General features: G+C 47.8%; 47 protein-coding genes, 3 tRNA genes and 1 pseudogene (2 of these 51 running past the window's edge). 20 read left to right on the top strand and 31 right to left on the bottom strand.

The features are described 5' to 3' along the window. The 7 genes from ACHZA1_RS17215 to ACHZA1_RS17185 form a co-directional block, all read right to left on the bottom strand. A protein-coding gene (locus ACHZA1_RS17215; RefSeq protein WP_320053095.1) for a TonB-dependent receptor domain-containing protein crosses the window boundary here: on the bottom strand, positions 1-1,409 show its 5' portion. 1,114 nt of this gene lie to the left of the window's left edge; 1,409 of the gene's 2,523 nt are visible here — the first part of the coding sequence; it begins with the start codon at positions 1,407-1,409; the stop codon falls past the left edge of the window. A gap of 258 nt (positions 1,410-1,667) precedes the next feature. Continuing rightward, the gene (locus ACHZA1_RS17210; RefSeq protein ID WP_320053094.1) at positions 1,668-2,843 is read right to left on the bottom strand and encodes an IS4 family transposase; all 1,176 of its coding nucleotides are present in this window, start codon (positions 2,841-2,843) and stop codon (positions 1,668-1,670) included. 334 nt (positions 2,844-3,177) lie between these two features. Beyond that, entirely contained in the window at positions 3,178-3,849 is a 672-nt protein-coding gene (locus ACHZA1_RS17205; protein ID WP_320053093.1) for a hypothetical protein, read from the bottom strand. A 79-nt stretch (positions 3,850-3,928) separates the two neighbouring features. Then, positions 3,929-4,870: a transporter gene (locus ACHZA1_RS17200; protein ID WP_320054929.1), complete on the bottom strand. Its 942-nt coding sequence runs from the start codon at positions 4,868-4,870 to the stop codon at positions 3,929-3,931. Positions 4,871-5,358: 488 nt separating this feature from the next. Continuing rightward, on the bottom strand, positions 5,359-6,090 hold the full coding sequence (locus tag ACHZA1_RS17195; protein ID WP_320053092.1) for a hypothetical protein: 732 nt from the start codon (positions 6,088-6,090) through the stop codon (positions 5,359-5,361). Positions 6,091-6,135: 45 nt separating this feature from the next. Continuing rightward, positions 6,136-6,879 carry a hypothetical protein gene (locus ACHZA1_RS17190; protein WP_320053091.1) on the bottom strand — a complete coding sequence of 248 codons (744 nt, stop codon included), beginning with the start codon at positions 6,877-6,879 and terminating at the stop codon, positions 6,136-6,138. 232 nt (positions 6,880-7,111) lie between these two features. Further along, entirely contained in the window at positions 7,112-7,981 is an 870-nt protein-coding gene (locus tag ACHZA1_RS17185) for an NAD(P)-dependent oxidoreductase (RefSeq protein WP_320053090.1), read from the bottom strand. Between the two features lie 351 nt (positions 7,982-8,332). Here ACHZA1_RS17185 and ACHZA1_RS17180 point away from each other — a divergent pair, with 351 nt between their 5' ends. After that, positions 8,333-8,665, top strand: coding sequence for a DUF1456 family protein (locus ACHZA1_RS17180; RefSeq protein ID WP_320053089.1), 333 nt, complete (start codon positions 8,333-8,335; stop codon positions 8,663-8,665). 19 nt (positions 8,666-8,684) lie between these two features. On the opposite strand, the gene ACHZA1_RS17175 is transcribed toward ACHZA1_RS17180, so the two are convergent. Beyond that, on the bottom strand, positions 8,685-8,891 hold the full coding sequence (locus ACHZA1_RS17175) for a hypothetical protein (protein WP_320053088.1): 207 nt from the start codon (positions 8,889-8,891) through the stop codon (positions 8,685-8,687). Positions 8,892-9,101: 210 nt separating this feature from the next. Between ACHZA1_RS17175 and ACHZA1_RS17170 the strand changes: the two genes are divergently transcribed. Together ACHZA1_RS17170 and ACHZA1_RS17165 are read left to right on the top strand one after the other, a co-directional pair. Further along, a complete protein-coding gene (locus ACHZA1_RS17170) occupies positions 9,102-10,088 on the top strand; it encodes an L-histidine N(alpha)-methyltransferase (RefSeq protein ID WP_320053087.1) in 987 nt (328 codons plus the stop codon). Positions 10,089-10,210: 122 nt separating this feature from the next. Continuing rightward, complete coding sequence (locus ACHZA1_RS17165) at positions 10,211-11,563, top strand: DEAD/DEAH box helicase (RefSeq protein ID WP_320053086.1); 1,353 nt, start codon at positions 10,211-10,213, stop codon at positions 11,561-11,563. Between the two features lie 71 nt (positions 11,564-11,634). Here ACHZA1_RS17165 and ACHZA1_RS17160 read toward each other — a convergent pair whose 3' ends face one another. The 3 genes from ACHZA1_RS17160 to ACHZA1_RS17150 all read right to left on the bottom strand — a co-directional run bounded on the left by ACHZA1_RS17160 (position 11,635) and on the right by ACHZA1_RS17150 (position 14,857). Continuing rightward, positions 11,635-12,273, bottom strand: a complete 639-nt coding sequence (locus ACHZA1_RS17160; protein ID WP_320053085.1) for a porin family protein — start codon at positions 12,271-12,273, stop codon at positions 11,635-11,637. A gap of 28 nt (positions 12,274-12,301) precedes the next feature. Further along, complete coding sequence (gene cls, locus ACHZA1_RS17155) at positions 12,302-13,771, bottom strand: cardiolipin synthase (RefSeq protein ID WP_320053084.1); 1,470 nt, start codon at positions 13,769-13,771, stop codon at positions 12,302-12,304. Positions 13,772-14,014: 243 nt separating this feature from the next. Then, positions 14,015-14,857 (bottom strand): SDR family oxidoreductase, encoded by an 843-nt coding sequence (locus ACHZA1_RS17150; RefSeq protein ID WP_320053083.1) that lies wholly within the window; start codon positions 14,855-14,857, stop codon positions 14,015-14,017. Between the two features lie 126 nt (positions 14,858-14,983). Here ACHZA1_RS17150 and ACHZA1_RS17145 point away from each other — a divergent pair. The 12 genes and pseudogenes from ACHZA1_RS17145 to trpS all read left to right on the top strand — a co-directional run bounded on the left by ACHZA1_RS17145 (position 14,984) and on the right by trpS (position 23,804). Further along, positions 14,984-15,056: transfer RNA gene (locus ACHZA1_RS17145), tRNA-Lys, on the top strand. Positions 15,057-15,079: 23 nt separating this feature from the next. Continuing rightward, positions 15,080-15,152: transfer RNA gene (locus ACHZA1_RS17140), tRNA-Lys, on the top strand. 23 nt (positions 15,153-15,175) lie between these two features. Further along, positions 15,176-15,248: transfer RNA gene (locus ACHZA1_RS17135), tRNA-Lys, on the top strand. Between the two features lie 110 nt (positions 15,249-15,358). Continuing rightward, positions 15,359-15,667, top strand: coding sequence for a tetratricopeptide repeat protein (locus tag ACHZA1_RS17130; protein WP_320053082.1), 309 nt, complete (start codon positions 15,359-15,361; stop codon positions 15,665-15,667). Between the two features lie 300 nt (positions 15,668-15,967). Then, complete coding sequence (locus ACHZA1_RS17125; protein WP_320053081.1) at positions 15,968-17,389, top strand: anthranilate synthase component I family protein; 1,422 nt, start codon at positions 15,968-15,970, stop codon at positions 17,387-17,389. 2 nt (positions 17,390-17,391) lie between these two features. Further along, positions 17,392-17,967, top strand: a complete 576-nt coding sequence (locus tag ACHZA1_RS17120; RefSeq protein ID WP_320053080.1) for an aminodeoxychorismate/anthranilate synthase component II — start codon at positions 17,392-17,394, stop codon at positions 17,965-17,967. Between the two features lie 39 nt (positions 17,968-18,006). After that, the gene (gene trpD / locus ACHZA1_RS17115; protein ID WP_320053079.1) at positions 18,007-18,999 is read left to right on the top strand and encodes an anthranilate phosphoribosyltransferase; all 993 of its coding nucleotides are present in this window, start codon (positions 18,007-18,009) and stop codon (positions 18,997-18,999) included. A gap of 1 nt (position 19,000) precedes the next feature. Next, positions 19,001-19,822: an indole-3-glycerol phosphate synthase TrpC gene (trpC, locus tag ACHZA1_RS17110; RefSeq protein WP_320053078.1), complete on the top strand. Its 822-nt coding sequence runs from the start codon at positions 19,001-19,003 to the stop codon at positions 19,820-19,822. 24 nt (positions 19,823-19,846) lie between these two features. Then, positions 19,847-20,419 (top strand): annotated as a pseudogene (locus ACHZA1_RS17105) (phosphoribosylanthranilate isomerase); the annotation flags it as partial. A 75-nt stretch (positions 20,420-20,494) separates the two neighbouring features. Further along, positions 20,495-21,682: a tryptophan synthase subunit beta gene (gene trpB, locus ACHZA1_RS17100; protein WP_320054928.1), complete on the top strand. Its 1,188-nt coding sequence runs from the start codon at positions 20,495-20,497 to the stop codon at positions 21,680-21,682. Between the two features lie 169 nt (positions 21,683-21,851). Continuing rightward, positions 21,852-22,631 (top strand): tryptophan synthase subunit alpha, encoded by a 780-nt coding sequence (gene trpA, locus ACHZA1_RS17095; protein ID WP_320053077.1) that lies wholly within the window; start codon positions 21,852-21,854, stop codon positions 22,629-22,631. Between the two features lie 87 nt (positions 22,632-22,718). Beyond that, positions 22,719-23,804 carry a tryptophan--tRNA ligase gene (trpS, locus tag ACHZA1_RS17090; protein WP_320053076.1) on the top strand — a complete coding sequence of 362 codons (1,086 nt, stop codon included), beginning with the start codon at positions 22,719-22,721 and terminating at the stop codon, positions 23,802-23,804. A 535-nt stretch (positions 23,805-24,339) separates the two neighbouring features. Here the strand turns inward: trpS and ACHZA1_RS17085 are convergent. The 3 genes from ACHZA1_RS17085 to ACHZA1_RS17075 all read right to left on the bottom strand — a co-directional run bounded on the left by ACHZA1_RS17085 (position 24,340) and on the right by ACHZA1_RS17075 (position 31,549). After that, the gene (locus tag ACHZA1_RS17085; RefSeq protein ID WP_320053075.1) at positions 24,340-26,313 is read right to left on the bottom strand and encodes a KUP/HAK/KT family potassium transporter; all 1,974 of its coding nucleotides are present in this window, start codon (positions 26,311-26,313) and stop codon (positions 24,340-24,342) included. Positions 26,314-26,842: 529 nt separating this feature from the next. Then, positions 26,843-29,461, bottom strand: a complete 2,619-nt coding sequence (locus ACHZA1_RS17080; RefSeq protein WP_320053074.1) for a valine--tRNA ligase — start codon at positions 29,459-29,461, stop codon at positions 26,843-26,845. Positions 29,462-29,863: 402 nt separating this feature from the next. Beyond that, positions 29,864-31,549 carry a DUF4153 domain-containing protein gene (locus tag ACHZA1_RS17075; RefSeq protein ID WP_320053073.1) on the bottom strand — a complete coding sequence of 562 codons (1,686 nt, stop codon included), beginning with the start codon at positions 31,547-31,549 and terminating at the stop codon, positions 29,864-29,866. 221 nt (positions 31,550-31,770) lie between these two features. On the opposite strand from ACHZA1_RS17075, the gene ACHZA1_RS17070 reads away from it, so the two are divergent. After that, positions 31,771-32,436: a hypothetical protein gene (locus ACHZA1_RS17070; protein WP_320053072.1), complete on the top strand. Its 666-nt coding sequence runs from the start codon at positions 31,771-31,773 to the stop codon at positions 32,434-32,436. A gap of 156 nt (positions 32,437-32,592) precedes the next feature. On the opposite strand, the gene ACHZA1_RS17065 is transcribed toward ACHZA1_RS17070, so the two are convergent. Continuing rightward, positions 32,593-33,129: a hypothetical protein gene (locus ACHZA1_RS17065; protein WP_320053071.1), complete on the bottom strand. Its 537-nt coding sequence runs from the start codon at positions 33,127-33,129 to the stop codon at positions 32,593-32,595. 234 nt (positions 33,130-33,363) lie between these two features. Then, positions 33,364-34,134 (bottom strand): DUF6261 family protein, encoded by a 771-nt coding sequence (locus tag ACHZA1_RS17060; protein WP_320053070.1) that lies wholly within the window; start codon positions 34,132-34,134, stop codon positions 33,364-33,366. Positions 34,135-34,753: 619 nt separating this feature from the next. Here ACHZA1_RS17060 and ACHZA1_RS17055 point away from each other — a divergent pair. The 3 genes from ACHZA1_RS17055 to ACHZA1_RS17045 are packed head-to-tail and all read left to right on the top strand — an operon-like array spanning position 34,754 to position 39,541. Continuing rightward, positions 34,754-36,238: an AcvB/VirJ family lysyl-phosphatidylglycerol hydrolase gene (locus ACHZA1_RS17055; RefSeq protein WP_394701040.1), complete on the top strand. Its 1,485-nt coding sequence runs from the start codon at positions 34,754-34,756 to the stop codon at positions 36,236-36,238. A gap of 2 nt (positions 36,239-36,240) precedes the next feature. Further along, positions 36,241-36,906 (top strand): DUF998 domain-containing protein, encoded by a 666-nt coding sequence (locus ACHZA1_RS17050; RefSeq protein WP_320053067.1) that lies wholly within the window; start codon positions 36,241-36,243, stop codon positions 36,904-36,906. 13 nt (positions 36,907-36,919) lie between these two features. Then, positions 36,920-39,541, top strand: coding sequence for a phosphatidylglycerol lysyltransferase domain-containing protein (locus ACHZA1_RS17045; RefSeq protein WP_320053066.1), 2,622 nt, complete (start codon positions 36,920-36,922; stop codon positions 39,539-39,541). Positions 39,542-39,616: 75 nt separating this feature from the next. Here ACHZA1_RS17045 and ACHZA1_RS17040 read toward each other — a convergent pair whose 3' ends face one another. The 7 genes from ACHZA1_RS17040 to ACHZA1_RS17010 form a co-directional block, all read right to left on the bottom strand. Next, on the bottom strand, positions 39,617-40,231 hold the full coding sequence (locus tag ACHZA1_RS17040) for a tetratricopeptide repeat protein (protein ID WP_320053065.1): 615 nt from the start codon (positions 40,229-40,231) through the stop codon (positions 39,617-39,619). After that, complete coding sequence (locus ACHZA1_RS17035; RefSeq protein WP_320053064.1) at positions 40,219-41,532, bottom strand: hypothetical protein; 1,314 nt, start codon at positions 41,530-41,532, stop codon at positions 40,219-40,221. Before ACHZA1_RS17035 ends, ACHZA1_RS17040 begins: the two co-directional genes overlap by 13 nt. Then, entirely contained in the window at positions 41,520-43,712 is a 2,193-nt protein-coding gene (locus ACHZA1_RS17030; protein ID WP_320053063.1) for an urea transporter, read from the bottom strand. The genes ACHZA1_RS17035 and ACHZA1_RS17030 overlap by 13 nt, the downstream gene beginning before the upstream one ends. Positions 43,713-43,724: 12 nt before the next feature. Then, positions 43,725-45,083, bottom strand: a complete 1,359-nt coding sequence (locus ACHZA1_RS17025; protein ID WP_320053062.1) for an alanine racemase — start codon at positions 45,081-45,083, stop codon at positions 43,725-43,727. Positions 45,084-45,094: 11 nt separating this feature from the next. Then, positions 45,095-46,147: an ATP-grasp domain-containing protein gene (locus ACHZA1_RS17020; protein ID WP_320053061.1), complete on the bottom strand. Its 1,053-nt coding sequence runs from the start codon at positions 46,145-46,147 to the stop codon at positions 45,095-45,097. Beyond that, positions 46,144-46,383 carry a PqqD family protein gene (locus ACHZA1_RS17015; RefSeq protein WP_320053060.1) on the bottom strand — a complete coding sequence of 80 codons (240 nt, stop codon included), beginning with the start codon at positions 46,381-46,383 and terminating at the stop codon, positions 46,144-46,146. Before ACHZA1_RS17015 ends, ACHZA1_RS17020 begins: the two co-directional genes overlap by 4 nt. A gap of 864 nt (positions 46,384-47,247) precedes the next feature. Continuing rightward, positions 47,248-47,991: an SDR family oxidoreductase gene (locus ACHZA1_RS17010; RefSeq protein WP_320053059.1), complete on the bottom strand. Its 744-nt coding sequence runs from the start codon at positions 47,989-47,991 to the stop codon at positions 47,248-47,250. 216 nt (positions 47,992-48,207) lie between these two features. Between ACHZA1_RS17010 and ACHZA1_RS17005 the strand changes: the two genes are divergently transcribed. Then, a complete protein-coding gene (locus ACHZA1_RS17005; protein WP_320053058.1) occupies positions 48,208-50,400 on the top strand; it encodes a DPP IV N-terminal domain-containing protein in 2,193 nt (730 codons plus the stop codon). A 111-nt stretch (positions 50,401-50,511) separates the two neighbouring features. Here the strand turns inward: ACHZA1_RS17005 and hisIE are convergent, their stop codons facing one another. The 8 genes from hisIE to hisG all read right to left on the bottom strand — a co-directional run. Beyond that, positions 50,512-51,111: a bifunctional phosphoribosyl-AMP cyclohydrolase/phosphoribosyl-ATP diphosphatase HisIE gene (gene hisIE / locus ACHZA1_RS17000; RefSeq protein WP_320053057.1), complete on the bottom strand. Its 600-nt coding sequence runs from the start codon at positions 51,109-51,111 to the stop codon at positions 50,512-50,514. 195 nt (positions 51,112-51,306) lie between these two features. Then, the gene (gene hisF, locus ACHZA1_RS16995) at positions 51,307-52,062 is read right to left on the bottom strand and encodes an imidazole glycerol phosphate synthase subunit HisF (protein ID WP_320053056.1); all 756 of its coding nucleotides are present in this window, start codon (positions 52,060-52,062) and stop codon (positions 51,307-51,309) included. 2 nt (positions 52,063-52,064) lie between these two features. Then, positions 52,065-52,781: a 1-(5-phosphoribosyl)-5-[(5-phosphoribosylamino)methylideneamino]imidazole-4-carboxamide isomerase gene (gene hisA, locus ACHZA1_RS16990; RefSeq protein ID WP_320053055.1), complete on the bottom strand. Its 717-nt coding sequence runs from the start codon at positions 52,779-52,781 to the stop codon at positions 52,065-52,067. 5 nt (positions 52,782-52,786) lie between these two features. After that, positions 52,787-53,371: an imidazole glycerol phosphate synthase subunit HisH gene (gene hisH, locus ACHZA1_RS16985; RefSeq protein WP_320053054.1), complete on the bottom strand. Its 585-nt coding sequence runs from the start codon at positions 53,369-53,371 to the stop codon at positions 52,787-52,789. Next, a complete protein-coding gene (gene hisB, locus ACHZA1_RS16980) occupies positions 53,371-54,519 on the bottom strand; it encodes a bifunctional histidinol-phosphatase/imidazoleglycerol-phosphate dehydratase HisB (protein WP_320053053.1) in 1,149 nt (382 codons plus the stop codon). The genes hisH and hisB overlap by 1 nt, the downstream gene beginning before the upstream one ends. 1 nt (position 54,520) lies before the next feature. Then, the gene (hisC, locus tag ACHZA1_RS16975; protein WP_320053052.1) at positions 54,521-55,558 is read right to left on the bottom strand and encodes a histidinol-phosphate transaminase; all 1,038 of its coding nucleotides are present in this window, start codon (positions 55,556-55,558) and stop codon (positions 54,521-54,523) included. Between the two features lie 22 nt (positions 55,559-55,580). Continuing rightward, positions 55,581-56,876, bottom strand: a complete 1,296-nt coding sequence (hisD, locus tag ACHZA1_RS16970) for a histidinol dehydrogenase (RefSeq protein ID WP_320053051.1) — start codon at positions 56,874-56,876, stop codon at positions 55,581-55,583. Beyond that, positions 56,876-57,671 carry the 3' portion of an ATP phosphoribosyltransferase gene (hisG, locus tag ACHZA1_RS16965; protein ID WP_320053050.1) on the bottom strand. 62 nt of this gene lie beyond the right edge of the window, so only the last 796 of its 858 coding nucleotides appear in the window; its start codon lies off the right edge, out of view; its stop codon occupies positions 56,876-56,878. Before hisG ends, hisD begins: the two co-directional genes overlap by 1 nt.

Genomic DNA, 57,671 nt, shown 5'->3' with positions numbered 1-57,671 from the left:
TGGTAGCCGGCCTCTATCCGCCCCTTCTCGGCCATTGGTAGCTCTAGGTCGGTACGGAAAAAGCTTCTTGTATTGTCGTTGCTGGTGTTGGTAAGCTGGTAGCTGTAGGGAGGCAGCTTATCGAGGTTGCTTGCTGCAGCGGAAACCTTCTCGTACTGCTCAATAGTTCCCTGCTCCGATTTGGAGTTGCCCCTATCGACGTTAACCTCGGCCGTGAGCTGGGCTCCCTCGCGGCGGAGCTCATGCTTGTAGCTCAAGTCGTACTCAAATCCCCCCTTGTTCGTGCTCGTATTCCACGAATGGCGACCATAGTCGTAGGTATGCAGGCTATTCTCATCAAAAAAGCCCGAGGTGGTATCCCTACTCCTCATGTTTCGAGGCTCGAGGGTAAACGAGGTGCTAATCGTGTTCCGCTTATCAATAAAGTAGTCGACCCCCAGCTGTATATTCTGCATCCGCATGTTGCTAATGGTGGAAGTATTCTTCTGCTGGAAGGTGCTGCTTTGAGCAAGGGTGTTTTGCGACCAGAAATCCTGGTAGCTGCGGCTATGAAACGACCGCAGCGTGTAGTTGGTAAAGAGGTTCACCTTGTTCTTCCGGTAGTTTAGCGACACGTTCCCCATCCACTTGTCGTTCCACCCGGCAGTAAGGTTCACGATACCGTTGAGCCCCCGTTGGACATCCTTCTTGAGGATGATGTTGATGATGCCCGACACCCCCTCGGGGTCGTACTTGGCCGACGGGTTGCTGATTACCTCCACCCGCTCAATCAGCACGGCCGGCATCTGGTCGAGGCTCACCAGGTTCGACGGACGGCCATCGATGAGGATGGTAACCCCCGCCCCACGCATCGACACGTTGCCATCGAAATCGACCTGAACGGCAGGAAGCGACTGCATGATGTCGAGGGCGGTACCTCCCGTTCCGTACATGGTTTTATCGATGTTGTAGACCTTCTTATCCAGGTTGCTTTGCACCTCGTTCTGATGCCCCGTAACCGTTACCCCCTGTAGCATTTGAGTAGCTGGAGCCAAAATAACGCTACCAATATCGAGCGATGGCTGCGACAGCTTTACGCCCCGTTTGACAAAAGCGGTGTAGCCTATGAAATCGACCTTTACGTTGTAAACCCCATAGGCAATCCGTTCGAGGCTGAACCTCCCCTGATGATCGGTAATACCTCCAGTAACCATGGTGCTATCCTTTGCCCGGTAGATGGTTACGGTGGCGTACTCAACCGGCTGGTTGGTCGATTTATCAATCACCGTTCCGGTAATCTGGCCCACTCCTGGTGCACCAGCTACGCCTCTTCCAGCCCCTGCGGTTGGGTGCTGCTGGGCAAAAGCAGCAGCCGCCAGCACCGTAAGCGCTACGGATAACGCGAATCCTATTCTTACTGCAGATTTCATACGGCTTACCCTTTTTGAAAAGAGCACCTCGTAGATTTTGTTACCTAGCGCTCAATTCGGCTCATACTCCTTAAACGCCTCAGGGGAAAATTGCATTAATAATTGGAGGTTATTGTAAGCTAACCAATGCGCACGGGAGATTATGGAAAGACCGCTAAAGAATAGCCATACACCGCTGAAGAGCGGCTTTATGCTGCTAGAAACGGGGGTGGTACGCCTTTAAATGGCAGGGAGACGCATGCAATGCACTGCTGTCCGCTAAAATAATTTAAGGTTTGAATTGCTTACAGGTTGAAAGTTCTCCGATAATTCAGCCTTGGCTAGGAACTCTTTTAGGTTCTCCTTTTCAAAAAGCGAAACGCTCAAGATTCGAAGTAATTCAAATGGCGATGACTTTGACTTCAATTCGACACCGACTAGAGCTACCAAGCAGTAGGCGATAATGCCTACATATATTTGGATTTTTACAGAGTTTTCGGAAGTTCCGTAAAATTGCTTTATCCTTAAATGCTGCTTTATCCATTTGAAGTACATCTCAATTTGCCATCTACACTTGTATAGGTATGCGATTTTATGCGCCTCTAAATCGAGGTTATTCGTAAAGAATTCTAGAGTTGCTTTCTTCTCTTCGTTGTAGTAGTAGATTATTCTCAGAGGTTTTTGATACCGAGCTTTCGCCCAACGATTCGACAATCTTATTTTTAAGTCGCGTAAAATGCCTTTTTCATGGACATCGCAGCTACATTCCTCTATAATTTCGAAGTTCATTTTCTCTTTCCTTCGCACTACAAAAAATGCACCTGCTTCATCGATTTTGTTAAGAGATAACAGTTTGACATAGGCTTTGTCGAAAATGTAAAATGCATCCGGTTCGTATTGAAAGTAGCCCATAACGCTTTGATCCCTGACGTCATGGTCGGTGATTACATTGTAAACCGGAATGCTTGTAAGGATGTCAAACATGGTGTGAACCTTAATTCCTCCTTTCCCATTTTGCACCTTGGACCACGAATACGCTTCCCATTTTAAAGTAACTGTTGTTGAATCCAACGCAAGCACACGATGAGGGATTCCCTCCATGAACAGCCCTTCGATGTTACCCCTTTTATCTTGAGCTATCTTAACAACTCGTTCAGCAAATAGCCGAAATATTTCCACATTTCGCTTCTCATTTGCTTCAGACAGCGTTGTGCGGCAAACGCTTTTGCCAAAGCCTAAACGATAAAACTTTGACCGATGCGCATTAAGCGATCCGATGATGTCGCGTAAACTTTCCCGGGCTGTCAGCTGAGCCCACAGCATAACCAAGAAATGGTTCCAGCAGGTAAACGATTTTATGTACTTGTTGCCATCGTACTTATTGACCAAATATTCGAAGTAGTCCTCAGGCAAGAACTGGCATAATTGCTTAAAAATATAGGTTCCACTATTCATTGCTTACAGTTTGTAGCTTGTCGCAAAAGTAAGCATCTGATATGTTCCGACTTTATCGCAACTGAATTAGCAATTAAACATCAATGTGTTAGTAGGTGTTTTAATAATATTTCCCGGACACTAGTGCATGCAATGCGTCTCTACTCACAACGCTTACTGGGGGATGCTGTGGGATGTGCGGTTGGCGTCTTCCTACTTGCGGCTCGTTGCTGGTTAACGAACAGCCCTCCTTCTCTTTTCCCGAGTCGTAGGCAGTAGTAGAAGAAAATAAGGCGCAGCCGTGGGTGGTGCGCTGCAAGGAGGGACGGGGGAATGACGGTGGTAAGTCCGCTACCTAGGGTATGTTTAGCATGTAGCTTACTTCCTTAAATTCGAGACCTTCAATCCCGGTCTTCTCGATAGCATCCCTTAACCGCTCCGAAACGAGAATATCACCCTCTACAATGTAGTACAGGAAGTCGTAGTCACTATTAAAGGTGGTATAATCCCAAACATGGGAACGCTTGGATTGGTTGTACAGCTGAATATCGAACTCCTCGTACTCCTGCCAGGTGCTGATGCCTTCTACAGGATGCTCTTCGCCCTCTACATGAAAGAAGCTTCGCCCAAAGTTGATGTTCTGCAGCGGGTGTATGGCGTACTGAAATATCCAGTAGTCCAGTTTATCGCCCCTAAAGAGCAGCTTGGTGGGGTAAAAGTGATACCCCTGCCCTATTTTGAACTGCCCCAGCAGCTGCTTAAGGCGGTCGGAAATATACCAACAACCTCCTGTTGGGTACTCGCCAATAAAACCATGCACATCCTGCAGCCGCCACTCCCAGTTTTTTTGGGGGCCGTAGCTTTGCAGGTGGAAGTAGTCGAATACAGGCGCATCCATAACAACCTCCCCCTTGCCCATGCGGTAGAAGTACTGCTTACCGTCGAGGACATACTCCCCGTTGGCATGGCCTAACACCCCCTCGGGTGTATTGAATATGCTTACAATCTTTACCCTATAATATCTCATAGCTATAAAAGCCCCCCATCATTAACATTTCTCGCTAATTATAGCGAAGGCACCAAAGGTAGCAAAAACGGCGGCTACGCTACCTCCCCTGGCGCTTCCGGTAGAGCTGGTACGAGTTGAAGAGGTTGTGCCAAACGCTGTAGAAGCCGCCGGCGATGGCCGTAACGGGGCTCAGGAAGGTGGCGCCGAGCCAGATGGAGAAGACAGTGTTCTTTTGGCCGATGCTTTGTCCGCCGCCGATGCGGTCGTGGTAGCGCGCGCCAATGGTTTTGCCCACGGCAAACTGAACGATGCAGCAGAGGAGCGACACCGCGGCAATGCCCAGCTCGTAGCCAAGGCCAACGTTGCTGTGCACGATGCTGCGCACGGTAACGGCAAGGGCAATAATCAGCGCCACAGCCCACAGGTAGAAGGCCACCCCGGCGCGCTCCACCAACTTAAGGTGCCAGCGGGGCAGGTAAACCCTCACGGCCCAGGCCGCCAGAAAGGGGAAGATGAGCAGCGGGAATACCTTGTGCAGGATGAGCAGGAAGGAGGGCCAGAAGGCCAGCGACGCGCTGGTGCCCACCAGCGAGAGCACGAGCGGGATGCAGATGGCCGAGGCGATGTTGACCAGGATGGTGTAGCTTACCAGCGCCTGGGTGTCGCCGCCCAGCTTGCCGGTAACCACGGCGGCAGCGGTGGCCGTTGGCGTAATCATGCAGATCATGGCCGCCTCCACGATCACGCGGTAGGGCGAATGCGGAAAGAGGTAGAGCAGCAGGCCAAGGAGGCAAAACGCCCCGATTTGGACCAGCAGCAGCCACAGGTGCAGGGGGCGCAACCGCAGCTCGTGCGGGTTAACCTTGCAGAACGAGAGGAAGAGCATGGCAAAGATGAGCAGCGGCTGAAGCACGCCGATGAGCTGGTTGACGAACGGCTTTGTGGGCGCCAGCATGGGGATGCTCACGAATACGAAGTAGCCCAGTATGCCCGCAAGCATCGCAATGGGAAGCGTCCAGTTTTTGAAGAATTGTACCATTACCCTAGTCTCTACATTTTCGGGGGGCAAAGGTAAGGGCGGCAGCCGCAGAGTATCCACCGGCGCTGCTAAATAATGCGAAAGGGCTGGCGGAGGACGGAGCAACATGCCGCACATGCATGCGCTGCCCTATTGCGTACAGCTCAACGCCTCGGCACCGAATGGCGGAACCGTTAGCGTATTAGGGAATGCCGTAGCGTACGCGGTAGAACCACCAGCGACATTGGGAGAATTGGCAGCGTACTGGGTAGAATTACCAGCGACATAGGGAGAATTGGCAGCGTACTGGGTAGAATCGCCAGCAACATAGGGAGAATTGGCAGCGTACTAGGGAGAATCGCCAGCAACATAGGGAGAATTGGCAGCGTACTAGGGAGAATCACCAGCGACAGGCCAAAAAGGCCTCTCCGACAAGCCATAAAAAAGGGTGGCCCTGTCTTCGCGACTTGCCACCCTCTACATGTATGTAAGGTTAACATAGAAACCAACTACTTCGTTGGAGTATTCGGTTTTGGCTTTGCCTTCTTGGGTGGCTCCTTGTAGCCCACCTGCTTGAGGGCCGCCAAATAGGAGAGTTTCTCGGCATCGAGCTTGCTATCCATAAGGGCGCTGGCCATCTTGGATATGGTAATCACCTCGTCGTACAGGTCGTTTAGCTTGGTGTTCAGGCTGTCCGAGATATCCTTTTTGCCAGTCTTAAGCACCTCCTGCTGGGCATTCAGGTTGTAGAACACGTCGGCGAGCGCAACAATTTCGGTAATGGGCTGCTCGTCCATTCCGGTTGCCAGCAAATCGGCCTTGATGGAACCCGGTAGGTTTTTCTGGAAGGCTACAAGGATTTCGATGAGCTTATCCTGCGAGGTAATGCCCAGCTTAGAGGCAAAGTTGAGCCCCAGGGCGGTAAGTATGCGCTTACACTTTTCGGGCTCTTTATGGAATTCGATTTCGATCTGAGATTTTACCTTTTGGAGGAGATCCTTCGCTCTTGCCTCCTTAACCTGAACCTCCTCGGTCTTCTCCTTAACGATTAGCGTTGAATCCAGCGCGAAATCGTTCTTGAGAATGGTGTTGATGCTGGCGATCACGCCCTGGAAATACTTGTCGTCCCACTTTGCGCGCATCGCCTTTACCTTATCAATGATGGTTAGGGCGTTGTCGGCGATAAGCCGTAGGGCTAGCAACATCTGAATTGTCGTTCCCCGATACTTACGGTCACTCATAGTAAAGTTGGTTGTAGTGATTTGTATTTGAAGCAAAATTGAGGCTTAGTACCTTCTGCGGCGCTTGCGGCGGGTGGTGGTCGATCGGACTCTAGGGGCCGGATCCTCGTAGCCCACCGCGTACAGGGCCTGCATGTACGAGAGCGCCGCCGTTTCGGCCACCTCGGGCAGCAGCACCTCCGCGATGGTGGTGATATCCATAACCTCGTCGTAGAGGCTCACCAGCAGGCTCACCTTATCGTAGGAGAGATCGACGGTCTTGCGGGCAAAGGAGTCCAGCTCCACGTTCAGCATCTCGCACTCGTGGCCCAGCCGCTGCACCTCGCCAAGGAGCTTGGGGTTCATGCCGGCATCCACCAGCAGATGATCCACCTCTGGGGTTAAGTTTTTGCAGAAGATCTGCAGCGTGGTCAGCAGCGCGCAGTCCGATATCAGGTCAAGGCTCTTCAGCCGGTAAAAGCCGAGCGTTTGGGTGAGGAATGAATGGTTCTGGTAGTCATTCTTAAAGTCCAGGTCGATCTGAACCCGTACCTGCTGAAGAAGAATCCGGGCAGCGGCCTCTACCCTACCAATAATATCGGTACGCTCGTGGAGCGACATGGTAAAGTTGATGCTAAACTCGTCGTGGAGGATGGCGTTAACCCGATCTAGAAAGGATCTCAGATAGGCCTCGTCCCACTTGGGGCGGACTTCCTTAATTTTATCCGCCATACGAATTGCATTTTCGAGAACGATTCTTAATGCTAGAAGCATCTGTAAGGGAGTCCCCTTATACCTTCGAGTACTCATAGATGGTTTTATTAGTTAGATATTAAGTTTATAACACATCCACTAAAATAGTACATTATATCTTTCGTGATACTCGAAAATGCAATTATTTTTTAACACACAAACAAAACAATATAATTTTACCTAATAAGTGCTGTTTTTTCACCAATCATTTCGGCCAAAACCACCCGAAAAACAAGAAAAGCGGAGCCGCCAAGCTCCGCTTTTCTGTTTTTTTTTCGCGTAAGGATTCCTAGCGCCCCTGCTTGGCGAGGAATTCAACAATAGCAGCCGAGTCTAAATCGCCCAACCCAGAGGTGCTTGCATTTCGGTAGTTCTCCTCGATCTGTAGCCCCACGTTGGTGGAGAGCCCCTGCTCCTTTGCCAGCCTCAAGTCCTTCGCCAAATGCTTGAGGGCAAATGCAGCGGTAAAGTCGTTATTCACCAAGTTAGCTGTCTTTATCTTGCTGATGCCGCATCCCATGGCGCCCTCGTTAAGGATGGCCATCATATCAGCAGTGGCAATGCCCTTTTGGTTGGCAAAGAGCACCATCTCGGCCATTCCCTCAAAGTAGAAGGCCAGCATCAGGTTAATGGCCAGCTTAGCGCTATTCCCTGCGCCACTGGCGCCAAGGTGTATCGCCATTTTGCCCAAGCAATCGAAGATGGGTTTTGCCAGCTCATAATGCGCCTTTTCGCCACCTACCAGAATCACCAGCTGCCCATCCTGGGCAGGCTTTACGCTGCCCGAAACGGGAGCATCGAGGTATGCCAAGCCCAGCTCAGAGGCCTTCCCTGCAAGATACTTAGTGGTATCAGGCGATACGGTGCTCATATCGATGGCCAGCTTACCGCTTAAGCCGCTGCAGCTAAGAATCCCACCAGGAGCTTCGAACACCGCCTTAACGGCAGCATCGTCGGAAACCATAGTGATGATGATATCGGAGCCGTCCACCAGCTCCTGAATGGAGGTTGCAAGCGCTGCCCCCTTCTCTACAAGCGGCAGAGCCTTGCTTTCTGTACGGTTGTAAACGGTGGCCTCGAATCCTGCTTTTAGCAGATTTAGCGCCATGGGCGTTCCCATATTGCCCAGACCAATCCACCCTATACGTTGTTTTTTCATTGGTTAGCTAGATTTTATTGACCCAAAGGTAGAGAGTTTGGGGTAAAGATGTTCCGAAGAAGCGCAGGAATTCAGGGATTTTGCTTTTAGGATGTTCTAGGTGCTGCATTCACCCCTAAATCCCCTAAAGGGGACTTTGCGGCAGCTCAACCATCATGGAATATCTCGAACTCCTATTCGGCCTATGGTTACGATACGTGCTGCGCCGTAGCCCCCTTTAGGGGGTTGGGGGTAAATACGGCTGGCATTTCAGCAGCCCCTAAGTGAAAACATAAAAGCAAGCTTGCTGCCCACCATCTCGCCCACTTCGCTTTATAAATAAAGAGTATATTTGCAGAAAATTAGCGAACAATGGATAATAACGACATACTAAAGAAGCTGCGGGTAGCGCTCAAGCTCCGCGACGATGAGATTGTTGAAATACTGAAGCTGGTCGATTTCCGCATCACCACTACCGAGTTGGGGGCATTCTTCCGCAAGACGGACCATCCCAACTACAAAGAGTGCGGCGATCAGGTGCTTCGCAACTTTCTAAATGGGCTAGTAATCCATCTACGAGGCCCGATAGAGCAAAAGGAGCCCAAGGATGACGCACCAGCAGCATCGAAGCCCAAGCTCAAGCGCATTCCAGTAAAGAAAGACTTAAAGAGAGACGATAAACCCTCAGATAAAAAAAAGTCCTAGCGATTTGCTAGGACTTTTTTTATTCGGTTTCTTCAGGCTTATGGTAAACCAGCTTATCGCCTTCCAGAATCGGGAACTTAATCCAGAGCGTCTGGCGAATGGGCTTACCGTTAACCGAGATGGTCATTCCCGGAATCCTTTTTACATGCAGCAACCCTAGGAGATCGCTTATTTTTACAACCTCACGATCAATCTCTATCGGTTTTTCGTTTACGAATACTTCCACGTCTTATACCTTTTTGTTAGATGCTCCACCATTGTAGCTTACACCGGGCAAAGGTAGCAGAAAATATGTAATGTAAAGGTTTAAAACGCAACCGTGACAGATAGAAATAACACACTTTTAGTGCATTAAAATAACATATCGCGCAAACTGCATGTTGTACATACAGAGACCAAAGGTGTAGTATTATTTACAACCAATAATACGTTGATAATGTACGATTTTGAAGGTCAACTCGGCAACAATAAGCTTGTTCCTCAAATTTTGGATAAATCGACAAATGAGACCATAAAAGAAATTCTCGAAGGGTTACGACGTACGCCAAAGCACTTAGACATCTGCCATTTTTATAGTAGCTCTGATTTTACAAGCAGTTCTTCAACCAAAGCCGCTTTTCTAAACAATCGTATTCTGCGAAGAAGTAAGCTCATAAAAAGCAATAAGGAGACAATTCAAAACATCTTTTCCGATAAAGAAAAAATCAGGCTAGTCGAAGTTGGTAACGATAGCAGCAGCCAAAAGACAAAATCGATAATCGAGATTCTATGGGAGAGCAATATCCAGTTTGAATTTATACCTATTTCCAACTCCAAACGCTATCTCGAATACTATATAACAGAACTTTGGCAGCAGTTCCCATCAATAAATGTATTTCCACTAGCCGGCAATTACCTTGATATACTTGCCGACCTAGCATCTGAGAGTACCCCAATACTTGTAGTGCTAAGCGACCTTGTAACCAAAGAGGGCAGAGAAGAAAAGAAGCAGCGGATAGAGCAAGTTAGCAGCACATTAAATTATGGAGATTGGGTTCAAATCGACTTTGAGCTTAAAGCCGACCCTCGTATTCTCTCGAAAAGCACACCAGATAATGCACCGAAGAAAGCATTAATAAGCACCCTAAACGAGATGCTTCAAGGGAATTTTGACGAAGCTAGCTTTATCTACTACCCCCATTACAACCCTCAAACAGGCGAACAACAAACCTGCTTGGTAAGTACTAAAAGGCAAAATGTATATTTGGCAATTGCCGACGAAACCATTAGTTTTAAGATGTGGGAATGCATTTCCATTGAATCCGTTCAGCGATACGCCCCAAAAGAGATAGAGAGCCTAGCCCATAGTACAGGATTTATTCCGCGCATAACCCTATTCGATTACAGCAGGCAAACATGCTGCTCTTTTTGGCAGAAGGAATAAAGCAGCATTAAGGGGAAAACTAATAACACATGTTAATGGTTTCAGATCCATTCTAATAAGTTAATGCTAGTTTCATTTGCTTATTAGAGTTACCTTTGCCGCCCAAACAAGAACTTACCAAAGTGACATTCGACGAGTTTAACTTAAATGCTCCGTTAAAAAACGCCCTAGAGGAGCTCGGATACATCTATCCAACCCCCATTCAACAAAGCACATTCCCCGTCGCGATGTCGGGGCGCGATGTAATCGGCATAGCCCAAACAGGAACAGGAAAAACATTTGCCTACCTAATTCCAATCCTACGTCAGCTAGGCTACTCTGATCAAAAGCAGCCACGAATAATCATCATAGTACCAACCAGAGAGTTGGTTCTTCAAGTTATAAAGGAGATCGAATCGCTAACCTCCTACATGACCGTAAGAATTGCAGGAGTATATGGCGGTACCAATATTAACACCCAAAGACAGGTAATACACAATGGCTTGGACATACTTGTTGCAACGCCTGGTCGCCTATACGACCTAGCCCTTACCGGGGTGCTCCGCTTCAAGTCAGTACAAAAGTTGGTTATCGACGAAGTTGACGAAATGCTTAACATGGGCTTCAGACCACAGCTAATGAGCATTTTGGATTTACTTCCCGAAAAGCGCCAAAATCTAATGTTCTCGGCTACGCTAACTGCCGATGTCGAGGCGCTTATCGATTTATACTTCAATAAGCCCGAACGCATTGAAGAAGCCCCTCACGGAACACCGCTCGATAGCATAGACCAGCGCACCTACTTTGTTCCCAACTACAACACCAAGATAAATATGGTGGAGTACCTCCTTGCCAATGACGAGGATATGAGGCGAGTGCTAATATTTGTGCGCAACAAGCGCATTGCAGATCGGCTCCACGAGCATCTCAGCGAAAAGCATCCTGGAATGATTGGGGTTATCCACTCCAACAAGGCGCCAAACACCCGCGTAAATGCGCTAAATCGTTTCCAAAATGGCGAATCGAGGGCTTTAATTGCAACCGATATTATCTCGCGTGGTTTGGACATATCGGACGTATCGCACGTCATCAACTTCGATACGCCAATGGAGGCACCAGATTACATCCACCGCATTGGTCGAACAGGACGTGCCGATAAAACTGGTGTTGCCATCAACCTAGTTGTAAAGGACGACGAGGAATTGCTAATGGCTATAGAACACCTCATGAAGCGCCCTATACCACCAGCCACTCTTCCCGAAGACCTAAAGATATCGACGGTACTTACGGAGGATGAAAAGCAAGCGCCCCTGTACGATAAAAACTACCTGAAGGCACCATCCATAAAGAATTCGAAGGGGAATTTCCACGAGAAGAAGGAAAAGAATAAAAAGGTTAACCTTGGTGGACCTAGCAAAAGAAACGACAAAAGGAAGGCTAAGTTTACCAGCAAAAAATCACCTCAAGCCCCTAAGAGCGGTAAGATGTTCTTTTAACCTTCCAGCAACTGCATAAAAAATGGCGTTTCAATCTGAAACGCCATTTTGTTTTCTTAAGTGATTGTAAACTAGAAAAGCTTCCAGCCAAGCGTAAAGATAAACTGCTGAGGACGGCTTCCAAAATTCACCTTACTTCCCGAAGCAGTGTTGTAAGCAGAGCCTAACTTGCTAATACTCGTTTCGTAGCGAGCATCCAACGAAATCTTAAGGATATCAACACCAACGCCTGCCTGTAGGCCCCAGTTTGCCTTGTCCATATCCTGATCCAAACCACTAACGTTATCAACAATGTTGGTATTGCTAAGAATTATAGTGGCAACAGGACCCGCATTTACGCGAAACGGACCAAACTTAGTTCCAAAGAGAACTGGGATGTTGAGCGTATTCAGCTTATTTACCTCTGTGCTAACATTTGTTGACCCAATTTCTTGCAACGTTATCTCGGTGCTCGATTGAGCGTAGTAGAGTTCTGGCTGAACGAAAAAGCCCAAAACGCTTACACGAGCATATGCTCCTGCCAAGAAGCCTACCTTTGCCTTATTATTGATGATATCGTATCCTGTTTTACCATTATCATTAGATAACCTAACGTTCCTAAAGACATCTGTTGTGGTATTAATACCGCCCTTCAATCCAAAAGTTAGAAATTGGGCACTCGCAGCACCTGCAAAAGCCACCAAAGCGGCAATTAGTAAAAACTTTCTCATAGTATTCAAAATTAATTGATAAAACTTACTATAACAACGGACTAAACAGCCTAGCTACCGACTCCTTTAATCCATTGATAAATGGGCGTCGTTCCCAAGTGTGTAGCGTAACAAGCTTGCAATCTAGCAAATCTTTATGGAATTGAGTTTCCAGCTCCTTCGCAAAACCATTATCGTATATAAAAGCAGAAACCTCAAAGTTGTCCTCAAACGAGCGTATATCCATATTGGCAGTGCCAATACTCGCAAAATAACTGTCAACCATAATGATTTTAGAATGGTTAAAGCCCTTTTCGTAGAGGTAAAATTTAACCCCTGCCTCCAACATTTCAGTTAGATACGAAAGAGTGCTCCAGTAAACAATCGTAGAATCCGACTTGTGAGGAATCATAACTCGTACATCTACACCACTTAATGCCGCGGTTTTAATTGCCGTTAAGATGCTCTCGTTTGGCATAAAATACGGTGTTGAGATGTAGATATGCTCTTTTGCTTTAGTTATCGCAGAAAAGTATGCCTGCATGATGCTAGCCCAATCAGAATCGGGTCCAGCACTACATATTTGAACGGGGGTACCTCCGATATTACGCAAAGGAGGTAGGTATTTTTCTCCATCCTTAAACGTTTTCCCGCTTACAAAGTACCAATCCATTTGGAAAACAATACCTAACAAATGAACTGCATCTCCTTCAATCATCAAATGAGTATCGCGCCAAACACCTAAATTTGGATCACCCTCTATATACCTGTCGGCAACATTAATACCACCAACAAAGCCTACTCGACCATCTACAACAACAATTTTACGATGATTCCTAAAATTCACCTTTCGGGTAAACCAAGGGAAGCTAACCTTCATAAAAGGGTAAACCTCAATTCCCGTATCTCGCATTCTTTGAACAAACGAACTTTTTAAAGACCAGCTGCCAACATCATCGTAAATAAGGCGAACCTCTACGCCTTTTTTTGCTCTTTCAATTAGAATCTCTTGGATTTGTGTTCCAATCCTATCATCGGAGAAAATGTAGTATTCAAGATGAATGAAGCTTTCAGCCTTAGAAATTTCGTCAATAATTGCAGCAAAAGTTTCAGTTCCATTATTGAGCGGTCGTACGCTATTATTCTCGGTGTAAAGCGATTTGCTGTTGTTGAGTAAAAGGCTAATTATTGGACGGAATTGCTCGTTTACATTACGACCAAGCTTTCGATTGGAGAAGTTTGCTAGCTGCTCTTGCATAAGTTCGTCAAGAATAGCCATATCTTTCAACCCCTTACGGCTAAAAAGTTTTTGTTTACGGTAGTTTTGACCAAATACGAAATAAATGAATATACCTATCAGAGGTAAAAGAATAATCACCAATACCCATGACATGGTTTTTACAGGATCTCTCTTTTCGTGAACAACAAGAGCAACCACAAAGAATATGGTAAATACATACAAACCTTGTAAAAGGTAGCTGAGATTTATTTGAAGTATGTAGTGAAAGATATTCTCCATTACTAGTATTTGCTTTTTTAAAAATAGCCAATTCAGTTTATACTCACAATTGATAGTGCGCAAATATTCATATTTTGCCAATATTATGCAGTTACAACTGCCGAGAGCCTAATAAAATAATTGTTCAAAAGACAAGTTTATTTGTCTGTAGTTCCAATATTTATACACTAACAAAACACAAAAGAGGGCATCAAATCATGTTTGAACACCCTCTTTATAAGAATACGCTATATTAGCCTTTCCCTACCTTTTTAAAGGGGTATTTGGCTCTTTAGCCATCTCGTTAAAGGCTAACTTATCAAGAAGTGCAGGAGCAATCTTACTTAAAAATACTGTAACCTTACCCACAAGCGTCATAACCAGCGTACGTTTTTTGCGTTCAATCCCATTGGCGATTCTACGGGCAACCTCTTCAGAAGTCATCATTTTAGATTCTTCGCGGGGTGTTTCTCCCTGTTTTTGACCATCTTGATTCAGTGCGTTTAAACGGACATTTGAAGCAGTAAACCCAGGAGCGACTACCATTACATGCAAGCCCTGCTTTAAGGTTTCAACGCGCAACGTTTCCAAAAAACCATTCATCGCAAACTTTGACGAGGAGTACCCTGTTCGTCCAGGCAATCCCATAAAACCAGCGATTGAGCTAACGCCTACAACACTACCTTTCGATTGGAGTAACGCAGGAAGTGCATACTTTGTACAATAAACAGTACCCCAAAAATTTACATCCATCAACCTACGTATTACATTTAGGTCAAGATCTTCAAAAATAGCACGCATAGAAATTCCCGCATTGTTAATCAGAACATCAATATTGCCATAGGTAGACAACGCGTATTCTACAAAACCTTTGCACGACTCTTGGTTGGTTACATCAAGATGACAGCCAACAGCAACACCTCCATCTTTAGAGATTAATTCAACAATTGCAGATAACTCATTAGTATTACGAGCACCTAAAACAACCTTAGCTCCACGTTTGGCAAATTCGAACGCACATGCTTTACCTATTCCAGAAGAAGCCCCCGTAATGAGTACGACTTTCCCCAAAAAATGATTTTTACCCATTATTATCTTATTTCTCATAGCCAGTCAAATAGGGCTCAAAGTCCCAATTTTACTGGGTTGCAAAGTTTCAAAAGTAACTAAAAAACCGACATAGGAGTTGTCCAAATCAAAAAAAGACATACCTTTGCACCGCATTTGAACAGAGATTCAGTAGCTCAGCAGGTAGAGCACATCCCTTTTAAGGATGGGGTCCTGGGTTCGAGCCCCAGCTGGATCACAAGGTTAAAAGCATTATTCGGAGATTCAGTAGCTCAGCAGGTAGAGCACATCCCTTTTAAGGATGGGGTCCTGGGTTCGAGCCCCAGCTGGATCACAAGGTTAAAAGCATTATTCGGAGATTCAGTAGCTCAGCAGGTAGAGCACATCCCTTTTAAGGATGGGGTCCTGGGTTCGAGCCCCAGCTGGATCACAAGCCCATCAGATTTGATGGGCTTTTTTATTTTCATCAACTTAAAAATAGCCACCCTTCTTGGGATCCATTAATAATCTTCTACATTTGTCGTAGTTAATAAGCCGCATATGAACAGAGTTAGTCAAGCAATAGTGTTGTTCGATCAGCATAAGTACAGCGAAGCTTTATCAGAAATAGAAGTAGCAAAAAAAGAGGGCATCATATCGTTTGATCTATTCCTCTATCAGGGACGAATTCTACAGAAGATGAGTCAATATGGACCAGCGATTAATTCGTTCAACCAAGCCATAGAAATAGACCCGAATGATCCTCGTCCCAAGAACGAGATTCTGCTTATAAAAAACATACTCTCCATTACCAACAACTTTTACTACGAGAATCCTTACACTGATCTAGAATTAATCGACAAACTATAAGGGTGCTTTATAGATTGAACTTCAATCTTATGAATATCTTTAAATTTATTTTTAGCAAATATTAAGAAGCAATAAGTTTGTACTTTCTGCAAATCATCTTTATACTTGCAAACACAAAAAACAGAAATTAAAATGAATCGCAGTTTACAACTTTCTCAAGCATGGTGGTGGCGCAGCAAAAAATTGTTGTGTTAAGCCGTTATGCCTAATTGAGAAATTGTAAGACCAAAATATTAAAGGGGCTCGCTTAACACAAGCGAGCCCCTTTTTGCATTATCCAACACCGAACTTTATTCGCATATGAAAACAAAATACAGTCTTAGTAAGAAAGTTGTAAAGCGTCCAGCAGACACCATTACCCCTGTTGGTGTTTACCTTAAGATGCGCGACATGTACCCTGGTGCATTACTACTCGAGTGTACAGACTACAGCTCGCAGCAAAACGCCTTTTCTCATATCTGCCTAAATCCAATACTAGGGATAGAGGCAAATGAAGCAGGTGTTTCAACCTACTATCCCAACGGAGAGAAGACGCTAGCAGCATCTGCAAACCTTGTGGAACAGATAAATGCATTTATCAGCAATATTGAGGTTGTCAACCATCAAGAAAACGACTTCGGCGTTGACGGACTATTTGGCTTTACATCCTTCGATAGCGCTGTTATTTTTGATAAATACCCAGATGAAATAGTAAATAAGGTTTCGCAGAATCGAGAAATACCATTCCTTCGCTACGATCTTTTCAAGGTGGTTATCTCATTTAACCACTTCAACGAAACACTTGCAATCACCGAGTTTTACAATGAGGATTCGCCGCTATCGTTAACCGAGAGTATTCAGGCACAACTAAACAATCGCAACTTTGGCTCATATCCATTTAGCATAGAAGGGAACGAACTAAATCCTCTGAAGGATGCAGATTTCAAAGCAATGGTTGCAAAAGTTAAAGAGCATTGCCAGCGCGGCGATGTTTTCCAACTGGTAGTTTCAAAACCATACCATCAGCAGTTTAAAGGCGATGAGTTTAACGTGTACCGCGCACTTCGTTCGGTAAACCCATCCCCTTACCTATTCTACTTCGATTACATAGGCTACAAGATATTCGGTTCATCGCCAGAAGCGCAACTAAAGGTTAGCGAGGGCAAGGCAACCATCAACCCTATTGCAGGAACTGTAAAACGTACAGGTGATGCGCTAACCGATTTTAGGCTAGCCAACGAGCTTATCAACAATCCAAAGGAGAACTCTGAGCACGTTATGCTGGTAGATTTAGCCCGCAACGACCTTAGCCGCAGCTGCGACAACGTGAAGGTGGAAATCTACAAGGAAATACAAACATTCTCGCACGTAATCCACCTAGTATCAACCGTAACAGGCGATATCCACAAGGGCTCCACTCCTTTTACGCTTTTTGCAGATACTTTTCCTGCTGGGACACTAAGCGGCGCTCCAAAGCATAAGGCAATCGAGCTGATCGTGGCTATGGAACCAACACAACGCGGCTACTACGGTGGAGGAATCGGCTATATTGGTTTAGATGGCTCATTAAACCATGCTATCACCATTCGTTCCTTTTTCAGCAAAAACGGAGTCCTAACCTATCAAGCTGGAGCAGGAGTTGTTATTAACTCCACCGAAGAGGGAGAACTACAGGAGGTAAATAATAAGCTGAATGCACTTCGTTCGGCGCTTGGACTAGTATCTAACTACATAAACAAATAGCAATGGCAAATATCCTTGTATTCGACAACTACGATTCTTTTACATACAACTTGGTTCACTACGTACGCAAGGTCGGCGGTCATAATGTAGATGTCTTTAGAAACGATGAAATAGCCTTGGATGATGTTGAAAAATATGATGGAATTATCCTATCGCCAGGACCAGGAATTCCAGAAGAAGCAGGTTTGCTACTTCCTCTAATCAAAAGATACTACAGCACAAAAAGAATCTTTGGAGTTTGTCTTGGTCAGCAGGCAATTGCTGAAGCATTTGGAGGAACGCTCAACAACCTCGATACGGTTTTTCATGGAGTTGCATCTGCAATTAATATAAGCAATCCTAATCACTATATTTTTAATGGATTGCCACAAAAAATAGATGTAGGAAGATACCACTCTTGGGTAGTTTCGAAAGAAACGCTTCCTGCCTGCCTTACCATCGAGGCTGAAGATGAAGACGGAGAAATAATGGCGCTTAGCCACAAGGAATTTGATGTTTGCGGAGTACAGTTTCACCCCGAATCGGTGCTAACGCCACAAGGATTTGAGATGATAAAAAATTGGTTAGACAGATTTTAGATCATTCAAAACTCTAATCAATCACAAATCGACAACTCAATGAAAAGACTACTTACAAAACTCATAGAGCACCAAAAGCTAACCTTTGAAGAATCGAAGGAGCTGATGCTGAAAATTGCCCACAACGAAGCCAACGAGTCGCAGATGGCGGCAGTGCTTACCGCATATGTCATGCGAAACATTACCGTAGAGGAACTTCAAGGTTTTAGAAGCGCCCTGATGGAGCTGGCTTTACGAGTTAATCTAAACGATGGCAACGTAATAGACCTTTGCGGAACTGGTGGCGATGGCAAGAACACCTTTAACATATCCACCCTTTCGTCGTTTGTGGTTGCAGGCGCCGGCATACCAGTGGCAAAGCATGGGAATTATGGGGTTTCCTCTATTAGTGGCTCATCGAATGTGATGGAGCAACTTGGCTACAAATTTTCTAACGATGAAGCGAAACTTAAGAATGAGATGGAAAAAGCGGGAGTTTGCTTCATGCACGCGCCTCTTTTTCATCCGGCACTAAAGGCTATTGGTCCAACCCGCAGGCAGCTGGGCATTAAAACCTTCTTTAACCTGTTGGGACCACTTGTAAATCCTGCCGCCCCACAGTACCAGCTTAGCGGTGTATACAACGCCGAGGTTGGAAGAATATACTCATATTTTCTCCAGTCTCAATGCAAGCAGTTTGCGGTAGTGTTTTCGCTGGATGGTTACGATGAGGTGTCGTTAACATCGCCAATTAAGCACTTTAGCCAGCAAGGCGAAACGCTTATCAACTTCAATAATTATGGCTTTAGCCCCTTAGCGGCAAACGATATTACTGGAGGTGCGACCATCGAAGAATCTGCCAAGATATTTATGGATGTCCTTAGCGGCAAGGGAAGCAAAGCACAGAATGATGTGGTTATTGCCAATTCTGCTATAGCTATTAGCTGCTACCACTCTAACAAAACCCTCTCGGAAAGCGTTGAAATTGCTAGAGAGGTTCTTGTTTCCGGGAAAGCATTAAGCACATTCAATAAATTGATTAGCATTCAGTAAAATGAGCATACTTAACGAAATAGTAGCCAACAAGCAGCAGGAGGTATCCCAACGCAAACGCGCTGTGTCTATGCTCGAATTGGAGTTAATGCCCAACTTTACGAGAAAGAGCTTGTCGTTTAAAGAGCACCTCTTGAATCCTGATAAATTGGGGATAATTGCTGAGTTCAAGCGCAGATCGCCCTCCAAAGGAATTATTAATGCGAATGCGAACGTAAAGGATGTAACAGCAGGATATCAGGCAGGTGGTGCAAGCGCCATCTCTGTTCTAACCGAAATCGGCTACTTCAATGGCTCGGATGTTGACTTAACCGATGCCAAAAGCGTTACGTCGATTCCAATCATCCGTAAAGATTTTGTTGTAGATATCTTTCAAATTGCAGAATCGAAGGCGCTTGGTGCCGATGCTATTCTTCTGATTGCTGAGGTTCTTGAAAAGGAACAGCTGAGCGAATACCTCGCCTACGCTCACGAAATTGGGCTTCAGGCGCTCATTGAGGTGCATGGCGAATCGGATCTGATAAAGCTACCTTCGGCAGCGCAGATTGTTGGCATTAACAACCGTAATCTCAATACGTTTGATGTTAACCTGAACCATTCTGCTAACATGCTAAGCCTACTGCCAATGGATGTAGTAAAGGTTGCAGAAAGCGGAATTACATCTGTAAAAGATTACCTGACCCTGAAACAAATCGGTTTTGACGCATTTCTCATCGGGGAATTCTTTATGCGCGACCAAGACCCAGGCGAAGCATGCCTAAACTTCACAAACGCCATAAGAGGCGCAATTACGGCAGCAAAAGGCAAAGCCTCGGAACTGTAACACTCCGGCAGATAAAGTTGAAATATGGGCACAAAAAGAACGAATACGAAGAGTTTTCAACTTAAGGTTTGCGGCATAACGCAAGCAGAGAATGCCATTGAGGTTGCCAAGCTTAATCCAACGATGATGGGCTTTATCCTTTACCCTAAATCGAAAAGATATGTGAGCATTGAGCAGGCAAAAAGCATTGCTGATTTACTTCCTAAGCATATAAAGAAGGTTGCGGTAGTAGTAAATGAGCCGTTAGAAAAGGTAATACAACTGGCTGAAAGCGGACTGTTTGACATCATTCAGCTACACGGAAGCGAGAGCCCTGACTATTGCCAAGCAGTGAGCAAGCACATACCCGTTATTAAGGCTTTTGGCATAGAAAAGCAGCTGCCCGAAAACCTCGAAGCGTATGCAGGTTCATGCACCTACCTCCTCTTCGACACCAAGACCGAGAACTTTGGTGGAGCAGGAAAACAGTTTGACCATAAAATACTTGATAGCTACCATTTGAACGTGCCATTTCTCCTTAGCGGCGGCATCGATTTAGATAGCATCGACAGAATACTCGCCTACAGCAACAAGTACCTGGTAGGTGTAGATGTAAACAGCAGGTTCGAGGAAGAACCTGGAGTAAAAAACATAGAGAGGCTGAGCAACTTAATAAAAAGACTACGACCAATGATGAAGAAGGTAAGCAAAGAGGGTTACTACGGTAACTATGGCGGAGCATACATCCCTGAGATGCTACAAAAGAATGTTTCGGAGCTAGCGGTGAACTACCAACGAATAATAGATGACCCTTCGTTTATCGAAGATTTTCAATCGCTTTTAAAGGATTACGTTGGTAGACCAACACCTCTATTCCATGCAAAGAAGCTTTCGGCAAAGTACGGCTATAAAATCTACCTAAAGCGCGAAGATTTGTGCCATACGGGCTCACATAAGCTCAACAACGTGATCGGACAGGCGCTGCTCGCCAAGCGCTTGGGCAAGAAAAAGATTATTGCGGAAACAGGTGCAGGTCAGCACGGGGTGGCATCGGCAACCGTGGCTGCGCTACTTGGCATGGAGTGTACCGTTTTCATGGGTGAAGTAGACATACAACGACAGTATCCTAACGTTATGCGCATGAAGATGCTCGGCGCAACGGTAATACCAGCAACATCGGGCACAAAAACCCTTAAGGATGCCTGCAACGAGGCTATTCGCTACTGGATTTCGCACACCGAGGACACCCACTACCTAATCGGATCGGCAATAGGACCACATCCGTACCCCGATATGGTTGCCCAGTTCCAGTCCGTTATTAGCGAGGAGATCGCTAAACAGCTGCAGGAAAAGGAAGGCAGAAGCTACCCTGATGCCGTGATCGCCTGCGTTGGAGGCGGCAGCAATGCCGTTGGCGCCTTCTACCACTTTATCGATGACGAAAGGGTTGCGCTATACGGTGCCGAAGCCGGCGGCTGTGGTGCCGAAACCGACGAGACTGCCGCTACGCTAACCATCGGTACCGATGGGATTATCCACGGCACACGAACCATCCTGATGCAAACCGAAGATGGACAGGTATGCGATGCTCACTCGATTTCGGCAGGGTTAGACTACCCTGGAGTGGGTCCACTGCATGCGCACCTGCATAGCATTAAGCGTGGCACCTACCTCCCTATTACCGATCAGGAGGCGCTAGATGCGGCTTTCGAGCTTACCCGCGAAGAAGGAATCATCCCCGCACTTGAATCTTCGCATGCGCTTGCACTTCTTCCAAAGCTAAAGATGAAGCCAACCGACATTGTGGTGGTTAACCTTTCGGGAAGAGGCGATAAGGATATGCAAACGTACATCGACCTGATGAACTCGGGGAAGAAATAGGGATCAAGATATAAATATCAAGACACAAGATTAAAGACACGAAATGCAAGACGCAAGATTAATGATCATCAATGATGGTGCAAGCCTCGCGTTACGTGAGTCTTGATACTTGAGTCTTTATATCTTGAATCTTTTATCTTGAATCTTGATACTAAAAAAGAAAGTCAATATGAATAGAATACAACGCTTATTTGCCAACAAGAAGAGCGGCATCCTGTCGGTTTACTTTACGGCAGGGTACCCGAACCTTAACGATACGATTCCAATCCTTGAAGCCTTCGAGAGGCATGGGGTTGACATGGTGGAGTTGGGCATTCCCTACTCCGATCCGATGGCTGATGGTCCTACCATACAGGAGTCGTCGACCATAGCCATTCGTAACGGGATGCGCATTGAGGTGCTGCTAAACCAGTTGAAGGACGTTCGCCAAAAGGTGAGCATCCCCATCGTGCTGATGAGCTACTTCAACCCAACCTACCTGTACGGATTCGAGCGCTTCTGTAAGCAAGCCTCGGAGGCGGGTGTCGATGGACTTATTATCCCCGATTTGCCTACCTACGAGTACGAATCGACCTACAAGCCGATTCTTGAAAGATACAACCTATCGTTCAACATGCTCATCACTGCCGATACCTCCGACGAGCGAATCCGAAAGATCGATGAACTTACCAACGGCTTCATCTACATGGTTAGCTCGGCAGCAACCACCGGTGGCACATCGAGCATGTCTGATGCCCAAATGGGCTACTTTAGGCGAGTATCGGAAATGAAGCTGAACAACCCCTTAATGGTTGGATTTGGCGTGCACAACCAGCAGACATTCGAAGAGGCAACCACCTTCTGCAACGGAGCCATTATCGGCAGCGCCTTTATCCGCGCGCAAAAAAACGGTGATAATGCCGATACAACCGTAAAAAAGTTTGTTTCATCAATTACAGGCGATCAATAATACCGGGAAGATTGAAGATTTATTTCTTGATGCCCCCTACTTTTGTTAAATTTGAGCCTTTCATTGAAAAAATAATAGCGACCAGCAATGGAGAATAACGATAAAATGGAGTACGGCACCTACGAAGCGGCCGTTGAGAAAAGCAACAAGCTCGAAAAGGACATCATGGCAAATCCTTTAAGCTACCGGGTTCTAACCGGCGACAGGCCTACAGGAAAGCTGCACATCGGGCACCTATTTGGCTCGCTACAGAACCGTGTTCGCCTACAGCAGCTCGGCGTGCCTACGTATATTGTAATTGCCGACTACCAGGTGCTCACCGACCGTAACACCTTCGAGCAGATTTCGCAAAACGTAAAGGAGCTAACCATCGACTACCTAGCAGCCGGATTAGATCCCGAAAAGGGAAGAACCATCATCTTCCCCCACAGCCACGTGCCCGAGCTCAACCAGCTGCTCCTGCCCTTCCTTACGCTGGTTTCGAACGCCGAGCTAAACCGCAACCCAACGGTAAAGGAGGAGATTCAGGCATCGGGACAAAAGAGCATCAACGCCGGGATGTACACCTACCCGGTTCACCAAGCTGCAGATATCCTCTTCTGCAAGGGGAATGTTGTTCCGGTAGGGAAAGATCAGCTGCCCCACCTCGAGCTTACCCGCACCATTGCCCGCCGCTTCAACGAGCGCTTTGCCAGTGGTCAGATTATCTTCCCCGAACCTCAGCCGCTGCTGAGCAAGGCTACCATGATTCTTGGACTCGATGGTTCGCAAAAGATGAGCAAGAGCCGCAACAACGCCATCATGCTATCGTCAACCGAAGATGAGACAGCACAGCTCATCAAGCGCGCCAAAACCGATGCCGAGCGCCTGATTACCTACGAGCCAGAGCGCCGTCCAGAGGTGGCCAACCTGCTTAACCTTATCTCCCTTTCTACAGGCGAAGCGCCAGAGACCATTGCCGAACGAATTGGCGAAGGCGGTGGCGGTATGCTCAAGAAGATGCTTACCGAATGCTTGAACGACTACCTGCGCCCCCACCGCGAAAGGCGCAAGCAGCTCGAGGCCGACCCCGAGTACATCCGCGAGGTGCTCCGCCACGGTATCAGCCAAGCCCGCGAGGTTGCCACGCAAACCCTTTCGGAGGTTCGCAAGGCAATGAATATGGATATCTAGCAAGCTGCTTACGATACTAGGTAGGCTGTCCCAATAACAGAAGGGACAGCCTATTTTTTTGTTCTCTCGGCGAGGAAGCTCATGCCCCATCGCCCCCCCCTCTGCACACACGCTACCGCCCTACAGCACCTCTGTTTAGGTTCTGAACCTAAACGGACCACCTGTATAGGTGGTTCCGACCACCCTTACAGGTATTCCCGACCACCTGCATAGGTGTTCCGTACCACCTCAGAGGTCCAACCGACCACCCCTATAGGTGGTAGCAACCACCCCAACAGGTATTCCCGACCACCTGCATAGGTGTTCTGTACCACCTCAGAGGCCTGCCGAATACATTCCGAACCGCTCTCGATACGTTGCACAACCCCAACGGATACGATGACTAACCCCGCCGACCCGGTTCCGAACCCCGACGGATACGTCCATCAACGCTTCGGAGCGATCCCAAGGCCCGACGAGGCGCAGCACGGCTTCCAGCCATAGCCAACGCAAAGGGGCTGCCCAAAAATGGGCAGCCCCTTTGCTATATCGGTTGCTAGCGTTCGGCGTCTCGGGTACGATCTTCGGTACCGCAGCGCCGCATCATTCGGCTGTACTTCAGGTCGACGTTCAGCGGAATCCTGTCGACGTACACGTTGCTGGTGTCCATGCCCAACCCCTTCCAGTCTGGGATGCTCATCACGCGCACCATGTTGTAGATCTGCATGACGAACTTCTGGTGGGGGGTAAAGTCGTGATCGTTGTTCACCACCCTATCGATGAACACGTACTTAAAGTCGCCCATGATGTCGTGGTTGCGGAGCGACTGGTAGCGGCTGATGATGTCCACCTCGTTGTTCTTCACCATATCGTCGATCACCTGGCGGAAGTAGATCTCCACCTTGGGCTTCACCTTAAAGCCCAGGCGCAGGTCAACCTTGTAGATCTTTCCCTGATCGAAGGTGGTCACCTTGTACTCGAACGTATCGGGCTCGTCGAGGATATCCACGTGCAGGAACCAGTACACGTCCGCCCGCTTGGGCTGCTTGTTGACGATGGAGTAGGCAATCTTCGACTCTATCTCATCCACATTATTGGCCCTGGTGATGTACACCAGGTGCGTGGCGTACTTCGGGATGGTTTTATCCAACGAAATATCGTGCAGCAAAGAGATGTAAGGCTTGATCTTGACAAACATCAGGAAGCTGTTCTTGATCTTGCGCCCGTTGAACCACACGTACATTACGGTGATAAATATGAGCGCCATAAGGACGGAGAACCAGCCCCCATGCACAAACTTGGTGACGTTGGCAACGAAGAAGGTGCCCTCGATGGTGAGGAATACCGCCATGAAGATTAAGATGAACGCCGGGTTGACCTTCTTAATGCGAAGCCACATGGACATCAAGAAAGTGGTAGATAGCATCGTAATGGTGATGGCCAAGCCGTACATGGCCTCCATGTTGGTAGAACTCTTGAAGTAGATCACCACAAACAGGCAGAATGCCCACAACATCCAGTTGATGGATGGCACGTACACCTGTCCCTTGATATCTGACGGATAGCGCAGCCTCTGGCGCGGCCAGAAGCGTAGCGACGTCGCCTCGCTAATCAGCGTAAACGAGCCGCTAATAAGCGCTTGGCTGGCAATAACCGCCGCTGCCGTTGATATGATGATGCCGGGGATGATAAACCAGCTAGGCATTAGCGAGTAGAAGATGCTCGGAACACTTTTAAACGTATCGGGATGCTCGAGCACCCACGCCCCCTGCCCCATGTAGTTCAGGATAAGCGTTACCTTAACGAAAATCCACGAGTAGCGAATATTCTTAGCCCCCACGTGACCCATGTCGGAGTAGAGCGCCTCGGCTCCCGTAGTCGCCAGGAAAACCGCCCCCATCAGAATAATGGCCCCAGGGTAGTCGCGGAGCAGCACGTAGCCGTAGTACGGATTCAACGATTTAATGATTGCCGGATGATGCATCACCTGGATACCTCCAAGAATAGCCAGCATCAGAAACCACCCCAGCATGATCGGCCCAAACGAACGTCCTAGAATCTTTGTTCCAAACTGCTGCATCATGAACAGGACCGTAATAATCCCGATTACAATTGGGATAACCGGCAATACAGGATCTACCACCTTAAGCCCTTCTACCGCTGTTGTAACGGTAATGGCGGGGGTAATAATACCATCGGCCAAAAGCGCGCTACCACCAATTATCGCCAGCAGGTAAGCTTTAGGAACTCTACGACGAATAAGCGCAAAGAGCGAGAAGATACCACCTTCGCCCTTGTTGTCGGCCTTTAGCGTAAAGGTTACATACTTAATGGTGGTAAGAATGGTCAGCGTCCAGATCACCAGCGAAACCGCTCCGTAGATATACTCCGGTTTTAGCACCGATAGCCCGCCCGTAATTGCCTTAAAAGTGTACAGCGGCGAAGTTCCGATGTCGCCATAAACAATACCAAGAGTGATGATTAAGCCAGAGAGCGAAAGCTTAATGCCATGTTTTTTGTGCAAATCCATTATACTACTATTTGAATTGAGGTGGTTTTACCACTCGTACGTGCTAGCGGCTGGCGCAAAAGCGTGCAAAAATAGGCGGAAAAGCCCCTCCATTGTCCTTCGGATAAAACCAAAAGCACCTGACTTAACTATTATTAGCTACAAAGGGGCAATCCCCCTATAAAGCTGGCATTTACCGCCCCCAACCTGCCCCAGTCTGGCGGAGGCTCCTGCCCATATTAGCAGTTTTGTAAATGAGATTTTATAAGAAAAGGATAACAATAAGCACTAACTCAAAATTGAAACTGTTTTTCCCCTCCTCGGGAGGGGTCAGGGGTGGGTAAAAACGTTGCCCCAAAACCTCCAATCCATACGGGAGAATAACGCGCTTCTATTGAGTGTTTATACTTTTCTTAATAGGCTTTAGCAAGACACCTATCTGCCCCATCCTTCGCCAAACAGGGCATTCCCATCAATGTATGAACAAAAAAAAATCCCCCGAGATCAACATTCGGGGGATTATAGTTTAGTATTCTAGTGTTCGATAAGCCTACTTCAGCTGCGCAATCTGCGCCTCTAGTGCGGCAATCTTAGCCTCGGCATCGGCCTGCTTCTTGCGCTCGCCGTTTACCACCGCTTCGGGGGCGCTGCCTACAAACTTTTCGTTCGAAAGCTTCTTCAGTACCGAGTTTAGGAACCCCTTGGTGTAGTCGAGCTCGGCGGTAAGCTTCTTCAGCTCCTCCTCCACGTCGAGCTTATCGCCTAGCGGTACGAAGAACTCGGTGGTTCGAACAAGAAATGTCGAAGAATCTTTCATTATTTCGAAGGCTGAATCAACATTTGAAACATTTCCTAATTTCATAATTAGGTTAGTAGATACATCAATTCCAGCTCCTTTATAGAAGAGTTCTAGGCTATCCTTTTGAGGAATGTTTTTATCCTTGCGGATGGTACGGATGTTGCCAATAATCTCCTTTTGAATCTCAAATTTATCAATACGGGCATCGCTGTACTCGTCGGCAGTAGGCATTTGAGCCACCATGATGCTCTCACCATCCTTACGCTCGGCTAGGTAGTGCCAAATCTCCTCGGTGATGAACGGCATGAATGGGTGAAGCAGCTTCAGCATCTTATCGAAGATCTCGAGGGTAGCCTCGTAGGTCTTAGCATCGATTGGCGAGCCGTAGGCTGGCTTAACCAGCTCGAGGTACCAGGCCGAGAACTCGTCCCAGAAGAGCTTGTACACCTGCATTAGCGCCTCGGAGATGCGGAAGCTAGCAAACTGCTCATCAATCTCCTTGATGCTCTTGCTAAGAAGGTTGTTGAACCACGCTACCGTTTCCTTTGCAGATTCGGGCTGATCGATGTTGGCATCAACATTCCAACCTTGAACTAGGCGGAAGGCATTCCATATCTTATTACAAAAGTTAAGTCCCTGCTCTGGCATCGAGTCGTCGTAGGGCAGGTCGTTACCCGCAGGCGACGAAAGTAGCATACCCAGGCGAACGCCATCGGCACCATATTTTGCAATAAGATCTAATGGATCGGGAGAGTTACCCAACGACTTCGACATCTTGCGGCCCAGCTTATCGCGAACGATACCGGTTAGGTACACGTTCTTAAATGGAGCCTTACCCTCCCACTCGTATCCGGCAATAATCATACGGGCAACCCAGAAGAATAGAATCTCGGGAGCCGTTACCAGGTCGTTGGTTGGGTAGTAGTACTTGATATCAGCATTCTCAGGATCGGTTAACCCATCGAAAACCGAGATTGGCCATAGCCATGAGGAGAACCAAGTGTCGAGCACATCCTCATCCTGACGGAGATCGGCCATGGTAAGATTGGCGTTGCCGCTCTTAGCCTTTGCCAGCTCTAAAGCCTCAGCCTCGGTCTCAGCTACCACGTAACCACCCTGTGGAAGGTAGTAGGCAGGAATACGGTGTCCCCACCACAGCTGACGCGATACGCACCAGTCCTTTACGTTCTCCATCCAGTGGCGGTAGGTGTTCTTGAACTTAGCGGGGTAGAGCATGATGTCGTCGTTCATAACGGCATCGAGCGCAGGCTTTGCTAGGGTTTCCATCTTAAGGAACCACTGCATCGATAGCTTAGGCTCGATTACGGCATCGGTACGCTCGGAATAGCCCACCTTGTTGGTGTAGTCCTCCACCTTCTCCATAAGGCCGGCAGCCTCTAGGTCGATGGAGATTTGCTTACGAACGTCGAAGCGGTCCTGACCAACGTAAAGGACGCCCTTCTCGTTGATGGTTCCGTTATCGTTGAAGATATCAATTACCTCTAGGTTGAACTTTTCGCCCAGCATGTAGTCGTTTACGTCGTGGGCAGGCGTTACCTTTAGGGCACCTGTACCGAACTCGATATCTACATACTCGTCCTCGATGATGGGCACCGCGCGGTTTACCAGCGGCACGATCACCTTCTTACCCTTTAGGAAGGTAAAGCGAGGGTCGTTAGGGTTAACGCACACGGCGGTATCGCCAAGGATGGTCTCTGGACGGGTGGTTGCCACAACGATGTACTTATCCTCGCCCTCGATAAAGTAGCGCAGGTAGTACAGCTTGCTCTGAACCTCCTTGTAGATTACCTCCTCGTCGGATAGCGCGGTTTGCGCCGATGGGTCCCAGTTTACCATGCGAACACCGCGGTAAATAAGCCCCTTATTATATAGGTCGACGAATACCTTTAGAACGCTCTCCGAAAGCTTCTCGTCCATGGTGAAGCGGGTACGATCCCAATCGCACGAAGCGCCCAGCTTCTTAAGCTGCTCGAGGATGATGCCCCCGTGCTTCTCCTTCCACTCCCAGGCATGCTTTAGGAACTCCTCGCGGGTAAGGCTCGACTTCTCGATGCCCTCGGCGCGAAGCTTAGCCACCACCTTTGCCTCGGTAGCAATGGAGGCATGGTCGGTTCCGGGAACCCAGCAGGCGTTCTTGCCCATCATGCGGGCGCGACGGACCAGTACATCCTGTATGGTATTGTTAAGCATGTGCCCCATGTGCAGCACGCCGGTGACGTTTGGTGGAGGAATGACGACGGTGTAAGGCTCGCGCTCATCTGGAACCGAACGGAAGAAGCCCTTATCCATCCAGTACCTATACCATTTGTCCTCTGTTTCTACAGGATTGTACTTTGCTGGGATTTCCATAAAACGTTAAATTTTTCTCTTAATTAATACGCAAGCGGCAAATATAGTAAAAATGGAGGTTTAACACAGCCACAATCGACCCCTTTGCCTATTGTTATTGATGATTAGCTGATGGAAAGGAGGTCGTAATGATACAATAACGGCAGAATCACGGATTATTCGGATTAAAGGATTACACGGAGGAATTTCATCGCTAGCCATAGTCAAATTCAACACACAATGTTTGGCGCAATTTGCAATCGCATCGAACATAAGTAGCAGTTTGAAACTGCAAGAAAAGGAGAAAATAACCACTTACAAAAATAGTAGAGGCGTTGCATTGCAACGCCTCTACTACGATATAATAATGTTCTCCGTGCAATCCGCGAAATCCATCTAATCCGTGATTCAGACAGTGTGGAGTTATCTTAACAGAATACCATACAGCTCAACGTCCTCCGTTTTATACGAATTATCATTAATGGAATAGCTATAGCTATTTACCAAGGCTACACCGCCCGGTATTTCTATTCGGTAGAGTAGTTGTTGCTGCAGGTCTGTTAGCTGCCGTCTATATCCTTGAGCATCGAGAAGGCTAACTCCTGCTTTGCCGAGCTGTTTTTTTAGTAGCGAATCCTTATTGGCGGTAAAGATTTTTTTGTCCTTATAGTAAATATCCAACTTAGAGTCCTCGCATTGGTAGTAGCTGCCATCTTTAGAGTAGGTTTCGAGTACGACCATAGTTTTATAGCCCTGGATATTTAATGAGGATTTTGGGTTCTCCAGCGAGTTTACCTGATAACTACGATCGGATGATTCGTTGCCCAAGTCGTAGTTCTCCGAAGTAATAATGTTTTCGAGTTGGTACGTATCCGCTACGCCTAGTTGCTTTGCGGGGTATCCCTTCTCGGCATTGTTGCTGATGTAGCGGAACGAAGAGGTTAGCGTGTTAATAACCTCTCGGTTTTGGGGAGTATCGGCAAGCGGCTTAAAGCGTACGGTGCTATTGAGGTTGGTATACCCTAGCGTAGCAAGTGCCTTTTCGAATCGATGCTCCTGCGACTTTATGCCCAACGTTTTTGCCGACATAAACGGGATGTAGGTAAATGCCGACAGCACCACGATTATCCCCAGCGAGAGATATAGGTATCTCCCCAACTTATTGCTGATAAGCACCAGCGATGTCACCGTCAAAAAGGCTCCACCAATTAGCAGGTAGATGCGATCTTCGGTAAAGCCGTACTCGGTTACGCGGTATATTGTTCCAATCCAAAAGAGCACCAACGCAGGCAGCACAAAGTACGAAAGGTTGCGGTACAGCCAGCCAAAGTAATCCTTCGCCAGCAGGTACGAAACCATCTTAAGCAGGTAGGCGGCAATTCCAAATCCGAACACCATGTAGGCCACATTCCCCTTGGGTAGCTCCCACTGAAGCGCCACCTTAACGAAGTAGACGTAAAATATCAGCATGTAGACGATAACTGCTGGCGTAAGGATATAGTTGAAAAGGATCTCGGTGAACCTATTCTTTAGCGTAAGCTTTAGGCTATTGTCGTTGAAGGCGAGGAACAGGATGGGGAAAAATCCAATCCAAACAAGCACTGCAATGCTCTCGATATCCTTTCCGCTGCTGTGCAGGTCGAAAAGGTAGCTCAGGCTCAGCTTTATCGATGCGGTTAGCAGGAACACCACCCCGGCTACGAAGCCAGCGAATAGCAGCGCCACAACGTTGTTGAGCACGTTCTCGGCAAAGCGCTCGTTGTTGGGGTAAAGCGGAAACGAGAGGTACGCCAGCGAAACACATCCCAGCGCCACAACGTAGTAGCTGCCGCTGGGCTCAACCTTGAAAAGGACAAAAGCGGCCAGCGAAAGCAACGATACGGTGTAGTATACCCATCGGCTTTGATGGTTGCCGGTAAGCTTATTGGCAATGTTGGTCAGCAGGAAAAGCATCGGATAGTAGAACAAGCGGTACTCGTGGTACCTCGATGCGTAGATGCTTGCTATTCCAACGCCAACGGCTACTACAGCCAGAATACACTCCATGGGATTTCCCTTAGCGGCGTTTACCAGCGCTTGGGCTACCCTTCCGATCCGTTGCTTTATCATGGTTACTCGTATTTTTAGGTGAAAAACAATCGCTAAATATAGATTATTAAACACGAACCTTTAGAGCGTTTCGAAAAACAAAAAGAGACGCATGTGGAGTACCTCAAAACCTCCCCATCTATCCAGATTATGGATAACGTACTGCCGATTGCAACGACTGTGCATATTTTATTAGATTTGCGCCCGCTATTACGGATTATTCTATTTTACCAAATATAAAAATGAGACATATTTTCTTCATTGGAGTTATTTTAACCTCGTTGACAGGTTGCATTGGTGTTGGGAGGTATACAAAAATTGTAGAAAAGGGGTTAGCCAATCGCCCTGCAGTGGACACAACACTTTCTAGGGACTACATTACTGTAAAGTCCAACGGAATAAAGCCACTTGAAGCGATAAAAGTTGAAACCCTCAAATCGCAATGTATTCCAGCCCTAGTTTACTGGAATATCGAGCAGGAGATTCGTAGCGAGTATGACCCTTACATGCAGGTTAAGCGCTTTAGCTACTTCCTAAATCAGTATTGCGATTCCGTAAACTTTGCGAGCAGGCTTAAGGGAAAAAAGTTGGAGATTAATGTCGAAAGCATTCCCAATTCGTTCTCCTACTCGCTTAAATCGCAAGCTTTCATTTTTGGATTCTTCTATACGGTTATGGGGCATGAAGGTATAATACCTGCTCCTCAAGAGTTTTGTATAAGGTTTAAAGTGTACCAAGACGGGAATCTGTATAAAGGCGGAACTTATACAGGGAAAGGCCTAGAACAATATGTAGATATGGGACTGATGTCGTACCAATCGATGGTAAATGCCTACTTTAAGCAAAATGACAAAAGCCTCAGGAAGATGGCAGAGCTTGTTGTAAAGTATGTTGATGAAGTAATTTAGTCTCCTCAACGTTTCTACCTCAACAATGCTCTCAGCACAATCGAATCCATCCAATCCGAAATACAGACAAAAACGAGGCGCGAATATCGCGCCTCGTTTTATTATAGCTGATTCTCTACAAAAAGAGATGCAGGATTTGTATCTCTCCCCCAAATGCTACAGCTTCTTATAGAAAAAGACGTTGCCCTTTAGGTCGACCCGCAGGAGCACCTTACCGGCTCCGCCGCCATCGAGCGCCACAAAGAAGTTGTCGGTTTGCAGCAGCCGGCCGTAGTAGCGTACGCCACCTTTGGGGGCTTTGTAGTCGATAAAGTAAACCGAGACGATATCGTAATCCTTATAGGCTGATTTAATGACGCCCTGCGACCGAAGTGGAAGGTCGGTGAAGACTTTGAAGAAGCTTGTGGCCACCAGCTTTCCGTTGCTGCCGTAAAAGGCGGTCATCTTTTGCCCCTTCTTATCGGTAAAGAAGACCTTATCGTAGTAGTCGGTTGTGGACCATAGGGCGTTGGTGATTCTCCCGAAATCTAGCAGGAACTGCGTCTTCGACTTTTCGCTTACCGGACCTCTATGGGCTTTCTGCTCCTTCCCCGTTTGCTTTCCGGCCGTTTGCGCGGACTTCGTCTGGGCGTCGGCCTGAGGTGTGGCGAATATCAGCAGGAGCGCTGCTGCGAGAATTGCTACTCTATTCATGGTTGAACGTTTAAAGGGTTGACGTTCCTTTTACGGATAAAGCTAGCTAAAGGTGTATTGTTGTTGGTTAATTAATTACCGGCTCCGATAGGGCGGTACCATCGGCGAACAAGAAAGGGGGGCCAACCACCGCCGGCCCCCCTTCCGTACTATGCTCCCCCCTACCCGCTTTTGGCGCGTAGGAGCTGTTTCTTTGAAAGGTACGATTCGAAATTGTTGTTTTCTGAAAAAAGGCTACGCCTTTGGGGCGTCATCCTTGCTGGTTTTGGGTTTGTCCTTATCCTTATCTTTATCCTTGGGCTTGGACTTGGTCTTGGTCTTAGCCTCGTTCTGCTCGAACTTGATGTTGAAGGCCTCGATCTTCTGGCAAAGGGCCACCCACTTGGGGTCGGCACTCATCGCCATTAGCTCTACGTAGTTCATCATCTTGCGCATGTCCTCGGCGAACACCCTCCGTGCGTCGGAGGCCGACTCGTAGGCCGCGTGAGCAACCTTATCCTCCACGCTTAGGGTGTAGGTTTCCTCGAACTTCTTCTCGGCATCCTCGAGCTTCGCCACCTTTACGCCCTGCTTTAGCGTGGCTACGGCAGCGGCATACTCGGGCTTCTTGAGCTCCTGAAGAAACTTCGACAGCTGGGCCGTCTCCTTCACGTACGAGTAGATTAGGAAGTCGGTCCCGTACTGGTCGAAGAGCCGCTTTAGGAGCTGCGCCGCAGCAGCCTCGGCGGGCACCTCGGAGTACACAAGGCCCTCGACTACGGTTTGGAGAATCTTGTAGGCGCTATCGCGCAGCGCATCGAGGCTGAACAGCAGCTCGGTGTACGCATTCTTGCGCGCCTTCATGTACCCCTGCACCATGAGGGTGTAGGACTCCTTCACCTTCGTAAAAGGCTTGGCGGTTAGCAATTCGGGTATCTCAGCGGTCTCGAAGTAGCTGATTACCTCCTTACCGTATCCAACGAGGGAATCGATAAGCCTCTTTGATAGTGCTATGATCAATTTCATTGTACTGATTTTTTAGTTATTGAAACGCTGTTGCCCTCTAGTACAATCAAAAAATGGGGATCGGCAATCGATTTGTGTCCGTCGTTTCGCGCCCAGCTGCGCTGTACGATCGACGACGGCGGAGTTTTGCTTCCAGCCGCGCTGTGCGTTCAACGACGGCGGAGTTTTGCTCCCAGCCACGCTGTGCGTTCAACGACGGCGGAGTTTTGCTCCCAGCCGCGCTGTACGTTCAACGACGGCGGAGTTTTGTTCCCAGCCGCGCTGTGCGTTCAACGACGGCGGAGCTTTGCTCCCAGCAACCGATGCCAACCATTACTACCTCTCTTTCAAAGAACCTGCGCCTAAATTAGCTTAAATTTCAGTTAATCCTACTGGGGAGCCACGTTTTTTGAACTTTTTCTTTGCGGAACGCGTAGGACGACGCCGTGCCCGCAAAACAGCAGGGGCCTGCTACATGCGAGCAGGCCCCTGTCCTATTTCTTTTGATGGTGAATAACAAAATTGATGAACTAATTAAGGATAATCGCCTTTCTAAAATTTTATTAGCGTATTCCAATAAGAGTGGCTCCAAATGTGTAATTTGAGGCAACTTTTTCTGTTGCATACTTCTCAGCATAAGATGGAGGAACTGTATATGATTAACAGGGATAAAGAAGCAGCAAAACCAAAAGGAATAGCTGCGGCTATCGCCATTTGCATAATGCTTCTCGGCTTCAGCGCGCAAGCGGTTACCGTAGAAAACCTCAACTACGGCACATTTGGAAGGGTTACCATCTACATTCCCGACAGGCAACCCGAGGCCGTTGTGCTTTTTGTATCGGGCGATGGAGGCTGGAATAAAGGCGTGGTAAATATGGCAAAGAATATTGTCGATAAGGACGCGCTGGTTGTAGGCATCGACATCCGACAATACTACAAGAATATCAGGCGCCTCAACGCCAAATGCTACTATCCGGCAGGCGATTTCGAGGATCTAAGTATGACAATCCAGAAGAGGTACAAGATTAAGCAGTACCTAAAGCCAATTCTGGTGGGCTACTCATCGGGAGCAACACTGGCTTACGGCGCGCTGGCACAGGCTCCGGCAAACACCTTTAAGGGGGCAATTTCGCTGGGTTTTTGTCCTGATATTGAGACTGACAGGACGCTTTGCAGGGGTATAGGCCTATCGAGCCACGAGCTGAAGAGGAACAAGGCGTTTTACCTAGAGCCTTGCTCCCACCTTACCGAGCCTTTTATTGTGCTGCAAGGGGTCGACGATCAGGTGTGCTCGTTCGACGATGTTAAGCGCTACCTGAACGGCATGCCAATGTGCGAATTGGTTGAGCTAAAGAAGGTAGGTCATGGCTTTTCTGTCGAGAAAAACTGGGTTCCGCAGATGCTCGCGGCCTACAGCAAAATTGTACACGAGCCCAGCTACGCCGAAAAGAAGTCGGTAAAGAGCAATGGGGTGCAACCGGTATCGGCCACTTCGCCGGCAAGCTACGAGCTGCCTTTAACCCTGATTCCATCTACGGTAAAGGAGAATCTTCCGCTTGCCATCTTTATTTCGGGCGACGGAGGCTGGACCAGCTTCGACCAAACCGTATCGGAGATGCTTGCTAAGCGAGGCGTTCCCGTCGTAGGGCTCGATGCCCAAAGCTACTTCTGGAGCGAGAAAGATCCTAGAACAGCAGCGGTCGAGATATCCAAAGCAGCAGCCCACTACATGCAGCAATGGAACCGAAAGTCGCTTATTCTGGTTGGGTACTCCTTTGGCGCCTGCGTTGCTCCCTTCATAGCCAACCGTTTCCCCGAGATGGTAAAGGATGCGCTTAAAGAGGTCTTCTGCATATCCCCCGACGAGACTGGCGATTTCGAGATTCATATTTCGGATATGCTTAGCCTAAGCAACCGCGAGAAGTACAACGTTCTGGCCGAGGTAAAGAAGATAAAGTCGCTTAACCCGATTTGCCTGTTTGGCAACGAGGAGAGCGAAGAGCTTCGCAGCCATTTTGTGGCAGCTGGGGTAAAGGTGCAAACGCTTCCCGGCAACCACCACTTTAACGAAGACTACCAGGCGCTATCTTTGGCTATAGTTAGAGGATTAACGGGAGGAAACTAGCAATGAAAAAATCGACCAGCTACTTCATATATATTGCATCGGCAGCCTGCCTGGCAGGCTGTGTGGGTGAATTTGTTGCTTTATTCGCGTTAGGAGCGCAGTACCCCGGCTACAACCAGCTTAAGGATACCATGAGCGCGTTGGGTGCATCCATCAGCCCGGTATCTGATGCTATATCGCTTTGGTGGTGTATTGCAGGAATCCTGTTTACGCTGTATGGCATAGGCTTTAGAATGGCATTTGCCGACAAAGGGCGGTATGCCCTAGTAGCCTCCGTCCTGATTATCCTCTACGGACTTGGAGAAGGTATCGGTTCTGGAGCATTTAAGGCCGACCATGTAATGGGCGGCTCTACCATATCCAGCCTTATCCATAATACGCTGGGAGGATTTGGCGTAGCTGCCATACTGGCGTTTCCGGCTATCATGCCAAAGGTTTTGCAAGCGAAGAAGGGCTCTGCGTTTTCGCGCTTTTCGAACATCGCTTTTGTGGTTGGTATTCTGTCTATCCTTCTTTTTTTATTCAGATATCTGCATAACGAGCACAACTTTTTCGTTGTATATAAAGGCTTATGGCAGCGGTTATTTATGCTGAACACCTACGCCTACCTAGCAACCATTGCCATCATCACCATTCGCAACAATCGGCAAATAGTAACCCATAAATAATTCAGCTAAGAATATGGACCTAAGATTTTCTACTATTCAAAATGTTAGAAGCATCGCCAAGATGCGACTCCTTTACGTGCGCGACAACAGCAAGGTAATCCTGCAATTCCTGATTGCTGCGCTTTTCCTTGGTGTCGGCTTTTGGTTCTTGAAGCACGAAGGCTCCGAGCTGTTGGATGTTAGGCAGATCATTGTACAATCGAGATGGCTATGGGTATGCCTAGGCATTGTAATGACGTTTATTTACGTCATCCTGCAGGGCTACGCCTACAAGCTATCGTTTGCCATGGTAAGGCGTAATGTACCGCTATGGCTCAACATAATCATGTTTCTAAAGCGCAACTTTGTAAGCGTATTCCTTCCTGCAGGTGGCGTAACCTCGTTGGCATTCTTCTCGGGCGATATTGAAAAAGGGGGAGTTCCCAAGTCGAGCATAAACTTTGCCTCCAGCGTTTACGCCTTTTTAGGCATCCTATCTGTTATTGTGATTGCGCTACCCATATTTACCTACTCGCTTGCCGAGGGGCTAACCGGATACTCCGAGATTGTTGCCTTGGTACTGCTTATCGTTCTGCTTGGCGGCGTATTCCTCTGCTATAAATCTATCGTTAGGAAAGGATCGGTTTACAAAGTATTGGTAAAGTACATTCCCTCTAGCGAGGTATTTCTGGGCGATATCATCAGCCATCAGGTAGATCGATTGTTGTTTGGCTACGCCTTCTTTGTTTCTGTTCTTGTTGATGTAGCAGGAATCATTCACCTATACATAGCCATGTTGGCGCTAGGCTTCTCACCTACCATCGAGTCGGCAATGCTAAGCTACTTGGTATCGGTTGTCTTTCTTATCGTATCTCCTTTTATGAGAGGATTAGGCGCCATAGAGGTTTCCATGACGTTTATTCTTACCCGATTTGGCTACAACAACGTAGAGGCCATTGCCATAACGCTGCTATACCGTTTCCTTGAGTTCTGGTTGCCGTTGGTGCTGGGCATATTCAGCTTTCTTATCAAGATTAACAAGCTGCTAATGCGGGTTATTCCGGCCCTGCTCATTTTATCGTTAGGGGTAATTAATATTCTTTCGGTAATGACAGCCTCTATTGGCGAGAGGGTAAAACTCCTGCACGATTTTATTCCATTCGCTGTTATTAATGCCTCCAACTATTTGGTGCTGTTGGCTGGCTTTCTGATGCTTCTTACCTCCATATTTCTGATTAGAGGGCTACGAACCGCTTGGTGGATGGCCTTCCTTCTTAGCTTGGTCTCGGTAGTTGGACACCTTACCAAAGCTATCGACTACGAGGAGGCAATTATCGCTCTTTTGGTGATGGCAATGCTGATCTTCTCCAAAAAGGAGTATGTGGTAAGAACCAATCCCCGGCTGCGAAACGTGGGGGTACGAACGGCATTGCTCAGCGTCGTAGCAGTGCTGATTTACGGAGTTGTGGGTTTCTACTTCCTCGATAAGCACCATTTCAACATCGACTTTAGCATTGGACAGAGCATCCACTACACGCTTCAGTACTACTTTATGGTTGGTAGCGACCTGATTCCTGGCGATCACTTCTCGCGCCGCTTCCTTGTTTCCATAAGTCTTTGCGGACTTATAACCCTATCTTTCCTATGCTTTACCATCGTTTATCCGTACATCGTAAAGTATTTCGGCGAACCTTCCCACATCGAAACAGCACAAAAGTTGGTGGCAAAGTATGGCAAATCCTCAGTAGACTATTTTAAAACATACAACGATAAATTTTTCTTCTTCTCAAAGGATGAGGAAGCCTTTATTGCCTACCGGGTTGTTGCATCGTTTGCGGTTGTTTTGGAAGATCCTGTAGCGGCAGATCAAGCACAGATGAAGGCATGCATCGAGCAATTCGACAGATACTGCTTCAACAACGGTCTAAAATGCATCTACTATAGAGTGCCAGAATCGAGCCTATGCATATATGCCGAGCTGAAAAAGAAGAGGCTCTTTATTGGACAAGAGGCCGTTGTCGATCTGGAATCGTTTACTCTCGAAGGGCGTAAACGAGGTACGCTTCGGAATGCCGTTAATAAGGTGGCCGATAAGGGCTTTAAAACTACCGTGCATACGCCTCCGCTAAAGGATGGGCTGCTGCAAAAGCTGAAAGCGGTATCCGACGAGTGGCTAATTGATAGCGGTCGTAGCGAGATAGTGTTCTCTCAGGGAATGTTTATCTGGGAAGAGTTAAAGGAGCAAACCGTAATGACCGTCGAAAGCCCCGAGGAGAAGATTGATGCCTTCCTTAACATCATCCCAGACTATGTCGATGGCGAGATAACGTACGATCTGATTCGTAAAACAGCCGATGCCCCCAACGGCATAACCATGTTCCTGCTTATCGAGTTCTTTAAGTACGCAAAAGCAGCAGGATTTAAGTCGGTAAACTTAGGATTTGCGCCTATGTCGGGTATCGAAGTTCCAAAAAATGCGACAGAGCGCTCCATGAAGTATGCCTACAACTCCATTCGCACATTCTCTCACTACAAAGGTTTACGCGAATTTAAGGAGAGGTTCTACCCCACTTGGAATAACATATACTTAATCTACGACCACGATTTTGATCTGCTTTCTATCCCTACAATACTGACAAAGGTGATTAAGCCGTAATATCAGCAACCAAAAAACTAAAAAAAAAAGAGCACCCTTTAAAAGAGTGCTCTTTTTGAATATGACAGTTCAAGCCTACTTAATCTGCTTAAGCCCGTCCAATGCCGAGGCATCGTTTGGCCTATACAAAAGCACCTTATTGAATAACGATTTGGCATCCGTGTTTCTTTCTAAGCGCAAGCAGGTCCATGCGCTCATCAGCATGTTGTCGTAGTCGAAGGGGAACAGAATGAGCGATACATCAAAGTACTGCTTTGCGTTCAGGTAGTTCTTCCGGTTGTAGTAGATCATCCCCAACTGGTAGTTGGCCACCGAATTCTTAGGGTCGAGCTTGATGATCTTCATGTAGTTCTTTTCGCAGTCGTCCCACTGCTTTAGGGCCGTTAGCGGCTTTAGGACAGCCCAAAGAGGCTCTGTGGCACTGGGCATAAGGTTAGAGGCCTTTTCGTAGAAGGCAACCGACTCCTTCTGCTTTCCAGCCAGGTAGTGCAGCCATCCCAACCGTAGGTTGGTCTCATACGAGCTCGCATCGTAGGCTTTGTTGAGCACCGATATGGCATCGTCGTACTTTTTGCTTGCCTCAAGCGAGTAACTTTTCGAGAAGGCATCGATCAGGTTGCTGGTCTGCGCCTGAACGTTCAGCGCAAGCGCGAGCAGGCATACTGGGAAAAATCGCTTTAAAATTTCCATAGCACTGTAGTATTAAATGATTGACTCGTGTAGTGATACTTTACGATCTTGTAGGAGGTAAACGAATCGAAGTAGAGGTAGCTACCCTGGCAGCGGTTGGAGGCATACCCCGCAATTACCTCGAAGCGCTTATGGTAGAAGCGCAGGTTGGCGCCCAAAATTCGCTTTATGGGGTCGGACGTGTTGTAGGTCGAAAAGGTGTTATCGGTGATGTAGTTATTCAGGTTGCCGTAGACGATCTTCTCCTCGTGCCACAGCCAGCTGAATATCTTCGACCCTACCGCTTGCGAAACAATCCACTGCTTACTCCCGCTGTTCTTTAGCAGCGAAACCGACGAAACCGTATGGACGTTAAGGTTGCCTAAGGGGAATACTACGAGCGAACACTCGCCCTGGTAGTGGTTCGACTTCCCGAAGTTGCTCAACACCACGCTTACCGAGGGCTTAAGGTAGCGCATTCGCCGTGCGATGCTCAGGCCTCCAGCAAAGTAGTTATTCCTCACGTTGCCATCTATAAATCGGTACTTGTTGAGCGTACTGTTGTACTCACTGGTTAGCCACGAGGTCTCCTGCATGTAGCTGGCAACGCTCCCGGTAACGCTCCATCCACCACTAAAGGCGTAGGAAAGTGCTGCGTTCAGCTGCCCATGCTTATTCTCGAAATCTTGAACCTTACCATCGTCCTTTGTCTGAACCACGCCAACGGCTTTTGCTCTAAAGATCGAAGCGCCGTAGGTTAGCCGTAATCGGTTAAGGATGGAGTGCTGCATCGAGAAGCAGGCCCACCTCACCGCACCGTTGTACAGCGCCTCTCCGTAAATATTTTCGCTGCGCTTAATATCCCTGATTCTACCATTGGCCGTATTTTCCGATAAGGTATAGCCGCCTGCTACGGCAAGCAAGTCGGCCAGCTTTCGCCGGTAGCCTAGCCGTTGCTTGGCACTTTCCGAGAGCCAGTTCCCCGTAGCATTGGCATCCTCAACCCTTTTAAGGTAGAGGTACGATAGATAGAGGCGCTCTAGAAGCACCGAATCCGTTGCGCTGCTCATACGCCTAGCCTTCTCTAGGTGGTACGCTGCATTGTCGTAGTTACCCTTGCCAAAGTAGTGCTGCCCCACGCTCAACTCTAGGCTAAACGAAGGCGTACCTCGGCGTAGGCTATCCCTATACATGCTTCTTATCTGATGATTACCTTGCACTCCATGCTGAAGATACACGCTACTATCTGCAGTAATGGTCGTACTTCTTGCAGATACAGCAACAGATGCAGCACAAAGCAATATGCAAATCAAGATACGCATATATAGTTCTCTCGCTTTTTATTTTGGGTGATAGCAAAATACCTAAAGGCATTGTTCCGTATCTCGAACTCGAAGCTAATCTTCCGAATGGCACGCTTAAGCAGCATCACGCTTACCGACGATTTAAACACAATAATGCGAGGTGAGAACAGGTCGTCAGCATATACAAACCTAGAGGTATACTCGGCGCGCATGAACGTAATAAATGGAACAAATAGGTCTTGCAACCAAGCCAGCCAACGGCAGCGGAACTGAACGAGGGGAACCTCATCAGTAACGTCAATCTTTTCGTAGTAGCCCAGCAACTGGCGGTAGGTTGCTAGGTAGAAGTAGTAGAGTAAGGACTTACGATCGCCCTCAAAGTCGGTAAAGTAGAACATCGTACCATCGTTCACAAAGTAGGCATACGACTTTGTATCGTAGCAGTAAATGTATTGGCGGTTTAGTCCATCGGTTAAAACCTCCCAGTTGCTTAAAGCGTTGGTGCTTTCATTTTTGAAGATAAACTTACGGCCCGGATAAAAGCTGTAGCATTCGCAAAGCGGAACAGACGGCACAACATTGCTTACAAACGATTTCTCCTTCGGTATCTCAAATGCCTTTAGTTCGCTCTTCCCATCCCGTTTCTCTATGAAGTACGATAGCGGATGGAATAGCGTCTTTGCTCCAATCTCTGGTGTTGCCTGCAGCTGAAAGTGAACATGGGGTTCTTGGGAGAGCCCCGAATTTCCACAGCATGCAAGTACCCTTCCCTTTTTTACATACTCGCCTACCGAAACCTTAAACGAATCCTTTTTTAGATGGCTGATCTGAGAGTACAATCCGTTTAAATGGTTAATAACAATTGTATTCCCCCAGTTGGAACCTACATTTACAATACCGATGTAGTTATCCTCTACGGTATTCAAGATGTCGTACACATACCCATCAAAAGGTGCCAGTACAGGCTTGTTGTAGCACCCGTACTCATCAATGCTTGCCCCTTGGTATTTGAACGTCTTCAATTCATCGTTGGACATAACAAAATCCAAGGCGTTGTTCCATTCACCTACATGGGTAACATTTCCGTTGTAGCTTTGGGTTACGAGCCATTCTCCTGAAAATGGAAGCGCAATCTTAGGCAAATGCTCCATCTTAAGCCTTTTTATCGCGTTGAGATACTTGTAGATGTTCTTCTCTGGCATAAAATACTGAACTTCAGTGAGGTGAATGTACTTACGAAGCCATCGAAATTGCAGCGTAAACAGGAACACAATGCATACAACGCAGTAAGGTAAGGTAAAGGCATCGACATTGAATACGGCCAACATCTTACCTAGAAACATAACCATCAGCATCTGAATCGGAATGAACATAACAACATTCAGGTAGCTGTACGCATTTGGAATCACATAGAAGCATCCTAGGCTAATTGCCATAAACACATAGTTTGCCCCAAGCAGGTTGTTGTTGAAATCGTTTACGTTTGCACCAAACATCGTATAGAACGTGTAGGCAACAAAAAAGCCGATTACGCTTAGCGAGAAGGCTATTCGCGATGAATAAAATAGGCCAATAGCAATAACAACCCCACCTAAAAAACTTTGCTGGAAGAGCGCCCCCGACAGCGTACGAAAGAACACCACCACAACATGCGGTATCGGAATTTGGTATAAGGAGCCAATTAGCTTGCTTATAATCCAAGGTTGCTTAAAAAAGGTATCACTAATTAAGCTGGGGTTGTAGTGATTTTCGGTTAAAAAAGTGAAGTTGGGCGACGAGATAGAGATAATCCAGTAGGTAAACAAAAAGGGAAGCACAAGGAATGGCAGCTTCTGCATGGCCAATAACTCTTTAAATAGCACGGTGGCTATTAGAAGCATAAATACAGCAGCAACAAAAAAGATAACAAATAGCCCTGTTGACTGAAAGTTGTGCCCTAAGGCCATTCCAAGGAATAGGGCATTTAACCCATATAGCCCCTGCTGAATCTCTACCTTACTAAGGCTGCCTGTACGGGCAAGTAGGTTTATCAGTACAACGCCCAATAGTCCAAATATTCCTACGCTTGGAGTTAGAAAGGTTACGAGCAACAAGGCCAACGCAAAAATCTTATTCTCCGAAAAAAATATCTGACTATAGCTGTTAAGCGTACTATCGAGCCAAAACTTAACCGATGTACTAAACGATATTGAGCTCAAAACAGGTAATTTTTAAAGCTTGAAGTTCTTTAAATGAGCAGGCTTACATTCGTACCTAAGCATGGTATCCAACGACTCGCTTTCGCGAATTACGTGGGTATGCCCATCCATATCAATTAGTACAATCTTTGGTCTCATGGCAATAAACTGCATCCACTGGGTCATGTTGTATGCACCAACCTTATGGATCACCACCTGATCGCCCTTGCTTAGCACGGGTAGGTTGGCACTCTCGCGAATGCAATCGATGTTCATGCATAACGGCCCATAAACTACCATATCCTCCATGTAGTCGGAGAACTCCTGCGCTGGCGATATCTTGTGGTCGTACCAAAATGCCGTAAATAGGATATTTACCCCAATGTCGATAATAAGAGCATTGCGCCCATCTGCCATTTTCTTAGATGCAATTACGCTTCCCAGTAGCCATGCGGCGTCATCCACCATCACACGGCCACTTTCCAGCATTATGGTTGGCAAATCCTCTGGTGCAAAACCGAAGTTTAGGATTGTAGAGGTTATGGCATCAGCGTAATCGTCGAGGGTTGGAATAACATCGGCCCCCTGCAGATACGACCCTTTTAGCGTATTGGACGATGCAAAACCGCCCCCCATATCTAGATACTGAATTTGCTTGTTCCAAACCTGCTTAATGTTGATGGCAAGATCGCATAGCTTCCAAGCGGCAGTAGCATACGGCTTGGCCGATAGCATAAACGTTCCAATATGGCAGTGCAGCCCCACCATCTCCATTTCTGGAATCGACATAATCTTGGTTATGGCCTCCCAGGCCTGGCCGTTTTCGTAGTTAAACCCAAACCGGCTCCACATGGGGTATATACCCGTATCCATGTTGACCCGAATGGCCACGCGAGCTGTCTGCCGGCTAGCCTGAAGCAGCTCGGCAAGCATATAGAGCTCATCAAAATGGTCGATGTGGATTAGCGACTGATTCTTTATGGCAGCCTGTAGGTCTTCGCGAGTTTTGTCGGGCCCGTTGAATATTATTTTATTGCCAGGCACGCCATTTCGTAGCGCCTTATTGTACTCGAACATGGATACCACCTCGGCCCATGAGCCCTCTTGGTGGAAGATGTTGCAAACGGCGTTGTTGTAGTTGGTTTTGTAGCTCCACGCAAACTGTACCTTTGGGTACCTAGTTCGGAAGGCATGAACGGCATTTCGGTAGTTCATGCGCAGCTGCCGCTCCGAGATCACAAAAACAGGCGATCCGTACTTGCCGATCAACCGTTTTACAGAAACTCCTTCGATGTGCGTAACGGCCTTATACTCGGTTCTTGTTGCAAACTTATTCATGGCACCACTATTCAGCTTTTGAATGGATGGTTTTTCGTAGGTTGTGTTTTCCATTTCCTTATGGTTTATAGTTCTCCCATTGTTGACACTTTCTCGAACTCCGACAGGTTCACAATTTGATCGTAGGAGTAGCGAACAAACATTTTTCTGGAATCATACGCGGTAAAAGGGGCGACATCTTCGCCAAGAGCCATTCGGACGAGCGCTTCGGGATGATTTTGGCCACATCCTACCGCTAGGTATACCCAAGCGGGAAAGCGCGGATTCATCTCCAGCAGGTAGTACCGACCTTCGCGGGTCTTGATAAACTCCAGTTCGCACCCTCCCCTCCACTTCGTGTTGGCCATTAGCCTTTGGGTGATGTCGAGTAGCGCTTCATCTTCGAGGGTTATGCCGGCCCATGCCTTTCCCTTATCGGTAATGTACATCTTGCGCATGGGAATGGCTCCGATACAGTTTCCTTTGCCATCGCCGATAGCCGTTACGTTTACCTCGTCGCCAGAGATGTGCTGCTGAATAATGATGGGAAGCCCCCACTTATGGCTGATCTTATCGAAGTGGCTAATGGCCTGTTCGCGCGATTTTGCTACAGAAGCCTCGTAGAATTTGCCCTTTACCACTATAGGATACTTAAACTCGCCTTCGAGCTCGGCAATTTGCGAATGGTTGAAAACGACCTTGCTGGGGGGAACGCTTACGCTGTTGCGCTCGCCGAACTCGTACAGAACGGCTTTATGCCTCGATTCGAACTGCTCGATGGTGGGCAGGAAGGTGGCTATCCCAAACTCCTGCTTCAGGCGCTTCTCGATCTTTATAAAGTTGTAGAGCTCGGCATCGAAGTTGGGAATGAGCACATCGATACTTTCGCGCTCGTTGATGTACCTAAGCCGCTCCATGAGGCTGGCCACCCCCGATGAGGGAAATGGAACAGAGTAGCTCTTATCCACCAAGTCGTGCATAAACAACCCCGGCTCCAGCGTTTCGTAGCTAAGGCCAACGATTCTAACATCGAAATACTGACTTTCCTTTAGGGCTCGGATTACGGGAATGCCTGGTCCTGGGCTATCGATGTTGTTGATGCCGGTTACGGCAACGGTTATCTTGCGCCTCTCCATCATTCTATAATTTTGTTGTCTTTCAGCATCCGTAGGAAATCGTCAAGATCTTTACGCAGGGTAGCCATGCTTACTGTAAACTTTCGGCTCAGAAACTTGCGCAGGGTTTCTACATCGCGTTCCTCTTCGAGCTGCCGGATGAGCTCTAGCCCTAGTGTGTTAACGGAGAATGAATCTCCTGTTTCGGGGTTAAATACAAAGCCTGTGTCGTTAATGACAACTGATGGTTTTACCTTCATGATTCTGCAAAATTTGCACGTTATGCGTTCTGTTAATCGTAGCAGTTAGTAAACAGGGCTTTCGAAAAGAAAGTTTATTTATGGTATAAAAATCTACAACAGGGTCCTTACGTCAGCGATAGCATTGACAGCTGGCCTAGCCTAGAAGCGTCGTAACGGCTGCAAAGCCAGCCTACAAAGCAGTGCCACCGGAGGAGAGGCACTGTCTCAGCAAAGACCTTTCCCCTTTTGCGTTGGCACAGCAAGGTGCTCCAGCTATCGGCCAGCCTACACTAGAGCCCCTCCTTCCGCTAGCCGCAGTCCAAAAGGGATGGACAGGGGGCGAGCAAGGCTATCTTTCAGAAAATACATATTTGCCCGACCCCGGGCCACCATCATCGACATGATGTAAAGCCTTGCCCGACCCCGGGCCGACACTGTCAACAGCAAAATAGCACTTGCCCGACCCCGGGCCAGCACTATCTGCAAGCAAACAGCTCTTGCCCGACCTCGGGCCAACACCATTCACAAGTAAACTGCTCTGACCCGACCCCGGGCCAAATCATCGCCGACAAAGAAGCAGGTCTCCGTCCCCTAGGCAAGCGCTACATGCCCACAGGCAGCACTAGTCGCCCCCCGGGCAAGCACGCTCCCCTGCTACATAACCCCACACCGAGGCTATACCGCCACCAGCAGGCTACGTCATGCCGCGGCATGTACCCGCGCAGATACCGTACTTAAGCGTCTTGCTTAGGGGGAAAGTGGTGTAAGCATGTTTTCGAAAGACGATGGCTAGATGCTGCATTGTACAGGGTAGCCTTAGCTGCGCAGCCATGGCCAAACCGCTATGCCACTAATACACTATTAATCCATAACCATACTAGGCTACTCCTCGTACTTCATCCGGCGGGTCATGCCACCATCAATAACAAGGTTTTCGCCCGAGATGAAGTTGTTAGCCGAGTCGCTCAGGAAGATGCAGGCTCGGGCAATATCTTCGGGGATGCCCACGCGCTGCGAGAAGTGCTGGGTATGGTCTATTTTACGAAGCCCGGCGTAGTCTTCAACCTCAATCCAGCCGGGACTGATGCAGTTTACCTGAATGCGCTTGGTGGCCAGCGATGCCGCCATGGCGTGGGTAAGCGCCACAATGCCACCCTTGGAGGCAGCATAGGCCTCGGAGTTGGGCTCCGACATCATGGCTCGGGTGGATGCTATATTGACGATAGCGCTCCCCTCGGGCATCCGTGCTGCTGCCTCACGCGAGCACAGGAAGACGCTGCGCAGGTTGGTGTTGATGATGCGATCCCAATTATCGAGGCTCAGCTCAAAGGGCGATTTCCACTCCGAAATACCGGCATTGTTGATCAGGATGTCGACCTTCTTGCGGTAGCTGTCGATAATCTCGAATAGCGATTCGATGGATACTGGAATGCTAACATCGGTGACGATGAAGTGGGCATCGCCCCCGCTATCTATGATGATCTTTTCGAGCTCTTCGCCCTTTTTCACATCGATATCAGCAAGAAAAATGGTTGCCCCCAGATTCGCAAAGGCTAATGCTATAGACTTACCAATGCCGCTTGCCGCACCGGTAACCACCACTACTTTGTTCTTCAAATATCCCATGGCATGCTCGTGTTTTTATCCATACTGCGTGTCCGCCTACTGGTAGGCTTGCCCCCAATCTGCCGCCCGAAAACCTACGCCGATATGCCGCTAGCTATCAGCGGGCAGATGCCCGCCTAGTACAGCAAACTGCACAGCCCAACGCCCTACCTCATTCTAAACAACCTAGCGCTATTTTAGGTAAGTTTACCAGGTACACATTACAATAGCAACACCATGAAAAATTTAGTTCTACTAGCCACCACCGGGCTCTGCCTGTCGGCCAGCCTCGCAGGGGCGCAGGGCAAAAAGTGCGACTACGAGAGGGCCGACACGCTCGCCAAAATAGGCGGGTACTTCTACAACAAGGGGGTACGGCCTACTTGGATCGAGGGCACGAGCACGTTCTGGTACCTCAACCACGAGCGCGCTGGCGATAGGTTCTACCTGATTGATGCGGCCAAAAAGGAGAAGCGCCTAGCGTTTAACGCCGACTCGCTTGCCTCTAGGCTCTCGAAAGCCGCCAGTGGTAAGATTGATGCCAGCAAGCTTCCGTTTACCACCATCACCGTTGAGGCAAACCTCCAGAACCTGTCGTTCGACTACGATGGCTCGACTTGGAGGTACGCCATCGCCACCAATGCCCTCAATCGCCTCCCCAATACGCCCACCTGCAGCACGCCCCAAAGCAACAAAGTGCTCTCGCCCGATGGCAAGTGGCAGGCCTACATCAAGGACTTCAACCTGTTTGTCTTCAACCTAAGCGATAAAAAGGAGATACGGCTCTCGGAAGATGGCGTATCGGGCAACCACTACGGATCGGAGATCTTTTGGTCGCCCGATTCCAGGAAGATTGCAACCACCAAGGTTCGCGAGGTTACCGAGCGAAAGATCCCGCTGGTGGAGTCGAGTCCAGCATCGCAACGCCAGCCAATCTTAAAGTGGATAGACTACGCCAAACCCGGCGATCCGCTCCCCATCTACACCCCAGCGCTCTTCGACGTGGAGGGTAAAAAGCAGATTCAAGTCGATGCCCAACCCTACGCCAACCAGTTCTACCTCTCGCTAACGGGGTGGCGCAAGGATAGCCGCGCCTTCACCTTCGAGTTCAACCAACGTGGCCATCAGGTGTACCAGGTTGCCGAAGCCGATGCATCAACCGGCAAGGTAAGGCCGCTGGTTAACGAGCAGTCGAACACCTTTGTCGAGTACTACAAGAACTACAGGTACGACCTGAACGATGGCCACGAGATGCTGTGGATTTCGAATCGTGATGGCTGGAGGCATATCTACCTGATCGATTGCAATACAGGCAAGGCGAAACAGATCACCAAAGGAGAGTGGGTTGTTCGCAACGTGGTAAATGTTGATGAGGCTAAAAAGACCATCCTTTTCACGGCATCGGGCATCAACAAGGGCGAAGATCCCTACCTCATCCACTACTACAGCGTTGGATTCGATAGCCGCAACCTTACATGCTTAACCCCAGAGAGGGCCAACCATACGGCTACCTTCTCGAAGGATTACACCTACATGGTAGATGTGTACTCACGCCCCGATACCGTACCCGTTAGCGTCCTTCGCGATGCCTCCAACGGAAAGGTTACGATGATGCTTGAGCAGGGTGATATCAGCGAGGTGGTAAAGAAGGGTTGGACAATGCCGGAGGTCTTAAGCGCAAAGGGTCGCGATGGTAAAACCGATATTTGGGGTACCATTCTTCGTCCATACAACTTCGATGCAGGCAAATCGTATCCCGTGGTGGAGATGATCTACGCAGGACCTCACGATTCGCACGTGCCAAAGGATTTCTCGGTTTACTACCACCTCTGCTCACGCCTTTCCGATTTAGGATTCGTTGTGGTACTTATTGATGGCATGGGCACCGGAAACCGCTCTAAGGCTTTCCATGATGTTTGCTGGAAGAACCTAAAGGATGCCGGCTTCCCCGACCGCATTGCATGGATTAAGGCTGCTGCCGCAAAGTATCCCTACATGGATACTACCCGCGTTGGCATCTATGGCTGGTCGGCAGGCGGACAGAATGCAATGGCGGCGCTACTCTTCCATAACGATTTCTACAAGGCTGCCGTTGCACTCTGTGGCTGCCACGACAACCGTATGGACAAGATTTGGTGGAACGAGCAATGGATGGGCTACCCTATTGATGAGTCGTACTCGCAATGCTCCAATGTCGACAACGCATGGCGCCTTAAGGGCAAACTGCTGCTGATTAACGGCGAACTTGACGACAACGTCGATCCGGCATCTACCCTTCAGGTCGTTTCGGCTCTAATAAAAGCCAACAAGAACTTCGAGCAGCTATATCTTCCCGGATTTAGCCATAACCTAGGAGCACCATTCGTAATGCATAAGATTCACGACTTCTTCGTAAAGACATTGATGAACCAAACACCACCAGAGTGGTAGAATAAAATAATAAAAGCCGTTTCGATTATTCTGAAACGGCTTTTTTCTTTATATGAATCAACGAAACAACAGCGTCTTTAGTCTTGATACTTGCGTCTTGCGTCTAACAGATTACTTATGCCTTTCCTTAAGGATAGCCATTACATCGTCCCACGAGTAGCCCTTTGCCGCAAGCAGAACGGTTGTATGGAACATCAGATCGGCAGCCTCATTGAGGAATAGCTCACGGTTGTCATCCTTTGCCTCTATAACCAATTCAACAGCCTCCTCACCCACCTTTTGGGCAATCTTGTTGATACCCTTTTGGAATAGTTTCGCCGTGTACGATGCCTCAACATCCATATCGCGCTTGCGCTGGTTGACTACCGCCTCAAGCTCGTAAAGGAATTCTAGGTTGCGAGGACTATTCACCTCATTCCAGCAGGTATCGGAGCCGGTATGGCAGGTTGGTCCCATAGGCTCTGCCTTAACCAGCAGGGCGTCGCTATCGCAGTCGGAAGCAATATCTACCAACTTAAGGAAGTTCCCGCTCTCCTCGCCTTTTGTCCATAGCCTATTCTTGCTGCGGCTAAAGAAGGTAACTTGCTTTAGCTCCAACGTTTTTTGGTAGGCTTCCTCGTTCATGTAGCCCAACATTAGCACCTTTCCGGTTGCTGCATCCTGTATGATGGCTGGCACTAAGCCGCCTTGCTTTTCGAAATCGATATTCATTGTTTTTTCTTTTAACACAGAGACTCTGAAGCACAGAGTCCGCTGAAATTTATTTTGATTAAAAAAGATGTTAGACGTTAGATTTTAGAAACTATGTTATTTCGCCCTTTCAGCCTAGCCCTAGCAGGCTCTGCTTTATGATTACGCCCTTTCAGTGCTTGGATTAACTCCTTTAACTTCCGAATAACTTCTTCTTTAAATCCTCACCGTAACCCCTTTATCCTTCAGGAACTGCTTTAAACCCGGAATCCGAATCTCGCCAAAGTGGAAAACACCTGCTGCAAGCGCCGCATCAGCCTTACCCTTGGTAAAGGTGTCGTAGAAATCCATCATATTCCCAGCGCCTCCCGAGGCTATTACAGGAATTGAGAGCATATTGGAGAGTTCTGCAAGCGTTTCGTTGGCATAGCCTTCGTGAACGCCATCGTGATCCATAGAAGTAAAGAGTATTTCGCCAGCACCCAACTCCTGGGCACGTTTAGCCCACGAGAAGAGTTCAAAATCGGTAGGAATCCGACCTCCATTTAGGTGTACCACCCATTTACCCTCAATACACTTGGCATCGATAGCCACCACAACGCACTGGCTGCCGAACTTTGCCGCCAAATCGGCAATGAGCTGCGGATTGCGAACCGCTGCCGAGTTAATTGATACCTTATCTGCTCCGTTACGCAGCAGCAGCTGTACATCGTCCAACGTGCTAATGCCACCACCAACGGTAAACGGAATGTTTATGCGCTCGGCAATACGCTGCACCAGTTCAGCAAAGGTTTTACGCCCCTCGTGGGTGGCGGTAATATCGAGGAACACCAACTCGTCGGCACCCTCTTTGGCATACAGTTCAGCAAGATCAACAGGGTCGCCGGCATCGCGAAGGTTAAGAAAGTTGGTTCCCTTTACGGTTCTGCCATCCTTAATATCCAAGCATGGTATAATTCGTTTTGATAGCATTTCTACACCTCCTTTGCCAACTCGTTAATGTCAATTTTATTCTCGTAGATAGCCTTGCCAATAATAGCCCCCCAAAGCCCCATAGCCTTTAGCTGCCTTACCTCATCGATAGAGGTTACACCACCGCTGGCAACCAGCTTTATTCCGGGGAACTTGCTCAGCAAATCGCCGTAAAGCCCTACAGCGCTACCCAAAAGCATTCCATCCTTGCTTACATCAGTACAGATAAAACGCTTAGCGCCTTTATTCAGGTAGTCTGATATAAATTCTAACAATTCAATGCTTTCTACGTTTTGCCAACCGTTTACGGCAACCATGCCATTAATGGTATCAGCACCAATTATAACTTTCTCTGCACCCCATCGTTCGAGCCAATAGAGCACCTCAGTCTGGTTCTTTGCGGCAATACTTCCGGCAGTAATGGCAGCAGCCCCGGCATTAAGCGCCATCTCTACGCTAGTAGCATCGCGTAAACCTCCGCCATAGTCAACCACAAGCGATGTTTTAGCAGCAATTTGCTCCAACACGCCAAGGTTTACAGGCTTCCCCTGTTTGGCACCGTCAAGATCCACCAAATGAAGAAACTTAAAGCCTTTATCGGCAAACATCTGGGCTATTGCTAAAGGATTTTCGTTGTACACCTTCTTGGTGTCATATGCACCCTTTGTCAGCCTAACGCATTGCCCATTGATGATATCTATTGCGGGTATTATCCTCATCTTTTCTACAGTTTTAAGAAGTTGCTGAGCAATCGCTCACCCATTTCGCCACTTTTCTCGGGGTGAAACTGGCAACCAAAGAAGTTATCCTTCTCGAGCGATACACTAAATGGAAGAATATAGTTGCATACCGATGAAGTATTTACACAGCATTCGGCATAGTAGCTGTGCACAAAGTAGAAGTGCGATTCCTCGGGAATACCCTTAAAAATCAGACTTCCATTTGTCCTGATGCTGTTCCATCCCATGTGGGGAATCTTATCCTTAGCAGGGAACTTGTTTACAACCGTATCAAAAATGGCAAGCCCCTCGACATCGCCCTCCGCTGTTCTGGCACACATTAGCTGCATCCCAAGACAAATGCCTAAAATGGGTACGTTTAGTCCCTTTATTGCAGCATCCAACCCTTTACTTTTAAGGGCATCCATTGCAAACTCAGCATGCCCTACGCCCGGGAAAATAACCCGCTTAGCATTGCCTACAACATCTGCATCGCTACTAAGAATAGGCTTTACCCCCAATCGGTTTAACGCAAACTCTACCGATTTAACGTTACCCGCACCGTAATCTACAATCACCAAATCTGCCATTACACAACTCCTTTTGTTGATGGAATCTCGTTGCTAACCTTCGATATATCACGACGAATTGCGTCCTTAACCGCCTTTGCCAGTCCCTTAAAGATGCCCTCCGCAATGTGGTGCTCGTTTTCGCCCTGCGCACTGATGTGCAGGTTGCAGCGAGCCCCTTCGGCAAACGACTTAAAGAAGTGCTTTATAAGCTCTGTTGGCAGATCGCCAATCTTCTCGCGCTTAAAGTTTACGTTCCACTCCAAATCTGTTCTGCCTCCAAAATCGAGAAGGATTGAGGCGCTAGACTCATCCATAGGTAGACAGAAGGCGTATCTTTCTATTCCTGCTTTATTTCCCAAAGCCTTTGTAAATGCTTCGCCAAGGACAATTGCAGCATCTTCAACCGAATGGTGCTCATCTACATGCAAATCTCCCTTAACGGTTAACTTCAGGTCGATGCCGGAGTGCTTAGTAAAGAGCTCCAGCATGTGATTAAGAAAGCCGATACCTGTATCAATCGAAGCACGACCATTTCCGTCGAGGTTTAGCTCTAAGTCGATATCAGTCTCGTTGGTAGTGCGCTTTGCAGCAACTTTTCGCTGACCAAATCGAAGGAACTCGTAGATTTTCTCCCACGAAAGCGTCTCCAAGGCAACGTATTCGGCAAGAGCGTGCGCCTTGCTACTAATCTCATCTGATCCTAGATTCGAACCATCGTTTATCCAAATAGTTTTGCATCCGAGGTTCTTAGCCATTTCTACATCTGTAATCCTATCACCGATTACAAATGAATTCTCAATGTCATACTCACCCTCTAGGTACGAGGTTAGCATGCCAATACGAGGCTTACGATTGGGCGAATTCTCGCTAGGGAAGCTCCTGTCGATGTGAAATGCATCGAACTTTACACCTACCGATTCAAGAATTTCGAGCATAAGTCCTTGTACCTCATCAAATGCCTGCTGAGTATATGATGCAGTACCCAAGCCATCCTGATTGGTAACCATAACCAGCATGTAGTCCAACTCCTTGGCAATACGCGCCATCATCGAAATGGCATTGGGATAGAACTTCAGCTTAGCGATGCTATCAACCTGACAATCTTCGGGCTCTAGAATCAGCGTTCCATCCCTATCTACAAATAGTATCTTCTTCTTTTCTGCCATTCTACATGATGTATTGGGTAAGAGCACTAACTAACATCTCGTTCTCATCGGGAGTACCAACGGTTAAGCGGATACATCCTTCGCACCACTTTTCCTTCGATCTGTCGCGGGCTACAATGCCGCAATCGAGCAAAAACTGAAATACATTTGCCGTATCCTTAAACTTAACCAGCAAAAAGTTAGCATCCGATGGGTAAACCTTATCTACAATATCCAACTTCGAAAGTTCAGCACTCAGCCAATCGCGTTGCTCGACGATGATATCGACCTTTGCTCTGAAAGCCTCAGTGTCGTTAAGGCAGTTAAGCGCGACCTGCTGGCTGAGGATATTTACGTTGTATGGAGCTTTAACCTTATCCATAACCGCCAAAAGTTCCTTAGAACCGATGCCAACACCTACACGAGCACCCGCCAATCCCCACGCCTTCGAAAGTGTCTGCATTACGAAAACATTAGGATACCTATCTATAAGCGAAATGGCACTCTCCGATTTTGTAAAGTCAATGTAGGCTTCATCAACAACCACAAGACCATCAAAATTTGAGGCTAGTGTTTCTATAACATCAATTGGCACGAGGTTTCCGGTCGGATTATTGGGCGAGCAGACGAAAATTAGCCTTGTATTTTCGTCTACTGCGGCTAAAACAGCCTCCGCATCCACCGAAAAGTCTTCGCGCAAGAAAACCTTGGCTATTGCGACATCGTTTATCTCTGCCGAAACGGCATACATGCCGTAAGTCGACGGCATAACAATGGCGTTAGCCTTACCAGGATCGCAGGTAACCCGGTACAGAAGGTCTATAATTTCGTCGGAACCGTTACCTATGAAGACATTCTCGGACTTCACTCCTTTTATCTGGGCAAGACATGCCTTTAGCTCCCTTTGGTGCGGATCGGGGTACCTGTTTACACCTGTATTGAACGGGTTTTCGTTGGCATCTATCCACACGTTTGCCTCGCCCGAAAAGTCGTCGCGAGCCGAAGAGTAAGGTTTTAGCCTCTTAATATTTTCCCTTAATATGTTGTTCAAATTAAACATTTCAAAACGTTATTATTCAACATTAAACATTCCTGTTTTTCAGGTATTCGAGGCGAAGAGTTACCGCATTCTTGTGCCCGTTTAGTTTCTCCGTCTCTGCCATGATTTCGATGGTTGGACCAAGATTTTGTATGCCCTTCTCATCGATTTCCTGAAAGAAGATCTTCTTGGTAAAAGAATCTAACGATATCCCGCTGTATGCTCTTGCAAAGCCGTTGGTTGGCAAGGTGTGGTTAGTCCCCGAAGCATAGTCGCCTGCACTTTCGGGCGTATAGTTGCCTAGGAATACCGAACCCGCATTTACCACATTTAGGGCAAAATCGGCGTAGCTCTTTACCGATACGATTAAGTGCTCGGGAGCGTAAAGGTTAGCCACCTCTAGGGCTTCCTTTTCGTTTTTTACGGTAACAATTCTCGACTTTGCCAACGCTTTTTCGGCAATAGCCTTGCGGGGTAATACTGAAAGCTGCTGCTCCAACTCCTTTTCCACTTCTTTAAGATTGAGCCCATCGATCGCCACCAAAATAACCTGACTGTCCTGCCCGTGCTCGGCCTGCGAAAGCAAATCGGAAGCAACAAAACGGGGCACAGCAGTAGAATCGGCAACAACCATCACCTCCGATGGTCCGGCAGGCATATCGATGGCTACACCCTCCATAAAAGCCTGCATCTTTGCTGCGGTGACGTACTGGTTACCCGGACCGAATATCTTGTAAACCTTAGGCATCGATTGGGTTCCGTATGTCATGCCGGCAATAGCCTGAATGCCTCCTGCCTTAAAGATTTTGGTAACGCCCGATAGCTTTGCAGCGTAAAGGATTGCCGGATCTATGGTACCATCCTTACGAGGTGGCGTGCAGAGCACAATCTCCTTGCAGCCCGCAATCTTAGCAGGTACGGCAAGCATCAGCACCGAGGAGAACAGAGGCGCACTACCTCCGGGTATGTACAAGCCTATCTTTTCGATTCCAACCGTACGCTCCCAGCAGGTTACTCCGCCCATTGTTTCAACCTTACTGGTGCTTTTGCACTGGCTGCCATGGAACGTTTCTATATTTTGCTTGGCAACGGCAATCGCCTTTTTAAGCTCCTCGCCGACCAATCCATCAGCAGCGTCCAACTCCTGCTGCGACACCTGGATGGCATCAACCGTAACCCCATCGTAGTGGTAGGTGTACTTGCTGATAGCCTCGTCGCCCTTCCTTCTTACCTCATCAAAAATGATTCTTACGATTCTATCTAGCTCTTCCCTATCCATGGCGGGTCGGGCTATCTGCTGCTCAAAATCGGCAGCTTTGCTGTAGGCAATGGTCTTCATCAGATGATCATTTTTTCGATTGGGATAATGAGGATGCCTTGAGCACCAGCATTGCGAAGCTGGTCGATAATCTCCCAGAATTCGCTCTCGTCGATTACGGAGTGCAATGAGCTCCACCCCGATTCGGCAAGCGGGATTATGGAGGGGCTTTTCATCCCGGGAAGGATGCTGATAATCTCGTCAATCTTTTCGTTGGGGGCATTTAGAAGCACGTACTTCTTGTTCTTCGCCTCTAGCACTGCCTTAATTCGGAAGATCAGCTTTTCGAGAATCTGGCGCCCCTCTTGATCCAGAATTGGCGATGATGCCAGGCAGGCTTCCGAAGAGAAAAGCACCTCTACCTCCTTCAGCCCATTCGTGAAGAGGGTACTTCCGGAGCTGACAATGTCGCAAATGGCATCGGCAAGGCCAAGGTTGGGGGCTATCTCTACCGAACCCGATATCTCGTGAATTTCTGCATCGATATTGTTTTTGGAGAGAAATGCCTTTACGGTGTTGGGATACGAGGTTGCCAGTTTCTTGCCGTTTAAGTCGGTTTTTCCGCCATAGGATTGCCCCTTGGGAATGGCAATGGATACCCTACATTTCGAAAAGCCTAGCGAGAGCTCGTTGGTGATATGCTTCTCGGCTTCTATAAGGGTGTTTTCGCCCAGGATGGCAACGTCGGCAACCCCATCTTCCAAATACTGGGGGATGTCGGAGTTGCGAAGGTAAAGAACCTCGATTGGGAAATTGGAGCTTGGAACAATTAGGCTGCTTGATGAGCCATCGAGGCGGATGCCGCACTCTTTGAGC

The organism is uncultured Acetobacteroides sp. (assembly GCF_963667355.2).
Taxonomy (GTDB): domain Bacteria; phylum Bacteroidota; class Bacteroidia; order Bacteroidales; family ZOR0009; genus Acetobacteroides.
This window is presented reverse-complemented; position numbering and strand designations above follow the sequence as displayed.

What these genes read in the sequence shown, in the direction of transcription:
- ACHZA1_RS17060 (WP_320053070.1), bottom strand. Translation starts at nt 34,134, where the DNA reads ATGAAATTGATCATAGCACTATCAAAGAGGCTTATCGATTCCCTCGTT.
- trpS (WP_320053076.1), top strand. Translation starts at nt 22,719, where the DNA reads ATGGAGAATAACGATAAAATGGAGTACGGCACCTACGAAGCGGCCGTT.
- ACHZA1_RS17170 (WP_320053087.1), top strand. Translation starts at nt 9,102, where the DNA reads ATGTACGATTTTGAAGGTCAACTCGGCAACAATAAGCTTGTTCCTCAA.
- ACHZA1_RS17040 (WP_320053065.1), bottom strand. Translation starts at nt 40,231, where the DNA reads ATGGAAATTTTAAAGCGATTTTTCCCAGTATGCCTGCTCGCGCTTGCG.
- trpA (WP_320053077.1), top strand. Translation starts at nt 21,852, where the DNA reads ATGAATAGAATACAACGCTTATTTGCCAACAAGAAGAGCGGCATCCTG.
- trpB (WP_320054928.1), top strand. Translation starts at nt 20,495, where the DNA reads ATGAAGAAGGTAAGCAAAGAGGGTTACTACGGTAACTATGGCGGAGCA.
- ACHZA1_RS17200 (WP_320054929.1), bottom strand. Translation starts at nt 4,870, where the DNA reads ATGGTACAATTCTTCAAAAACTGGACGCTTCCCATTGCGATGCTTGCG.
- ACHZA1_RS17025 (WP_320053062.1), bottom strand. Translation starts at nt 45,083, where the DNA reads ATGGAAAACACAACCTACGAAAAACCATCCATTCAAAAGCTGAATAGT.
- ACHZA1_RS17010 (WP_320053059.1), bottom strand. Translation starts at nt 47,991, where the DNA reads ATGGGATATTTGAAGAACAAAGTAGTGGTGGTTACCGGTGCGGCAAGC.
- hisIE (WP_320053057.1), bottom strand. Translation starts at nt 51,111, where the DNA reads ATGAATATCGATTTCGAAAAGCAAGGCGGCTTAGTGCCAGCCATCATA.
- ACHZA1_RS17050 (WP_320053067.1), top strand. Translation starts at nt 36,241, where the DNA reads ATGAAAAAATCGACCAGCTACTTCATATATATTGCATCGGCAGCCTGC.
- ACHZA1_RS17185 (WP_320053090.1), bottom strand. Translation starts at nt 7,981, where the DNA reads ATGAAAAAACAACGTATAGGGTGGATTGGTCTGGGCAATATGGGAACG.
- ACHZA1_RS17070 (WP_320053072.1), top strand. Translation starts at nt 31,771, where the DNA reads ATGAGACATATTTTCTTCATTGGAGTTATTTTAACCTCGTTGACAGGT.
- ACHZA1_RS17130 (WP_320053082.1), top strand. Translation starts at nt 15,359, where the DNA reads ATGAACAGAGTTAGTCAAGCAATAGTGTTGTTCGATCAGCATAAGTAC.
- ACHZA1_RS17045 (WP_320053066.1), top strand. Translation starts at nt 36,920, where the DNA reads ATGGACCTAAGATTTTCTACTATTCAAAATGTTAGAAGCATCGCCAAG.
- ACHZA1_RS17020 (WP_320053061.1), bottom strand. Translation starts at nt 46,147, where the DNA reads ATGATGGAGAGGCGCAAGATAACCGTTGCCGTAACCGGCATCAACAAC.
- ACHZA1_RS17120 (WP_320053080.1), top strand. Translation starts at nt 17,392, where the DNA reads ATGGCAAATATCCTTGTATTCGACAACTACGATTCTTTTACATACAAC.
- ACHZA1_RS17085 (WP_320053075.1), bottom strand. Translation starts at nt 26,313, where the DNA reads ATGGATTTGCACAAAAAACATGGCATTAAGCTTTCGCTCTCTGGCTTA.
- hisC (WP_320053052.1), bottom strand. Translation starts at nt 55,558, where the DNA reads ATGTTTAATTTGAACAACATATTAAGGGAAAATATTAAGAGGCTAAAA.
- ACHZA1_RS17190 (WP_320053091.1), bottom strand. Translation starts at nt 6,879, where the DNA reads ATGAGTACTCGAAGGTATAAGGGGACTCCCTTACAGATGCTTCTAGCA.
- ACHZA1_RS17195 (WP_320053092.1), bottom strand. Translation starts at nt 6,090, where the DNA reads ATGAGTGACCGTAAGTATCGGGGAACGACAATTCAGATGTTGCTAGCC.
- hisH (WP_320053054.1), bottom strand. Translation starts at nt 53,371, where the DNA reads ATGGCAGATTTGGTGATTGTAGATTACGGTGCGGGTAACGTTAAATCG.
- ACHZA1_RS17055 (WP_394701040.1), top strand. Translation starts at nt 34,754, where the DNA reads ATGGAGGAACTGTATATGATTAACAGGGATAAAGAAGCAGCAAAACCA.
- ACHZA1_RS17005 (WP_320053058.1), top strand. Translation starts at nt 48,208, where the DNA reads ATGAAAAATTTAGTTCTACTAGCCACCACCGGGCTCTGCCTGTCGGCC.
- ACHZA1_RS17015 (WP_320053060.1), bottom strand. Translation starts at nt 46,383, where the DNA reads ATGAAGGTAAAACCATCAGTTGTCATTAACGACACAGGCTTTGTATTT.
- hisF (WP_320053056.1), bottom strand. Translation starts at nt 52,062, where the DNA reads ATGCTATCAAAACGAATTATACCATGCTTGGATATTAAGGATGGCAGA.
- ACHZA1_RS17080 (WP_320053074.1), bottom strand. Translation starts at nt 29,461, where the DNA reads ATGGAAATCCCAGCAAAGTACAATCCTGTAGAAACAGAGGACAAATGG.
- hisB (WP_320053053.1), bottom strand. Translation starts at nt 54,519, where the DNA reads ATGGCAGAAAAGAAGAAGATACTATTTGTAGATAGGGATGGAACGCTG.
- trpC (WP_320053078.1), top strand. Translation starts at nt 19,001, where the DNA reads ATGAGCATACTTAACGAAATAGTAGCCAACAAGCAGCAGGAGGTATCC.
- ACHZA1_RS17210 (WP_320053094.1), bottom strand. Translation starts at nt 2,843, where the DNA reads ATGAATAGTGGAACCTATATTTTTAAGCAATTATGCCAGTTCTTGCCT.
- hisD (WP_320053051.1), bottom strand. Translation starts at nt 56,876, where the DNA reads ATGAAGACCATTGCCTACAGCAAAGCTGCCGATTTTGAGCAGCAGATA.
- ACHZA1_RS17065 (WP_320053071.1), bottom strand. Translation starts at nt 33,129, where the DNA reads ATGAATAGAGTAGCAATTCTCGCAGCAGCGCTCCTGCTGATATTCGCC.
- ACHZA1_RS17180 (WP_320053089.1), top strand. Translation starts at nt 8,333, where the DNA reads ATGGATAATAACGACATACTAAAGAAGCTGCGGGTAGCGCTCAAGCTC.
- trpD (WP_320053079.1), top strand. Translation starts at nt 18,007, where the DNA reads ATGAAAAGACTACTTACAAAACTCATAGAGCACCAAAAGCTAACCTTT.
- ACHZA1_RS17035 (WP_320053064.1), bottom strand. Translation starts at nt 41,532, where the DNA reads ATGCGTATCTTGATTTGCATATTGCTTTGTGCTGCATCTGTTGCTGTA.
- ACHZA1_RS17125 (WP_320053081.1), top strand. Translation starts at nt 15,968, where the DNA reads ATGAAAACAAAATACAGTCTTAGTAAGAAAGTTGTAAAGCGTCCAGCA.
- hisA (WP_320053055.1), bottom strand. Translation starts at nt 52,781, where the DNA reads ATGAGGATAATACCCGCAATAGATATCATCAATGGGCAATGCGTTAGG.
- ACHZA1_RS17075 (WP_320053073.1), bottom strand. Translation starts at nt 31,549, where the DNA reads ATGATAAAGCAACGGATCGGAAGGGTAGCCCAAGCGCTGGTAAACGCC.
- ACHZA1_RS17150 (WP_320053083.1), bottom strand. Translation starts at nt 14,857, where the DNA reads ATGAGAAATAAGATAATAATGGGTAAAAATCATTTTTTGGGGAAAGTC.
- ACHZA1_RS17160 (WP_320053085.1), bottom strand. Translation starts at nt 12,273, where the DNA reads ATGAGAAAGTTTTTACTAATTGCCGCTTTGGTGGCTTTTGCAGGTGCT.
- cls (WP_320053084.1), bottom strand. Translation starts at nt 13,771, where the DNA reads ATGGAGAATATCTTTCACTACATACTTCAAATAAATCTCAGCTACCTT.
- ACHZA1_RS17205 (WP_320053093.1), bottom strand. Translation starts at nt 3,849, where the DNA reads ATGAGATATTATAGGGTAAAGATTGTAAGCATATTCAATACACCCGAG.